Source organism: Bradyrhizobium sp. I71 (assembly GCF_022354745.1).
In the GTDB taxonomy this organism is placed as follows: domain Bacteria; phylum Pseudomonadota; class Alphaproteobacteria; order Rhizobiales; family Xanthobacteraceae; genus Bradyrhizobium; species Bradyrhizobium liaoningense.
This window is the reverse complement of the sequence record NZ_CP059398.1, coordinates 280,989-337,976: the sequence shown is the minus strand read 5'-3', so window position 1 is coordinate 337,976 and position 56,988 is coordinate 280,989. Positions and strand designations below refer to the sequence as shown.

At 64.1% G+C, this 56,988-nt stretch carries 50 protein-coding genes and 1 pseudogene (2 of these 51 running past the window's edge); 36 read left to right on the top strand and 15 right to left on the bottom strand.

Features of this window, described 5'->3' with window-relative positions:
• The 8 genes from FJV43_RS01595 to FJV43_RS01560 form a co-directional block, all read left to right on the top strand.
• On the top strand, window positions 1-1,131 hold the 3' portion of the coding sequence (locus FJV43_RS01595) for an ABC transporter substrate-binding protein (RefSeq protein ID WP_239624129.1). 21 nt of this gene lie to the left of the window's left edge; 1,131 of the gene's 1,152 nt are visible here — the last part of the coding sequence; its start codon lies off the left edge, out of view; the stop codon is at window positions 1,129-1,131.
• Window positions 1,132-1,197: 66 nt separating this feature from the next.
• On the top strand, window positions 1,198-2,073 hold the full coding sequence (locus FJV43_RS01590) for a branched-chain amino acid ABC transporter permease (protein WP_239624128.1): 876 nt from the start codon (window positions 1,198-1,200) through the stop codon (window positions 2,071-2,073).
• A gap of 4 nt (window positions 2,074-2,077) precedes the next feature.
• On the top strand, window positions 2,078-3,058 hold the full coding sequence (locus FJV43_RS01585; RefSeq protein WP_239624126.1) for a branched-chain amino acid ABC transporter permease: 981 nt from the start codon (window positions 2,078-2,080) through the stop codon (window positions 3,056-3,058).
• Window positions 3,055-3,792 carry an ABC transporter ATP-binding protein gene (locus FJV43_RS01580; protein ID WP_239624125.1) on the top strand — a complete coding sequence of 246 codons (738 nt, stop codon included), beginning with the start codon at window positions 3,055-3,057 and terminating at the stop codon, window positions 3,790-3,792. The genes FJV43_RS01585 and FJV43_RS01580 overlap by 4 nt, the downstream gene beginning before the upstream one ends.
• Window positions 3,779-4,486: an ABC transporter ATP-binding protein gene (locus FJV43_RS01575; RefSeq protein ID WP_239629807.1), complete on the top strand. Its 708-nt coding sequence runs from the start codon at window positions 3,779-3,781 to the stop codon at window positions 4,484-4,486. The genes FJV43_RS01580 and FJV43_RS01575 overlap by 14 nt, the downstream gene beginning before the upstream one ends.
• Before the next feature lie 21 nt (window positions 4,487-4,507).
• A complete protein-coding gene (locus FJV43_RS01570) occupies window positions 4,508-5,824 on the top strand; it encodes an aspartate aminotransferase family protein (protein ID WP_239624123.1) in 1,317 nt (438 codons plus the stop codon).
• Between the two features lie 84 nt (window positions 5,825-5,908).
• Window positions 5,909-7,573 (top strand): hydantoinase B/oxoprolinase family protein, encoded by a 1,665-nt coding sequence (locus tag FJV43_RS01565; protein WP_239624121.1) that lies wholly within the window; start codon window positions 5,909-5,911, stop codon window positions 7,571-7,573.
• A gap of 7 nt (window positions 7,574-7,580) precedes the next feature.
• Entirely contained in the window at window positions 7,581-9,623 is a 2,043-nt protein-coding gene (locus FJV43_RS01560; RefSeq protein WP_239624118.1) for a hydantoinase/oxoprolinase family protein, read from the top strand.
• 247 nt (window positions 9,624-9,870) lie between these two features.
• Here FJV43_RS01560 and FJV43_RS01555 read toward each other — a convergent pair whose 3' ends face one another.
• Window positions 9,871-11,193 carry an HlyD family type I secretion periplasmic adaptor subunit gene (locus FJV43_RS01555; RefSeq protein ID WP_239624116.1) on the bottom strand — a complete coding sequence of 441 codons (1,323 nt, stop codon included), beginning with the start codon at window positions 11,191-11,193 and terminating at the stop codon, window positions 9,871-9,873.
• A gap of 10 nt (window positions 11,194-11,203) precedes the next feature.
• A complete protein-coding gene (locus tag FJV43_RS01550) occupies window positions 11,204-12,982 on the bottom strand; it encodes a type I secretion system permease/ATPase (protein ID WP_239624114.1) in 1,779 nt (592 codons plus the stop codon).
• Window positions 12,983-13,483: 501 nt separating this feature from the next.
• Here FJV43_RS01550 and FJV43_RS01545 point away from each other — a divergent pair.
• On the top strand, window positions 13,484-21,805 hold the full coding sequence (locus tag FJV43_RS01545; RefSeq protein WP_239624112.1) for an ExeM/NucH family extracellular endonuclease: 8,322 nt from the start codon (window positions 13,484-13,486) through the stop codon (window positions 21,803-21,805).
• Between the two features lie 185 nt (window positions 21,806-21,990).
• On the opposite strand, the pseudogene FJV43_RS01540 reads toward FJV43_RS01545, so the two are convergent.
• From FJV43_RS01540 to FJV43_RS01530, 3 genes and pseudogenes are all read right to left on the bottom strand, one after another.
• Window positions 21,991-22,446 (bottom strand): annotated as a pseudogene (locus tag FJV43_RS01540) (chromate transporter); the annotation flags it as partial.
• A 294-nt stretch (window positions 22,447-22,740) separates the two neighbouring features.
• The gene (locus tag FJV43_RS01535; RefSeq protein ID WP_239624111.1) at window positions 22,741-23,616 is read right to left on the bottom strand and encodes a tetratricopeptide repeat protein; all 876 of its coding nucleotides are present in this window, start codon (window positions 23,614-23,616) and stop codon (window positions 22,741-22,743) included.
• A 50-nt stretch (window positions 23,617-23,666) separates the two neighbouring features.
• Window positions 23,667-24,299 carry a FecR domain-containing protein gene (locus tag FJV43_RS01530; protein ID WP_239624109.1) on the bottom strand — a complete coding sequence of 211 codons (633 nt, stop codon included), beginning with the start codon at window positions 24,297-24,299 and terminating at the stop codon, window positions 23,667-23,669.
• Window positions 24,300-24,860: 561 nt separating this feature from the next.
• On the opposite strand from FJV43_RS01530, the gene FJV43_RS01525 reads away from it, so the two are divergent.
• Window positions 24,861-27,641: a VCBS domain-containing protein gene (locus FJV43_RS01525; RefSeq protein ID WP_239624107.1), complete on the top strand. Its 2,781-nt coding sequence runs from the start codon at window positions 24,861-24,863 to the stop codon at window positions 27,639-27,641.
• A gap of 262 nt (window positions 27,642-27,903) precedes the next feature.
• Here the strand turns inward: FJV43_RS01525 and FJV43_RS01520 are convergent, their stop codons facing one another.
• Window positions 27,904-28,263, bottom strand: a complete 360-nt coding sequence (locus FJV43_RS01520; RefSeq protein ID WP_239629806.1) for a formate dehydrogenase accessory sulfurtransferase FdhD — start codon at window positions 28,261-28,263, stop codon at window positions 27,904-27,906.
• A 353-nt stretch (window positions 28,264-28,616) separates the two neighbouring features.
• Here FJV43_RS01520 and FJV43_RS01515 point away from each other — a divergent pair, with 353 nt between their 5' ends.
• The gene (locus tag FJV43_RS01515; protein WP_239624106.1) at window positions 28,617-29,225 is read left to right on the top strand and encodes an isochorismatase family cysteine hydrolase; all 609 of its coding nucleotides are present in this window, start codon (window positions 28,617-28,619) and stop codon (window positions 29,223-29,225) included.
• 177 nt (window positions 29,226-29,402) lie between these two features.
• Here the strand turns inward: FJV43_RS01515 and FJV43_RS01510 are convergent, their stop codons facing one another.
• The gene (locus tag FJV43_RS01510; RefSeq protein ID WP_239624105.1) at window positions 29,403-29,972 is read right to left on the bottom strand and encodes a hypothetical protein; all 570 of its coding nucleotides are present in this window, start codon (window positions 29,970-29,972) and stop codon (window positions 29,403-29,405) included.
• 11 nt (window positions 29,973-29,983) lie between these two features.
• Window positions 29,984-31,159, bottom strand: a complete 1,176-nt coding sequence (locus tag FJV43_RS01505; RefSeq protein WP_239624102.1) for a zinc-dependent alcohol dehydrogenase — start codon at window positions 31,157-31,159, stop codon at window positions 29,984-29,986.
• A 181-nt stretch (window positions 31,160-31,340) separates the two neighbouring features.
• Here FJV43_RS01505 and FJV43_RS01500 point away from each other — a divergent pair, with 181 nt between their 5' ends.
• Together FJV43_RS01500 and FJV43_RS37130 are read left to right on the top strand one after the other, a co-directional pair.
• The gene (locus FJV43_RS01500; protein ID WP_239624101.1) at window positions 31,341-32,123 is read left to right on the top strand and encodes an SDR family NAD(P)-dependent oxidoreductase; all 783 of its coding nucleotides are present in this window, start codon (window positions 31,341-31,343) and stop codon (window positions 32,121-32,123) included.
• A gap of 106 nt (window positions 32,124-32,229) precedes the next feature.
• On the top strand, window positions 32,230-32,355 hold the full coding sequence (locus tag FJV43_RS37130; RefSeq protein ID WP_256456778.1) for a hypothetical protein: 126 nt from the start codon (window positions 32,230-32,232) through the stop codon (window positions 32,353-32,355).
• A 114-nt stretch (window positions 32,356-32,469) separates the two neighbouring features.
• Here FJV43_RS37130 and FJV43_RS01495 read toward each other — a convergent pair whose 3' ends face one another.
• Window positions 32,470-32,874, bottom strand: a complete 405-nt coding sequence (locus FJV43_RS01495) for a response regulator (protein WP_239624099.1) — start codon at window positions 32,872-32,874, stop codon at window positions 32,470-32,472.
• A gap of 88 nt (window positions 32,875-32,962) precedes the next feature.
• Here FJV43_RS01495 and FJV43_RS01490 point away from each other — a divergent pair, with 88 nt between their 5' ends.
• The 7 genes from FJV43_RS01490 to FJV43_RS01460 all read left to right on the top strand — a co-directional run bounded on the left by FJV43_RS01490 (window position 32,963) and on the right by FJV43_RS01460 (window position 39,451).
• Window positions 32,963-33,967, top strand: a complete 1,005-nt coding sequence (locus FJV43_RS01490) for a chemotaxis protein CheB (protein ID WP_239624098.1) — start codon at window positions 32,963-32,965, stop codon at window positions 33,965-33,967.
• A 10-nt stretch (window positions 33,968-33,977) separates the two neighbouring features.
• Complete coding sequence (locus FJV43_RS01485) at window positions 33,978-34,274, top strand: hypothetical protein (protein WP_239624096.1); 297 nt, start codon at window positions 33,978-33,980, stop codon at window positions 34,272-34,274.
• Between the two features lie 185 nt (window positions 34,275-34,459).
• On the top strand, window positions 34,460-37,627 hold the full coding sequence (locus FJV43_RS01480) for a CheR family methyltransferase (RefSeq protein WP_239624095.1): 3,168 nt from the start codon (window positions 34,460-34,462) through the stop codon (window positions 37,625-37,627).
• Window positions 37,628-37,630: 3 nt separating this feature from the next.
• Window positions 37,631-38,389: a Crp/Fnr family transcriptional regulator gene (locus FJV43_RS01475; protein WP_239624093.1), complete on the top strand. Its 759-nt coding sequence runs from the start codon at window positions 37,631-37,633 to the stop codon at window positions 38,387-38,389.
• A 144-nt stretch (window positions 38,390-38,533) separates the two neighbouring features.
• Window positions 38,534-38,710 carry a hypothetical protein gene (locus FJV43_RS01470; RefSeq protein WP_239624092.1) on the top strand — a complete coding sequence of 59 codons (177 nt, stop codon included), beginning with the start codon at window positions 38,534-38,536 and terminating at the stop codon, window positions 38,708-38,710.
• 157 nt (window positions 38,711-38,867) lie between these two features.
• Window positions 38,868-39,050, top strand: a complete 183-nt coding sequence (locus FJV43_RS01465; RefSeq protein ID WP_239624090.1) for a hypothetical protein — start codon at window positions 38,868-38,870, stop codon at window positions 39,048-39,050.
• A gap of 197 nt (window positions 39,051-39,247) precedes the next feature.
• A complete protein-coding gene (locus FJV43_RS01460) occupies window positions 39,248-39,451 on the top strand; it encodes a hypothetical protein (RefSeq protein WP_239624088.1) in 204 nt (67 codons plus the stop codon).
• Between the two features lie 162 nt (window positions 39,452-39,613).
• Here the strand turns inward: FJV43_RS01460 and FJV43_RS01455 are convergent, their stop codons facing one another.
• Window positions 39,614-40,102, bottom strand: a complete 489-nt coding sequence (locus FJV43_RS01455; protein WP_239624086.1) for a hypothetical protein — start codon at window positions 40,100-40,102, stop codon at window positions 39,614-39,616.
• 86 nt (window positions 40,103-40,188) lie between these two features.
• Here FJV43_RS01455 and FJV43_RS01450 point away from each other — a divergent pair, with 86 nt between their 5' ends.
• The 5 genes from FJV43_RS01450 to FJV43_RS01430 all read left to right on the top strand — a co-directional run bounded on the left by FJV43_RS01450 (window position 40,189) and on the right by FJV43_RS01430 (window position 42,972).
• Complete coding sequence (locus tag FJV43_RS01450; protein ID WP_239624085.1) at window positions 40,189-40,398, top strand: hypothetical protein; 210 nt, start codon at window positions 40,189-40,191, stop codon at window positions 40,396-40,398.
• Entirely contained in the window at window positions 40,398-40,598 is a 201-nt protein-coding gene (locus tag FJV43_RS01445; protein WP_239624083.1) for a hypothetical protein, read from the top strand. Before FJV43_RS01450 ends, FJV43_RS01445 begins: the two co-directional genes overlap by 1 nt.
• Before the next feature lie 62 nt (window positions 40,599-40,660).
• A complete protein-coding gene (locus FJV43_RS01440) occupies window positions 40,661-41,737 on the top strand; it encodes a flavodoxin family protein (RefSeq protein ID WP_239624082.1) in 1,077 nt (358 codons plus the stop codon).
• Window positions 41,734-42,636 (top strand): NAD(P)/FAD-dependent oxidoreductase, encoded by a 903-nt coding sequence (locus FJV43_RS01435; RefSeq protein WP_239624080.1) that lies wholly within the window; start codon window positions 41,734-41,736, stop codon window positions 42,634-42,636. The genes FJV43_RS01440 and FJV43_RS01435 overlap by 4 nt, the downstream gene beginning before the upstream one ends.
• 147 nt (window positions 42,637-42,783) lie before the next feature.
• On the top strand, window positions 42,784-42,972 hold the full coding sequence (locus tag FJV43_RS01430; RefSeq protein ID WP_239624079.1) for a hypothetical protein: 189 nt from the start codon (window positions 42,784-42,786) through the stop codon (window positions 42,970-42,972).
• A gap of 24 nt (window positions 42,973-42,996) precedes the next feature.
• Here the strand turns inward: FJV43_RS01430 and FJV43_RS01425 are convergent, their stop codons facing one another.
• A complete protein-coding gene (locus FJV43_RS01425; protein WP_239624077.1) occupies window positions 42,997-43,935 on the bottom strand; it encodes a GlxA family transcriptional regulator in 939 nt (312 codons plus the stop codon).
• Window positions 43,936-44,027: 92 nt separating this feature from the next.
• Here FJV43_RS01425 and FJV43_RS01420 point away from each other — a divergent pair, with 92 nt between their 5' ends.
• On the top strand, window positions 44,028-44,714 hold the full coding sequence (locus FJV43_RS01420; protein ID WP_239624076.1) for a DJ-1/PfpI family protein: 687 nt from the start codon (window positions 44,028-44,030) through the stop codon (window positions 44,712-44,714).
• Window positions 44,715-44,772: 58 nt separating this feature from the next.
• On the top strand, window positions 44,773-46,038 hold the full coding sequence (locus FJV43_RS01415) for an ABC transporter substrate-binding protein (protein WP_239624074.1): 1,266 nt from the start codon (window positions 44,773-44,775) through the stop codon (window positions 46,036-46,038).
• A gap of 45 nt (window positions 46,039-46,083) precedes the next feature.
• Here the strand turns inward: FJV43_RS01415 and FJV43_RS01410 are convergent, their stop codons facing one another.
• Window positions 46,084-46,341 (bottom strand): hypothetical protein, encoded by a 258-nt coding sequence (locus FJV43_RS01410; RefSeq protein WP_193374346.1) that lies wholly within the window; start codon window positions 46,339-46,341, stop codon window positions 46,084-46,086.
• A gap of 291 nt (window positions 46,342-46,632) precedes the next feature.
• Between FJV43_RS01410 and FJV43_RS01405 the strand changes: the two genes are divergently transcribed.
• Window positions 46,633-47,007 (top strand): hypothetical protein, encoded by a 375-nt coding sequence (locus tag FJV43_RS01405; protein ID WP_239624072.1) that lies wholly within the window; start codon window positions 46,633-46,635, stop codon window positions 47,005-47,007.
• A gap of 4 nt (window positions 47,008-47,011) precedes the next feature.
• Here the strand turns inward: FJV43_RS01405 and FJV43_RS01400 are convergent, their stop codons facing one another.
• Window positions 47,012-48,337: a polysaccharide deacetylase family protein gene (locus FJV43_RS01400; protein WP_239624071.1), complete on the bottom strand. Its 1,326-nt coding sequence runs from the start codon at window positions 48,335-48,337 to the stop codon at window positions 47,012-47,014.
• 161 nt (window positions 48,338-48,498) lie between these two features.
• Entirely contained in the window at window positions 48,499-49,272 is a 774-nt protein-coding gene (locus FJV43_RS01395) for a polysaccharide deacetylase family protein (protein WP_239629805.1), read from the bottom strand.
• Window positions 49,273-49,388: 116 nt separating this feature from the next.
• Between FJV43_RS01395 and mgtE the strand changes: the two genes are divergently transcribed.
• The 4 genes from mgtE (at window position 49,389) to FJV43_RS01375 (ending at window position 53,293) form a co-directional block, all read left to right on the top strand.
• Window positions 49,389-50,810, top strand: a complete 1,422-nt coding sequence (gene mgtE, locus FJV43_RS01390; RefSeq protein ID WP_239624069.1) for a magnesium transporter — start codon at window positions 49,389-49,391, stop codon at window positions 50,808-50,810.
• A 258-nt stretch (window positions 50,811-51,068) separates the two neighbouring features.
• Window positions 51,069-51,365 carry a helix-turn-helix domain-containing protein gene (locus FJV43_RS01385; RefSeq protein ID WP_061877258.1) on the top strand — a complete coding sequence of 99 codons (297 nt, stop codon included), beginning with the start codon at window positions 51,069-51,071 and terminating at the stop codon, window positions 51,363-51,365.
• 121 nt (window positions 51,366-51,486) lie between these two features.
• The gene (locus FJV43_RS01380; RefSeq protein ID WP_239624067.1) at window positions 51,487-52,305 is read left to right on the top strand and encodes an aldo/keto reductase; all 819 of its coding nucleotides are present in this window, start codon (window positions 51,487-51,489) and stop codon (window positions 52,303-52,305) included.
• A 49-nt stretch (window positions 52,306-52,354) separates the two neighbouring features.
• Entirely contained in the window at window positions 52,355-53,293 is a 939-nt protein-coding gene (locus tag FJV43_RS01375; protein WP_239624066.1) for a hypothetical protein, read from the top strand.
• A gap of 286 nt (window positions 53,294-53,579) precedes the next feature.
• On the opposite strand, the gene FJV43_RS01370 is transcribed toward FJV43_RS01375, so the two are convergent.
• Window positions 53,580-54,296 (bottom strand): DUF599 domain-containing protein, encoded by a 717-nt coding sequence (locus FJV43_RS01370; RefSeq protein ID WP_239624064.1) that lies wholly within the window; start codon window positions 54,294-54,296, stop codon window positions 53,580-53,582.
• A gap of 124 nt (window positions 54,297-54,420) precedes the next feature.
• Here FJV43_RS01370 and FJV43_RS01365 point away from each other — a divergent pair, with 124 nt between their 5' ends.
• The 4 genes from FJV43_RS01365 to FJV43_RS01350 form a co-directional block, all read left to right on the top strand.
• Complete coding sequence (locus FJV43_RS01365) at window positions 54,421-55,083, top strand: glutathione S-transferase family protein (protein ID WP_239624063.1); 663 nt, start codon at window positions 54,421-54,423, stop codon at window positions 55,081-55,083.
• Window positions 55,084-55,387: 304 nt separating this feature from the next.
• Window positions 55,388-55,591 carry a hypothetical protein gene (locus FJV43_RS01360; protein WP_085966667.1) on the top strand — a complete coding sequence of 68 codons (204 nt, stop codon included), beginning with the start codon at window positions 55,388-55,390 and terminating at the stop codon, window positions 55,589-55,591.
• A gap of 153 nt (window positions 55,592-55,744) precedes the next feature.
• Window positions 55,745-56,731: a hypothetical protein gene (locus FJV43_RS01355; RefSeq protein ID WP_239624061.1), complete on the top strand. Its 987-nt coding sequence runs from the start codon at window positions 55,745-55,747 to the stop codon at window positions 56,729-56,731.
• A 42-nt stretch (window positions 56,732-56,773) separates the two neighbouring features.
• On the top strand, window positions 56,774-56,988 hold the start of the coding sequence (locus FJV43_RS01350) for a DUF1489 domain-containing protein (RefSeq protein WP_239624059.1). Its footprint extends 226 nt past the window's final position; the window shows 215 of its 441 coding nt (coding positions 1-215); the start codon lies at window positions 56,774-56,776; its stop codon lies off the right edge, out of view.

Here is a 56,988-nt window from a genome sequence, read left to right as displayed (position 1 = left end):
TTTCTCAGTTTGATGATGGGAGCAGGAATGCTGCCGTTGGTCGGTGCGGCTCAAGCGCAGCAGGGTGGGCCCATCTTGATCGGCGCGACTGTGCCGATGACGGGGCCGCTTTCGCTGACGGGAAAGCAGTACCAGAACTCTCTTTCGATGGCCGAAGAGGACATCAACAAGGCAGGGGGCATCAACGGTCGTCAGATCAAGATTGTGTTTGAGGACACGCAGGCGTCCAACGGCACCGCGGTCAACGCATTCGTAAAGCTGGCTCAGGAGACCAAGCCCGCATTCTTCTTTCTGTCGAGCTACTCCACGCAGAATCTTGCGACCGCGCCCGAGCTTGGCAAAGTGCAAGTGCCTGCGATGTATGCGGGCGGTGCCGATGTTGTGGCTGAAAACGGAAATGAATGGATGTTTCGCATCCGTCCCGCTGACAGCGTTTCGGCCGAAGGAATGGTGAAGGCTGCGGTCGACGTCATCAAGGCGAAGAAACCCGGGATTCTCTATATCCAGAACGACTTCGGCCAGGGCGGTGCGCAGACGGCCGCCAAGCGCTTCGAGGCTGCAGGCGTCTCGGTCGCCGGCATGGAAGCCTATGGTCAGAACGACAAGGACTTCTCCGCGCAGCTCCTTAGTCTGCGTAACAAGGGCGCGGATGCCATTTTGATCTTCAACTATCCGCAAGACGGCGCGCTGGTACTTCGCCAGGCCAAGCAGCTCGGCTTCAAGATGCCGCTCGTCACGTCCTCTGCTGCGCTGGTACCCGCGGCGACACAGCTTCTTTCCCCCGCAGATCTCGAGGGTGTCTGGGGGGTGGTCGATGCTTTCATGGATGTCGGTGTCGGTGGCCGGATGAAGGATTACGTAGAGCGCTTCAAGGCGAAGTTCGGAGTTGATCCAGATCCATACGGGCTTGCGTACTATGACGGCGCGATGCTGATGGCCGACGGCATGCGCAAGGTCGGGACCGATCCGAAAGCGCTGCGCGAATGGCTGTCCTCGGTCAAGGGCTGGCAGGGCATTGGACATATCTATTCGTACGACAGCAAAGGCAACGGCGTACGCGACCTCGCTGTCGTGAAGGCGAAGCCGGGCACCAAGACCTTGGAGCTCGTGCAGCCTGTCACGCTCAACTAGTCATTCGCAAGGAAGTGGTCTGCGGTTCGGCACGCCGACCGCAGACCGGGATCGTGTAGGAACGTCATGGCGGACTTCGTCCAGCTTCTAGTCAACGGACTGGCGATCGGCAGCGTCTATGCGCTCGCCGCGATCGGCTTCGTGATCGTCTACTCCGCTACCGGAGTGGTCAATTTCGCGGCTGGTCAATTCGTCATGTTCGGAACGTTCGCCGGCGTTGCGACGCTTATTAGCGCTCAGCTTCCCTGGCCAGTTGCGTATGGCGCGGCGCTCATCATCATGGCACTGTTCGGGGCCTTGTTTTTTGTCTCGGTCTACCTGCCTTTACGACGTGGGTCGATCGTGACGATCATCATCGGGACCGTCGCGATCAGCATCACGATGCAGAACGCTGCGTTGCTCTCTTTTGGATCGTGGCCGTTCCGCCTGCCGTCTCCCGTCGAAGACAGCGCGGTCTCACTTGGCGGCGCGATCATTTCCACGCACGCGCTTGGCGTGGTCGCTGTGACCGCCGTGATGGTCGCCGGATTATGGCTTCTCTTCAACCGCACCTCGGCTGGCGTGGGGATGCGAGCCGTCGCGCAGGATGTGCACGCCGCCAAGTTGATGGGCCTTAAAGTCAACCGCCTGCTGGCGTTATCGTGGATCCTCGCGGCAGTACTCGCAGGGGTGGCGGGACTAATGCTCGGACCAATGTGGTTCGCGGACGTCAATATGGGCGACCCCATCGCATTGAAAGCCTTCGCCGCCACCATCATCGGCGGCTTTGGCAGTCTGCCGGGGGCCATCGTGGGCGGCCTGTTCGTTGGCCTGACCGAGGTCCTCGGCGCATCCTACGTCTCGTCTGCGTACAAGGACCTGATCTCGTTCGGCATGATGATCGCTTTCTTGCTGGTGCGTCCGCAAGGCGTGTTCGGCGAGAAGATTCAGGATCGAGGCTGACAGCATGGCGATACGTATTCCCCTGCAGATCGCCGCAGCGATCATTGTGCTTGGCGGCCTGTCCGGTATCGTTTTGCCGGAATATCATCTTCGCTTGCTGAACCTGTCACTGATCTCCGCAGTAGCGGTGATCGGGCTCAACTTTGCCTTTGGCTACGCCGGTTTGATCTCGCTAGGCCATGCGGCCTTTGTCGGCATGGGCGGCTATGGCTTGGCCATCCTAACCACCACTTGCGGATGGTCACCGTGGCTCGCTGCGCCGGTGGCGATCGCGGCGACAGCCGTCTCTGCCGGCCTGATTGGGTACCCATTGCTTCGCTTGCGCGGGCACTACCTGGCGTTGGCGACGCTCGGCCTCAACGTGTCGTTCTATATCGTGACGTCCAATTGGATTGCGATGACAGGGGGGACTAACGGGATCGCGCGGATCCCGGCATTGGTGCTTGGCTCGCTCAGCTTCTCCGGGGAGCATCAATTCCTGTGGCTTGCACTTATAGTCCTCGCGCTGATCGCCGCAGCGGCGGCCGCGTTGCACAAGTCCCGTCTCGGCCGCGAGATGATGGCTGTGCGTGATGATGAGATCGCGTCCGAGATGACCGGAATCGATACGACGCGGATCAAGATTGCAGCATTTGTGCTCTCCGCGGTCTGCGCCGCCGTTGCCGGATGCCTGTTCGCCCTGCACGTGCGCTTCGTCGCGCCCGAGGATTTCACCTACGCGCATTCGATCACATACCTCGCCATGTTGATCGTCGGCGGGGAAGGCACGATCGTCGGTGCTATCCTCGGAGCGGTGTTGCTGACGTTTCTGCCGGAATGGTTGCGCTTTCTCGGTACCGCCTACCTCTTCTTCTTCGGCCTGCTGGTGCTTGGCATTCTGGTGTTTCTGCCCACAGGCCTCGTTGGCCTCGGCCAACGCCTGGGCCGCCGGTCGGCGAGACGTCCGGTCTTCGCGTCTGCTCGTGCTCCGGAGACGGTGCCATGAATGCCTTGGAAGCACGGAGCATTCACAAGCGCTATGGCGGCCTGGCTGCGTTGGCGGACGTGAATCTGACCGTCAAGAAGGGGCAGTTCGTCGCGGTCATCGGGCCCAACGGCGCCGGCAAATCCACTCTGCTGAATGTTCTGACTGGCCTGGCGATGCCAGATGAAGGGCAGGTGTTTCTCGATGGTCAGGCGATTACGCGCATGGCCACCAACAAACGCATTCGCGCCGGCCTCGGCCGTACGTTTCAGCACGGGCGGGTGTTCGCGCGCCTCAGCGTACTGGAAAACGTGATGACGGGTGCGGCGATACGTGGCGACCTGAGCGAGTCCGGCCTCCGCGACGCTTCGATGGAGATCATCGAGCAAATGGGGTTGGCGGACGAGGCGCACGAAGCCATTGGGTCGCTCTCGTACGGTCGGCGCCGAATGGTGGAGCTCTCACGTGCGTTGGCCTGCCGGCCGCACGTCCTCTTGCTGGACGAGCCGGCGGCCGGCCTCAATTCCGGCGAGGTCGACCAATTCATTGATCGCCTGGCGGAGTTGCGGGCGGCGCGCGGACTGGCCGTGGTGTTGATCGAACACAATATGGGGATGGTCATGCGGCTCGCCGAGCGCATCTTCGTTCTCAATTTTGGTTGCAAGATCGCCGAGGGAACTCCAGCGGAGATTCAAGCAGATCCGGCCGTGCTGTCTGCTTATCTGGGCGAAGGATATGCTCATGCTGTCGTGTAACGATCTCGTGGTCGCGCATGGCGATATCGTAGCGCTGCAGGGAGTGAGCCTCCAGGTCGAAGCTGGCGAAACGGTCGCACTGATCGGTGCCAATGGCGCCGGCAAGACGACCTTGCTACATGCGATCTCCGGCCTTAACCGGGTCTCGTCGGGAGACATCAGATTCGAGGAGCGCTCGATCGCCGGATGGCCCACCGATCAACGCGTTTCCGCTGGAATTGCGCAGGCGCCCGAAGGCCGAAGGATATTTCCCGGATTGTCGGTCGAGGAGAACCTGACCCTCGCGACCGTCAGCTGGCGTCGTTGGAGGCAGTCGATTGCGGCCGATCTCGATCGCGTCTTTGGATTGTTTCCGCGCCTTAAGGAGCGCCGACGACAGCTGGGATGGTCATTGTCGGGAGGAGAGCAGCAAATGCTCGCGATCGGACGTGCTCTGATGGCTCGCCCCAAGTTGCTGTTGCTCGACGAGCCATCGCTCGGCTTGGCGCCGCGGCTCGCCGAAGAGGTTTACGAACAAGTCAGGTGCATTGGCGAGACCGGTCTGACCATCCTGGTCGTGGAGCAGAACACGGTGCTCGCGCTCTCGGTCGCCGATCGCGCCTATGTGCTGGAGACAGGGCGGATTGTGCTCGAAGGACCAGCAGACGAACTCAAGCACAATGCGCGCGTGCGCGAAGCTTATCTGGGCCGTTGAACCCGGAATCAAGGAGGCAAGATGTATCCCGCCAATCATTCTCAATCGCGAGATCTCTATCAGCGGGCGCTGAAGAGCCTGCCGGGTGGCAATACGCGCACCACAGTCTACATGAAGCCGTTTCCGATCTACGCAGCTTCAGGCGCCGGCTGCCGGGTCCGGGACGTCGATGGCAATGAATATATCGACTGCATCAACAACTTCACGTCTCTGATCCATGGCCACGCTCATCCCGCATTGATCGAGGCGGCGACCAAGCAGCTCGCGCTGGGCTCGGCCTTTGGCATGCCGACGGAGTCCGAAGTCGAGCTCGCCGAATTGCTGGCAGCAAGGCTTCCATCGGTAGACCATGTCCGTTTCTGCAATTCGGGCACGGAGGCGGTGATGATGGCGCTGAAGGCTGCCCGCGCCTACACGGGTCGTCCGAAGATCGCCAAGTGCGAGGGGGCTTATCACGGCTCCTATGACTACGCTGAAGTCAGCCTCGACCCGACACCGGCGGCTTGGGGAGGCAACACCCCGGTATCGGTAGCCTATGCCAAAGGCACGCCCGACAACGTGCTCGCGGACGTCGTGACCATTCCGTTCAACGACGTCGAAGCGGCCGTGAGCTTGATCCGCGAGCATGGTCCCGAACTCGCTTGTGTACTCGTTGATCCGATGCCGAACCGAGCAGGTCTGGTTCCGGCGGACAGAGCCTACGTGGAAGCGCTCCGTCAGGTCACGCGGGAAGTCGGCGTGCTGCTTATATTCGACGAAGTCATCACGTTCCGTCTCGGCTATGAGGGTGCACAAGGGCTTTGGGGGATCGATCCGGACCTGACGACGCTCGGCAAGATCATCGGCGGCGGCTTCCCGGTCGGCGCAATCGCCGGCGGCAAGAAGTTCATGTCGGTGTTCGATCCATCTTCCGGCAAGCCGGCGCTCCCGCACGGTGGCACGTTCTCGGCCAATCCCGTCACCATGCGTGCCGGTCTTGCCGCGATGAAGCTGCTCGATACAGCAGCCTATTCACGCCTCGATAGGATCGGCACCACGGTCCGCGACGGTATCAATGCGGCATTCCGCAAGACTGGCGTTGCCGGGACCGCAGTCGGATTGGGCTCGCTTCTCAAGATTCATTTTACGGATCGCAACGTCCGGGACTATCGTTCAGCTTACTTGAGCGAGATGGAAGCGAAGCGCCAGGCCGTGTTCACCGCCGGGTTGCTCAATCGCGGGATTTTCGTCGCGAGCTATGGCCTGATGGCGCTGTCGTTGCCGATGACCGATGCTGACGTCGATACGATTGTGAAGGCGGCTGCGGAGTCCCTGGAGGAGGTCGCCGCGTTCGGCTGATCAGGCTCCTTGTACCGCGAACTGTTCCGACCGGCGCTCACCTGACGCCGGATTGAGATCCTCATTCCTACCAGCAGGCTTGCGATGACCTCCAAGATTGACCCTATCACCCGTTCCGTTGTCCAGCATCGTCTGAGTTCGATCGTGAACGAAATGGGTGAGGCGATGCTGCGTACATCCTACTCGCAGATCCTGAACTCCAGCCGTGACTTCTCGCTGGGGATCTGCGACGTGAATGGGCGGTTGATTGCGCAGGCGGACCATATTCCGGTTCATGTCGGCGCGCTGTCCTGGGCGACGCTTGCTATCGAGGAGCGCTTCAAGGACATCAAGCCCGGCGACGTTCTGCTGCTCAACGACCCCTATCATGGTGGCAGTCACTTGCCCGATCTGACCGCGTTCGTGCCGGTCTTCGACGGGGAGCGGAGGCTGTACTGGACCATCGTGCGCGCACACCAGAGCGATATCGGTGGGGCCACCCACGGCGGCTACAATCCGAGTGCGACCGACATTTGGCAGGAAGGATTGCGGGTGCCGCCGATCCGTCTTTATGAAGCGGGCAAACTTCGCGACGACCTGCTCGACATGCTGGCACTCAACGTGAGGAATCCTCGCGATTTCCGCGGAGATCTTGCTGCGATGATTGGTGCGGCGCATCTCGGCGAACGCCGGATCAGGCGGCTGCTCGACGAATTTGGTGGGCAGGTCGTCGAAGCGGCCGTCGAGGCAATTCTCGACGCCGCCGAACAACAGACGCGGGCAGTCCTATCGACGTGGCAGGACGGTACGTTTCATGGTGAAGCGTATCTCGACGACGATGGTCATGGCCGGAGCGATATCAGGATCGCCGCGAAAGTGACCAAGAAGGGATCCGACATCGAGATTGATCTTTCGGAGTCGGATCCTCAGTCGACGAGCTTTGTCAATTCGTCGCACGCCAACATGCAGGCTGCGGTCGTCATGGCTTTTGCCTATCTGATCGACGCGGATATTCCCAAGAATGCCGGCGCACTTCGGCCGCTGAAGGTCGTTGCCAGACAGGGCACGATCGTGTGGGCAGATCCCGGCCGTCCGGTCACGATGTGCACCAGCCATCCTTCGAATGAAATCGTGGAAGCTATCGTCAAGGCGCTTTCCCAGTCGTGTCCCGATCGTGCGATGGCCGGGTGGAGCCGCAGATTCCGCATCGCCATCCAAGGTGAGAATCCGCGGACAGGACGCAATTTTATCTGGCATTTGTTTCAGGCCAGGCCCGGAGGAGGGGCGTCGTCGGCCGGCGATGGTTGGTCATCGATTGGTGAGTGGCATACGGTCGGGGGCATCAAATTCGGCAGCATCGAAGTCGACGAAGCCCGGTTTCCGCTCTATTTCCGGCATCACGAATTCCGTCCGGACTCCGGCGGAGACGGCAAGTTTCGTGGCGGCCTGGGCGTATCGTTGGATCTCGTCGTGGAAACGGCGAAGCCTGCGCGAGCGAACACGGCAGGCGAGGGCACGAAGCATGGAGCATGCGGGATGCTCGGCGGCCGCGATGGGCTTCCACATCAGTACACCCTCGTGTCGCAAGGCCGGGCGCCGCGCGTGCTGCGCACGAAGGAGGTCGGCATCGAAGTCCGTCCCGGCGACTGCTTCGAGGTTCGCTCCTCGGGGGGCGGAGGATGGGGCCCCCCTGGTCAACGGTCAGCTCAAGCGCGCGAAGCCGACCTGATGCAGGGCCTTACGACGAACTCACAACGATTTAACGGATAGCCTGAAGATGTTTACCATCGGAATCGATGTTGGCGGTACGTACACCGACCTCGTCGCGATCGACCGCGACGGCAACACCGTGTTCGCAAAATCGCCGACGACGCCGGCAGACCAGTCTTTAGGCGTCATGAATGGACTTGAGGAACTCGCAAGCCGGCTGAAGATGCCGCGAGCGGAGATGCTCGCTGCGACGGACCGCCTGGTGCACGGGACAACCGTCGCGACGAACGCATTGCTCGAGCGGAAGGGGGCAAGGGTCGCGCTTCTCACGACGGAAGGCCATCGTGACGTCATCGAAATGCGCGAGGGCCTGAAGGAAGATCGCTACAATCTCCGCATCGCACCGCCGTCTCCCCTGGTACCGCGCCAACTGCGCTTCGGTGTACGCGAGCGCGTTAGGCCGGACGGCGAAGTGCTGATCCCACTCGATCAAGACTCCCTCGGTGAGGCGATCTCGGCGATCCGCGCCGCCGGAGCAAGCTCCGTGGCTGTGTGCTTCCTGCATGCCTACCGTAATCCGGCGCACGAAATTGCGACCGTCGAACAACTGAAGCGCGAACTTCCGGAACTCGATGTCTCTCGATCGAGCGATGTGTTGCCGCAGATCAAGGAGTATGAACGCGTTTCAACGACGATCGTGAACGCCTACGTCGCTCCGGTGGTGCGGCGCTATCTGACCAATCTGGAAGCCCGGCTGAAAGATGCAGGGTTGGCCAGCAGCCTTTTCATCATTCTTTCGCATGGTGGGATGGCCCCACTCGAGGAAGCCGCGCGGCTCGCTGCTGGCACCGTACTTTCCGGCCCCGCCGGCGGCATCTCGGGAGCCCGGCGCTGTGCGGAGCTGCTCGGAATTCCCGATCTTGTGCCGTTCGACATGGGCGGGACCAGTACCGACATCTCGCTGATTGCAGATGGACGCGCGTCGCTGTCGGCCGAGGGAGGGCTTGCCGGTCAACGCATCGCGCTCAGGAGCCTCGACATTGCGAGCATCGCCGCCGGTGGAGGCTCGATTGCCACTCTGGACGCGGGTGGTACGCTCCGCGTCGGGCCAGAAAGCGCAGGGTCCGTGCCGGGGCCCGCGTGCTACGGCAACGGCGGTATCGAGCCGACGGTGACAGATGCCAATGTTGTTCTCGGATATCTGGACGCCTCAGCGTTCATGGGCGGAAAGCGGCCGCTCGATCGCGCTGCCGCAGAAGCGGCAGTCGATCGGCTCGCGAAAGCGCTCGAGCTATCCCGGGACGATGCGGCGGCTGGAATCTATCGAATGGTCAATCTGCGCATGGCGGATGGTATCCGTCTGATGACCTTGCGACGCGGCGTCGACCCACGCCGCTTCGCGCTGCTCAGCTTCGGCGGCGCTGCCGGTCTGCATGCGGCCGAAGTTGCGCGTGAACTTGAAATCAAGCGCGTCATCGTGCCGACGGCGGCTTCGGTACTGTCCGCCTGGGGGATGTTGACCAGCGATCTGAGGTACGAGGTGAGCAGTACGCATTACAGCGCCGGCCAACGGATTACGGCCCAGGAGGTCAGGACCATCTTCGCTGACCTCGAAAGAGAAGCTACGGGCCGTCTGAGGTCGTGGTTTGGCGGCGATGTGGCTGTCGAACGTTCCGCCGAGATGCGCTACGGCGAGCAGATCTTCCAGATTGACGTCCCGCTAAACGATCTCGATTGGGATTCGGAGAACATCGTCGATCGGATAGAGGAGCGCTTCCATCGTCGCCATGAAGAACTGTACACCTACTCGTCGCCGGATCAGGAAGCGGTATTCGTCAATGCGCGGGTCGCTGCCATAGGCGCTGTCCCGAGCGTCGGACAAATCGCGCGTGGGCGGAAGACCGTAGCGCCGTGCAAACCAAAAGGACGTCGGAAAGCATTCTTCGGCGAATGGCGAGAAGTAGAAGTATTCGCGGCGGATCAACTTCGTCCAGGCAACAGGATCGAAGGTCCGGCAATTGTGGAAGCTGAGACGACGACCGTCCTGATTGGTGACGGCGATCAGATCGAGGTCAATGATCTGGGATGGCTCGACATCAGGCTCAGGTGATTGAATGATGAGGCCGCTCGGCGTTTGGGCGCCACTCCGTCAATTTGGTCCGGCCTGAACTGCTGACGTGCCGAGCGCGACCGCGATCTTCGCCTTAGGGCCGGCCAGAAGCAGACTCAGGCAACATCAGCTCACCACGCCTGCTCGCCTGGCGAGGATCCGCAGATCTGACGCCTTCGAAAGTCGGGATATCGTGCTGGCGGCAATGCGGACGCATGCTGGACAACAATGGCGATGGGGACTTGGACTATTTCTGCCGCAGGGCGCGGGCGAGCTGATCTTCCAGAGGCTTGCGCAGGTAGGCGAGCGCCGTCCGTACGCCGTTCTGGATGAAGGCTTCAACCGGCATGCCGGGCACCAGCGCCTTGCCGTCGAGCTTGGCGAGTTCGCTCGCGTCGAGGCTGATGCGGGCGACGTAGTAAGCCGCGCCGGATTGCGGGTCTTTGGTCAGGTCGGCCGCGATCCGCGTCAGCGTGCCGTCGAGCTCGGGGGTCACCGCGGCGTCGAACGCGCTGAAGCGGAGCTTGGCGGATTGCCCGACCTTGAGCCGGTCGATCATTTGCGGATCGACCCGGGCCTCGACCACAAGTGAATCCTTCGGCACGATGAGCATCAGCTGTTCGCCCGCGGTGATCACGCCACCGACGGTGAAGACCGATTTCTGGTGGATCAGACCGTCCTGCGGCGCGCGCAATACCACGCGATCGAGCTGGTCCATCGCGGCAATGCGGCGTTCTCCGAGATCGGCAAGCTTGGTCTCGACGTCGCGCAGTTCGGTCGCGACTTCGCGGCGCTGGTCCTGGACCAGCTGGATGATCTGCAGTTCGGTTTCGGTGATCCGGCCCTTGGCGCGCGCGATCTCGGCGATCAGCTGGCCTTCCTCGCCGGTCAGACGGGAAGCCTCGCGCTCGAGCGCAGTGAGGCGCGCATAGGGCACCAGGCGCTTTTCGTACAGCTGGCGGACGCCCTCCAGCTCAGTGTCGATCCAGCGGATCTGTTCGCGCTTCGACGCGATCTGCGCCTCCAGGCCGCGGATTTCGTCCGCGATCTGCGCCCTGCGTTCGCGCAGCTGCGATTGCTGGCCGCTGATCGCCTCGCGCCGCCGGGCGAAGAGCGTGGTCTCGCCCTCGATCATCTCCGCGATCGCGGCGACGGCGCCGCGTGCGGCGATCTCGCCGGGCAGCACCACCGCGTCGCGGCCGTTCTGCTCGGACTGCAGCCGGGCACGACGCACCCCAAGCTGGTTGAGCTGGTTTTCGATCAGCGCAAGGTTGGCGCGCGACAGCGTCTCGTCGAGGCGGACCAGCACGTCGCCGGTCCGAACCTGATCGCCGTCGTTGACGTAGATGTCGGCGACCACGCCACCGGTCGGGTGCTGAACCCGGCGGACGTTGCTGTCGACCACCACCTGTGCGGGCGCGATCACGGCGCTGGCGAGCGGCGCGGTCATCGCCCAAACGCCGGCGGTGGACACCACGATCGCCAGCGTGCCGATTCCGAGTCCGGTGGCGCGTCGGATATCGCGAAACGGATCGTTGCGGCGAGCTTCGGGCGTGGAGGGTGCGGTCATATGGAGGTCCTCAACTGGCGGCGGCGGCCGGAACCGAACGCGCATCGGGCACCGCCTGCAGCGCCGCGCCGCCCGGCGCCGGATGAGCGGCGAGCGATTTGCGCAGCACTTCGTCCTTCGGGCCGAATGCCTGCACCTGGCCGGTCGCCAGCGTCAGTACGAGATCGACCGCGGCGAGCGCCGCCGGTCGATGCGCGATGATGATGGCAATGCCGCCGCGAGCCCGGACACGCCGGATGGCGTCGGTCAGCGCCGCGTCGCCTTCGGCGTCCAGGCTGGCGTTCGGCTCGTCGAGCACCACCATGAACGGATCCTTGTAGAGCGCGCGCGCCAACGCGATCCGCTGCCGCTGGCCGCCCGACAGGGTGGCGCCGGCTTCGCCGATCCGCATCTCGAACCCCTTCGGCAGTTTCAGGATCATCTCGTAGGCGCCGGCGGCCTTCGCCGCGGCGATCACCGCCGCCTCGTCGATCTCCGGGTCGAAGCGTGCGATGTTCTCCGCCACCGTTCCGTCGAACAATTCGACGTCCTGCGGCAGATAGCCGATCATGTCGCCACGAATTTCTGCCGGCCACTGGTCGAGGGTGGCGCTATCGAGGCGGATCTCGCCGCGTGCGATCGGCCAGATCCCGACCAGCGCCCGCGCCAGCGTCGATTTGCCGGCGGCTGACGGGCCAATGATGCCGACCGCCTGGCCGGCTTCAAGTGCGAACGACGCGTTGTGCACGATCGCGGTGGTGCCGCCGGGGGCGGCGATCGTTACCTGCTCGACCGTGAGCCGATGGACGGCGCGTTCGGGCGCGACGTCGGGGTTCGGGGCGTCGCCGTCGCGCAGGGCGGCGCGGAGCCGTTGGCCCGCCTGTCGCGCGCCGAGGAACGGACGCCAGATGGAGATCGCCAGTTCCACCGGCGCGAGCGCGCGGCTGCCCATGATCGACGCGGCAATCATCACGCCGCCGCTGGCCTGCCCCTCGATCACCAGATAGGCGCCGAGGCCGAGCAGTGCCGATTGCAGCATGAAGCGCAGCGTCTTCGACAACGCGCCGAGCGATCCGGCGATATCGGCGTTGCGTTGCTGGGCGGCGACGAGATCGTCGTTGGCGGCCCCGATCCGGTCGATCAACCGCTGCTCCATCCCCAGCGCGGCCACGATTTCGGCGTTGCGCCGACCGGCTTCAAGCTGGACGCCGCGGATTGCGCCGGCACGCGACGCGTCCCGGGTCGGCGCCCGCGTCAGCACCTCGGTGAGCAGCGCGATCCCGAACAGCAGCACCGCGCCCACGACCAGCGTCCAGCCGAGATAAGGATGCAAGAGAAAGCAGCCGGCGAGATACAGCGGCATCCACGGCAAGTCGAACAAGGTCGTCGGGCCGAGCCCGGAAAGGAACGACCGGACCGAGTCCAGATCATGTGACAATTGCAGGCCGCGATTCGCGGCGCCGCCGCGTAGCGGCCCGCGCAGGATGTTGCAGACGACCGGTTGCCACAGCGCGGCGTGCAGTGCCGATCCGATCCGTGTCAGAATGCGCTGACGCAACAGATCGAACAGCCCTTGCATCGCATACGCGGCCGCCACCGCGATCGACAGCGCGATCAAGGTCGGAATGCTGTGCGATGGGATGACCCGGTCGTACACCTGCAGCATGTAGATCGAGCCGGTGAGCATCAGCAGATTGAGCACCGCCGAGAACAGTCCCACCGTCAGAAAGGCCGTTCTGCAGGAGGCGATCGCGGCCGACGCAAGATCGCCGGACGCGGGAGTCGACGTGGAGGACGTTGTTGCGGTCATATTACTCAATTCAAAACGACGTCGGACCGTCACGGTCGGATGCGGTCGGCGTTCGTTAGCGAGGTTCAACGTCAGGCGCATGACAAAGCTGCGCGTGCGCGATGACGGGGGCCGATGGCAACGAGGCCGCGACACCCTGCGACGAAACGCCGCCTTGGTTCGGAAGTTCGGCCGCGCGGGCCGCCAATCGAAACCTGGCGTGGTCACCTCTCGCGGCGGCTGATCGAGTTGTAGCGCGATGACTCATCGGCGATTGCTGCCGGCCGAGAGGTCGAGCGCGCCGCCTGTCGCAAGACGAGTCGTTGGTTCGCACGGTCTTCGGGGCTTTTCGTGTCGCGACTTCACCGGCCCGTTAAAAAGCAGTCACCGATCTGTTGTCGTCGGCGTTCTATCAACGCGCATTAACGATCCGTTAACCATCAACCGTCCGGACCGTGCCCTTACGCATGCCGTGAGGCGGCGATCCGCGACGTCTTTTCTCAAGCGCTGGAGTGGCGATACATGTCGACGACCCCTCATGTCCTGGCGAACGGCGATTTCCTGCAGGATTGGTCCAATACTGGCCTTATCACGACCAACGATGACTGGTCGGGGGTCGCATCGATCGTCGGCTATCTCGGCAACGATGTCGTTTCGGTCACCGGGGTGGACGCGCGTACGGCTACCGGATCGTCGTCAGGAGACGTCGACGTCGTCGCCAACCAGACCAACACCGCCATCACCAACGGCGGCGTGGCCGAATTCCAGATCGCCAACCCGACGGTGGCGCTGAACGGCTCAAACAGTGCGGATGCCCCCAGCCTCGTGATCCACCTCGACGCCACCGGCCGCAAGGATGTCCGGCTGAGCTTCAACGCACGCGACCTCGACGCCAGCACGGACGACTCGGCGCAGCAGGTCAACGTGCAGTACAGGCTCGGTTCGAGCGGGGCGTGGACCAACGTTCCAAGCGGTTACGCCGCCGACGTCACCACCGGCGGTGCCGCGACCCAGGTGACGCCCTTCGATCTGCTGCTGCCCGCCGACGTCGACGGCCGCAACGACATCCAGGTTCGCATTCTCACCACCAACGCCGTCGGCAATGACGAGTGGGTCGGTATCGACGACATCCGCGTCACCAGTTCGTCCGAATCGTCGATCGAAGCTCAGCACGTCGCCTTCGCGCCGGATTCGCTCACGGTGTCGCATGACGAAGGTAACAGCGCCCCGACCGTCTATCAGTTCACCGTCGAGCGCAGCGGCGGCACCACGGGCGACGTCGCGTTCTCGGGAACGATCGCTTCGGCGCAGACCGATGCGGCCGACTACGTCGGCGGCAAGCCGGTCAGCTTCAGCGGCATCATCGCGGCGGGAGAGACCTCCGCGGTCGTGACCGTCACCGTCGCCGGCGACACCGACAATGAGGCGAACGAGAGCTTCACGCTGACGCTGCAGGACGTTTCGAATTCGGCGGCCGTGACCACCACGATAGGCAGCGCCGCGACGGCGACCGGCACCATCGTCAACGACGACGTCGGCATTACCAAGATCAGCGCGATTCAGGGCAGCGGAGCCAGCAGCGCCATGGTCGGCCAGACTGTGACCGTCGAAGCCATCGTGGTCGGCGACTTCCAGAACGGCGATGCCGACGCCAACCGCAATCTCAACGGCTTCTATATCCAGGAGGAGACCACCGATTCCGACGGCAACGTGCTGACCTCGGAGGCGATATTCGTGTACGGCGGCGCCACCGACGTCCAGATCGGCGACCGGGTGCGCGTCACCGGCTCGATCAGCGAATATTTCGGTCTGACCGAGCTCACCGCCAGCAACATTTCGGTCGTCCAGGCCGGCGCGGTGGCCGACGTCGACGCGATGGCGGTGCAGATCGACCTGCCGTCGATGGGCACCACGCTGAGCCAGGACGGCGACTACCAGCCTGATCTTGAAGCCTATGAAGGCATGCTGGTCACGATTCCGCAGACCCTGACCGTCACCGAGCAGTACAATCTCGACCGGTTCAACGAGATCAAGCTGGCGGCGGGCGAACGGCCCGAACAGTTCACGCAGGAGAACGCGCCCGACGCCGCCGCCTACCAGGCGTATCTGGCCGAGCTCGGTGCCCGCACCATCACCTATGACGATGGCCTGAACGTCCAGAACGCCGCGATCAACAACCTCGACGGCTTCGATCCGAACGACGACACGTCCGCCACGCCGAACTACGGCACCGCCGACGCGGTCCGGATGGGTGACACCGTCACCGGCCTGACCGGCGTGCTCGACTACCAATGGGCCGGCAACTCCGCCTCGGGGGCGACCTGGCGGATCCGCTCGGTCGAGGACGGCGCCAACTCGTTCGGAGCCGGCGACAATCCGCGCACCGATGCGCCGGAAGACGTCGGCGGCCGCCTGAAGGTGGCGAGCTTCAACGTGCTGAACTACTTCACGACGCTGGACAATGGCGGCACCACCGCGATCGGCGAAGCGCCGCGCGGCGCCGACAACGCCGCGGAGTTCGCACGTCAGACCGAGAAGCTGGTCGCGACCATCCTCGACATGGACGTCGACGTGCTGGCGCTGACCGAGCTGGAGAACGACTTCTCCGCTGCATCCTCCGGCAACGCGATCAAGTATCTGGTCGAACAGCTCAATGCCGTGGCTGGGGCCGGTACCTATGCCTGGGTCGATCCCGGCCAGCAGTTCGTTGGCGGCGACGCCATCGCGGTCGGCTTCATCTATGACACCACCGCGGTGAAGATCGCCGACGGTACGACCATCGAGACCCTCAACGACGCCGACCTGCCCGGCCTCGGCCTCGGCGGCCTGCTCGGGCAGAGCACGGTCGGCGCGGTGTTCGACGGCGAGAACACCAGCCGCAACGCGATCGCGGTGACCTTCGAGGAGCTTGCGACCGGCGAAACCTTCACGGCGATCGCCAACCATCTCAAGTCCAAGAGCGGTACCGGCACCGGCGCCGATTCCGATCAGGGTGACGGCCAAGGCAACTGGCAGAACCAGCGCGAGCTGGCCGCCACCGCGCTGACCGCGTGGGCGGCGAGCGATCCGACCGGCTCGGGCGATCCAGACGTGATGCTGCTCGGCGACTTCAACGGCTACGCCAAGGAGCAGTCGACCGCGCTCATCGAGGGCGCCGGCTATGAGAATCTGCACGACCGCGAGGACGACGCTTATTCCTATGTGTTCGACGGCCAGACCGGCACGCTCGACTATGCCTTCGCCAATGCCAGCCTCGGCGCGCAGGTGTCCGGTGTGACCACCTGGCACATCAACGCCGACGAGGCTGACGCGCTCGACTACAACACCGACTACGGCCGCGACACCTCGATCTTCGACGGCGACTCCTCGATCCGGGTGTCCGACCACGATCCGGTGGTCGTGGGCCTCAATCTCGGGGAGCAGGAGCCGACCCCGGCTTACACGCTGCAAATCCTGCATGCATCGGACTTCGAGGCGGGCCTGAACGCAGTCGATCGCGCCGGCAACTTCGCGGCGATCGTCGACTATCTCGAGGAGACCTACGACAACTCGATCACGCTGTCGTCGGGCGACAATTTCATTCCCAGCCCGTTCTTCAGCGCCGGCAGCGACAGCTCGCTGAAGGAGGTCTACGAAACCGCGCTGGAGACCTATTACGGCCTCGCTGCCGGGACGCTGAACATCTCGCCCGGCTTCGGCACCGCCGACATGGCGATGCTGAACATCATCGGCGTGCAGGCCTCGGCGATCGGCAATCACGAATTCGACGCCGGCACCAAGGCGTTCGCCGACATCATCAAGCAGACCGCCGGCTATCCTGGCGCGCAGTTCCCGTACCTCGCGGCCAATCTGGACTTCTCGGCCGATGCCAATCTCGCCTCGGTCTACACCGGCACGATCCTGGATGCCGACGCCTACACCGGCTTCCCGCCGGAGGCCGGTATCGGCAAGAAGATCGCGCCGGCCACGGTCATCGAGGAGAACGGCGAAAAGATCGGCGTGATCGGCGCGACCACGCAGATCGTGCAGAGCATCTCCTCGACCGGCGGCGTCGAAGTGATCGGCGACAATGTCGATGACATGGCGGCGCTGGCGGCAATTCTGCAGCCGACGATCGACGGCCTGCTGGCCCAGGGCATCAACAAGATCATCCTGGTCAGCCATCTGCAGCAGCTCGCGCTCGAAAAGGCGCTGGCGCCCCTGCTGCACGGCGTCGACGTCATCGTCGCCGGCGGCTCGCACACGCTGCTGGCGGACGAGACCGACGCACTCCGTGCCGGCGACACCGCTGCCGACACCTATCCGATCGTCACCGCGAACGCCGACGGCAAAACCACGCTGATCGTCAACACCTCCGGCGAGTACTCCTATGTCGGACGGCTGGTGGTCGATTTCGATGCTGAAGGCAACGTGATCTACACCGCCAACACGGCGGTCAACGGCGCCTACGCCAGCACGGAAGAGGTGGTCACCTCGCTGTACAACGGCAACACCACGGTCGATGTCGACGATGACGGCGACGTAGATGCCGACGACGCCGATCCGTTTGCCGACGGCGGCCGCGGCGATCTGGTCAACGACATCGCCCAGGCGCTGGGCGGCATCATCGACGTGCAGGACGGCAACACTTTCGGCAAGACGGACGTCTATCTCGAGGGCCGCCGCAGCGAGGCTCGCACCGAGGAGACCAACCTCGGCGACCTCTCCGCCGATGCGAACCTGTGGTACGCCCAGAAGGTCGACCCGACCGTGCTGGTTTCGATCAAGAACGGCGGCGGCATCCGTGACTCGATCGGCTACGTCTATGCGGTCGGCGGCGAAGCGGTGGAGAGCCCGCCGCTGGCGAACACCAGCGTCGGCAAGGAAGCGGGCGAGGTGTCGCAGCTCGATATCGCCAACTCGCTGCGCTTCAACAACGCGCTGTCGATGGTCACGGTGACCGCGGATCAGCTGCTTGAGGTGCTCGAGCACGCGGTGGCGGCGACCACGGCGACCGCGACGCCCGGCCAGTTCGCCCAGGTCGGCGGCATCGCGTTCTCGTTCGACAAGGATCTGCCGGCCGGCAACCGCGTGCAGTCGGCAGCGCTGATCGATGACAACGGCAACCCGGTGCTGGCGCTGGTCGCGAACGGCGAACTGGTGGTCGATCCGGAGATGGCGATCCGGGTCGTGACCTTGAGCTTCCTGCTCACCGGCGGCGACGGCTATCCGTTCGCGAGCTTCATCGCGGCCAATCCCGCCTTTGCCAACGTCGTCAATCTGTCGCCAGACCTGGTTCCGGATGCGGGGCAGGAGGCGAACTTCGCCGCCGAAGGCACCGAGCAGGATGCCTTCGCCGAATACATGGCGGCGAACTACTCCGACACGCCCTACGACGTCGCCGATACCGATCGGGCGCACGACGAGCGCATCCAGAACCTCGACTATCGTCAGGACACGGTGCTCGAAACCGAGGCGCTGGTGCTGGTCGGCGACGACGGTGACAACGAACTCACCGGCGCGCTCGGTGACGACGTCCTCAACGGCCTCGGGGGCGACGACGTCCTCGCCGGGCTCGGCGGCGACGACCAGCTCGATGGCGGCGAAGGCGATGATACCCTGTCCGGCGGCGACGGCGACGACACGCTGCTTGGCGGTGCAGGCGATGACACGCTCGACGGTGGCGCTGACGACGACCGGCTGGCGGGCGGCGACGGTGACGACACCCTGACCGGCGGCGAAGGCGACGACGTCCTGGTCGGCGGCGAAGGCTATGACACCCTGCAAGGTGGCGACGGCAACGACGAGCTGGTGGCCGGCGCCGGCGACACTGCTGAAGCCGGTGAAGGCGACGACCTCATCATCGTCTCCACCGACGACCCCGCGCCGAGTTTGATCGACGGCGGCGCCGGCAACGACACCGTCAAGCTGATCGGCGGCGGCACGGCGGAACTGGTCGCCACGCTCAATGTCGAGAACCTGCTGGTGGCCGCAGGCGCCTGGTCGGTGGCCGGATCGGCATCGTACGACGGCGTGACGATCCAGGACGGCGCGACGCTGGCTTCGAGCCTCGTTGTGGACAACAACGACCGCGTCGCCATCGAGGCCGGCGGCGCGCTCTCGGTGTCCGGCAACGCGATCGTCTGGCAAGGCGGTGGCAACGCGGTCATCGACAATGCCGGCGAGATCTCAGGCTCGACCCGTGCGCTCACCACCACGGCGGGGGCGACCGGCTCGGTGACCCTCAACAACCAGGCCGGCGGCGTCGTCCGCGGCGCGCTGACCCCGGAACGGGCCGGTCACGCCGACGCGACCATCACCGTCAACAACGCCGGCTTGATCGAAGCGAACGGCCGCGTCATCGACTTCCGCACCTTCGACAACAGCGGCGCGTCGGCGGTGATCAACAACCTTGCCGGGGGCGTCATCCGCCAGCACGGCGGCGATACCGACGTGATCCGCCCGGGCACTGACGGCGTCGTCAACAACTGGGGGACGATCACGACGGATCCGACGTTCGTGGGCGGAGGCGATCTGATCGACTTCCAGAGCGACACCGGCGGCAAGGTCACCAACTATGCCGGCGGCTGGATGGAAGCTTCGCGTCATGCCGTAACCGGTGACAATGCCGTCACCGTCATCAACAGCGGCACGATGATCGGCCGCAACGGGTCCGCCGTGAACTTGGACACCGACGGGTCGCTCGCGCAGAAGGCGTTCATCACCAATCATGGGGTGATGGAAGGCCGCTCCGCCGAACTGGCCGACTCCGATGGCGACGCCATCGACGTCGACGGCTTGGTGCAGGTGCTGAACTATGGCCGAATTGCCGGCCTTGGTGCCGAGGGCTATCACGACGGCGAACCGAACGTGTCCGAAGCGATCGCGATCGGCGGCGGCGAGATCGTCAACAGCGCCACCGGCGAGATCTACGGTTACGGCCGGGCGATCCAGGTCGACAACTCCAGCAACAGCAACGCACTGGGGGCGACGACCATCGTCAATGACGGTCTGATCCAGGGCGACGGCCACGGACCGGAAGGGGTTTCGCCGGAGGACGCTGCCCGGTTCGACCTCCGCGGCAACGAGGCGATCAACCTCGTCGGCGACTACGAGGACTTCGTCGGCAACAACAGCACCGGCCGGATCGTCGGTGGCATCTCGATGGGCGGCGGCCGCGACACCCTGAACAACTCGGGGTCGATCGTTGCGACCGGCGGTTCGGCGATCGACATGGGCGCCGGCAACGACCAGGTCAACCTCTACGTCGGTGCCACGGTGACCGGCACGATCCTGCTCGGCGTCGGCGACGACGTCGCGCTCTCGACATCCGCGGGCGGCTTCGTCATCGATGGTGGCGATGGCAGCGACACCATCGCCATGGACTACACTTACGGCGGCGACGACGTGCTGTTCGGCGGCGCAGGCAACGACTACATCTATGCCGGCGCCGGCAATGACCAGGTCGATGGTGGTGCCGACAACGACACGTTGTACGGCAATGACGGCGGCGACCTGATCAAGGGCGCAGCCGGTGACGACATCATCGACGGCGGCGCCGGGACCGACACAGCGACCTTCTCCGGCGCGATTGCCGGATACGCGATGACGCTCAATGCCGACGGCTCGATCAACATCGCTGATCAGGTCGGCACCGACGGCACCGACACGCTCAGCAACATCGAGGAACTCGTCTTCGCCGACGGCACCTGGAAGCTGCGAATCGGAACCGGCGGCAGCGATACGATCGTTGGTGGCGTCGGCAACGATCTGGTTTTCGGCGGTGCCGGCAACGACACCTTCATCGGCGGCGCGGGTCTGGATCGGTACGACGGTGGCGACGGCGTCGACACCATCGACTACAGTCAGATCCTGTTCAAGCTGACGATCGACCTCGACTCCGGGCTGGCCTACTATCCGGGCTATCTCCCGGGCGCCGACCATCTCGCCGGGATCGAGAACGCGGTAGGCACGGCGTTTGGCGACACGCTGATCGGCTCGGCCGGAGCCAACACCCTGAACGGCGGCCTCGGCGACGACCTGCTGATCGGCGGTGCCGGTAACGACGTGCTGCTCGGCGGCTTCGGCGACGACGTGCTCCGAGGCGGTGCTGGTGACGACACCATCGACGGCGGCTGCGGTCAGGACGTGTTGGATCTGTCCGACGCCACCGGTGCAGTCACGATCAACCTGGCGTCCGGCATCGCGACCGGCGCAGGCATCGGCACCGACCACTTCAGCGGCATCGAGGGCTTCGTGCTCGGCGCCGGTGCAGACCATCTTACAGGCGGCAACGGCGCCGATATGTTCGATGGCGGAGCCGGCAACGATGTCATCGCCGGTGGTGCCGGCAATGACACGCTGCGCGGCGGCGACGGCGACGACGGCGTCGACGGTGGCTCCGGCAACGACGTGATCGAGGGTGGCCTCGGCAAGGACACGTTGAAGGGCGGCTCGGGTGTCGACGCCATCTCCGGCGGCGATGGCGACGACAACATCGATGGCGGCTCCGAGAACGACATGCTGAATGGTGGTGCCGGCAACGACACCATCAAGGGTGGCTCGGGTGCCGACATCCTCGCGGGCGATGCCGGCAACGACATCCTGTCCGGCGGCTCGGGTGCCGACGTGTTCATGTTCGCCGCCGACTTCGGCAAGGAGACCGTCACCGACTTCGCCACCACCGGTGCCTCGGCCGACGTGCTGCAATTCTCGAGCAGCCTGTTCTCCAACTTCGCCGAAGTGATGTCGCACACCACGCAGGTCGGCAACAACGTCGTCGTGACGCTCGATGCCGACAACACCGTGACGCTGGCCAATCTGCAGATGGCCTCGCTCGCGGCAGACGATTTCCGCTTCGTCTGATCCATCGCCGACTGAACCGAACCACGGAACGCAGCAGCGTTCCGTGGTTCTTCGCGAAACGCGCCGGCGTCGATGCTGGCGAAACAAGACGATAAGACCAAACTCGTAGCGTGAACTCAGACATGCGTCATCGCTATGCCCGCAGCGGCGCTGAAGGCGACGACGATGAGCGGAGGGGCGCGCCAGGCGAGCCCGCTGAGAACGATTGCGCCGATCTGGGCGATCGAAGCCGTGCTGAAGAGTATGATCAATGCCGCAATCACCGCGATCGACGCACGCTCCCGGTCGGGACAGAGGTTGCGCGCCATGCCCCAGACGGCCTGCGCCACGATGGCGACGGCGGTCAGCTTGAGCCCGTGGAGCAGGCCGGCGCCAACCGACCCGCTCAGTGCACCGGCGCCGTAGGCAAACAGGACGAGGATCACGGCCGAGGGCAGGGTGAATCCGGTCCAGGCTGCGAGCGCGCCCAGGTAGCCGGCCCGCATCAATCCAATCGAGAAGCCGGCCTGGCTGCTGGCCGGGCCCGGCAGGAATTGGCAAAGCCCGACCAGATCGGCGTAGGCGTGCTCGTCGATCCACTTCCGCCGCACCACGAACTCATCGCGGAAGTAGTGTCGCCCGATCGAGCGAACGGATCTCATTATCGCGGATGAATGGCGTTTGTTGGAACGCTGAATGAAATCACGCTGATCAGCGAGGTTGATGGCAATAAGCCCGACGAGTCCGGCGTGCTGAAAGGTATCGCCGAGCGGTATCGCAGCGCCGTACACGGCGTCGAGGTTCATCCGGCCGTTGATATGGACTGCAGGCCGTCCGCGCAATTGCTGAGCGTTGCTGCCGAATAGCGTGCGAGGAACGCCTCGCATGAGGCGTGGCTGGTCACAGCGACGGCGCCGATCGCGGGCAATGAGGTCGCACTATCGAGACACTAGCGCCTATCGCACGCCGTACCGCGAGAAGTCCTCGACGATCGTGGGGCGAATGGCTTTTGCGGCTGCAATGTCCGCGTCGCCGCCGATCGCGTCGCCCTTCTTCAGTCTGGCCAAGCCCCTTCCGTAGAGGGAACTCGCAAGCTTTGGGTCAAATGTCAGCGCCGAGCTGTAGTCTGCGACAGCCGCGTCGAGCGCGCCCATCTTTAGATGGACCATCCCGCGCGAGTCGTACGTGGCCGCCTTGTTCAGCTGGGATCGAAGCGATCTGTTGCAATCCTCCAGCGCTGCCTGCAGGGCGCCAAGCACGGCTCTGGTCCAGCAGCGGCCGCTCCATACCTCGTCAAGATCCGATGTGAGACGGAGGGCCTCGTCGTGGTCGGACGACGCGGCATCGTACTCATTCTTCTTCAGGTGCGCTTGCGCACGATTGGCGAAGGCTTTGGCGTAGCCAGGGTCCAGCCTGATGGCCTGGTCGAGCGTCTGAATCGCGACGTCGTATTCGCCTTTCAGCAGGTAGGCCACACCCCGGTTATTGTAGGGCTTGGCGAATTCAGGTGCCAGCTTGATCGATTCATTGAAGTCTTGGATTGCGCGGTCGTAGTCGCCCTTCGCAACGTAGGCATTCCCACGATTATTGTAGGAAATCGCCAGGCCTGCTGCCGTGCTCTGGTGCGAGTCGATCAGCGTCGAGCAAGCGGAAATCCGTGAGTCGAGCGAGCTGCGCTCCGAGCCATTGCAGAGTTCAAGATCCCGGAGGCTGTTGGCCGTCGGGTTCTGCGCGGCAGCCAACGACGGCAGGAGTAGCAAGGCCAGGGCGCATATGACGACGATGCCTCTCGATCGGCGGGTTTGCGCGGCCGCAGCGTGGCGGGCGTGCACCGAACCTTGTGGGCATTTGCTGAACGACGGTTGGGCGTATGGCAATGATCCTAGCAGCCTCGACAGATTTTGAAATCGAACTTGCGGGTAGCGTTCTGACGGGGTTCTCGCGTCACGGGTGCCTCCGTTTTCTTCTTGCCCTCCTCGATAAGCGTGGAGAATTTGACTGAGCCATCATCCGAGATTGCGACGTGCGGTGTGGTCCCTCGAATTCCCATGGTCGCGACAGGAGTGTCGACCTTCATATCGCCTGTTTTGGCAACCTTTCCGGCGACGAAGGTAAACGTCCCCCTGGTTAGACTAAACAAGGTCGAATTCGAGTTTCCTCCAGGGTCATACACGAACTCGTCCAGGACCATCCGGGCGTTGGTCGATAGATTGAAAGTTGTGCCATCCGTAAAATTGATGCCGACCCGGCCGTCAGCCCCGGTCCGGATGACATCGCCTACATAGACGGGGTCTCCAACCTTCGTCGAGCCAGACGCTTTGGCCTCGATGACGACTGCGTTCGCATGTTCGATGGCCACCGCGCCGGTGACACTGACGACCTTTCCAATGAGCTTCGCTGCATCCTGGATCGCGGGCGGCGCTGCATTGACTTGCGCTTCTGCTGGTCCGGCGAACGAGCCTGGCAGAGCCAAAACGAAATAGGTCGCCAGCGCGGCAATCGTGCGAACGAACATAATCTCCCCCTTCCGAGAAGATCACCGATTATAACACAAGCAACGCGCCTTTCGATTCCGAATATCGCGGACCGACTAGGCCTCACGGGCTAGACTGAGCGACCTAGGTTTCCGATGCCCGTGCCGGTGTTGCGCCGCGCATAGACGGCTGCATCTCGGTCGAGTACATTGATTGAACAAATTTCTGTGAAGCGCTGAGCTCTGTGCAGGCCACATGGCACCAGATTTTTTTCATGCGCGCGAGGTCATTTTCGACGGGCAGATGTCGGTTGCGGCGCAGGGCGTCTGTTCAAGGCGCAGGCGATATAACAAGGATATTCGGCAACCACGAGCGGCGCGCGGATTTTGACAGCCGAGGCTGAGGCAATGTCGATTTGCCACCATGCTGAGTTGGATAACGCAGGTGAAGCAATTGCGGTTCCGCGTTGTCAACTTGTCGACAATCCCCGGACTACGACTTTTCTTAATCGTGCGCGCGCCTCGTTCGCGAGTTGGATGACAAGAGGACTCGCGTTCGTTGGGACGTTTGGGGGAAGCCGAGCCCCATCCGATGTAACTGGCATGCTGTGGTTCACAGCCCTGATCTTGGCTGAGTCAAAGCAAGCTCGTGCCGCCGACCCCGAAGCCACATTCCTGGATGATGGTATCATTACCTACAAGGACCTCGAGCATGGCCAGTTCGAACTCGTAACCAAAGAGGCGATCCCGCGACATATTCTGGTTGACGATCCCGGACAGACTATTGTTCTGCACGAAAAAGGATCCTCGTTCGCCGTAAACAAGGTCAACAATACTGCCGCTCAGATGGAGGAGCTTCGCGCCGCACAACAGGACGTGCTCGCCAATTTTTCGAGGGAGACAGGAGCAAAGGGATCAAGCACACCCCCGTCCGTTAGCCCCCTGACGCCTCAACGCATCGATTTTATCAGGCCTGATGCCCCGCTTCCGCAGATTGCGCCGGCGATACAAACGATCTTTGTCGTTCCCGCTATCGTCGATCCCCCCGTGCGGTCGTTGACCGTGACGGCTTTGCCGATTGTTACCGACACGTCTGCCCTTGACCATTTCCCCTCGACTGCCGGTGCTCTGAAGGCGATCAACTTTACCGGCGCTCCGCTGAGCTACAGCATAAGCGGCGGGGTCACTGGAGCCGCGAAACTGGGCGGTGTGACATATGATGTTTCCAAAGCCGGGCAATATGGCACGCTTTACGTCAACAGCTCGACCGGCGCCTACGCGTTCGCTCCGGATAATCACGCGATCAATGCGCTGACTGCGACGACAACCGAAGGTTTCGTTGTCATGGTCTCGGACGGTGCATCCAGGGCCGATCAGACCTTCACGGTCACCATCAACGGTGTCAATGACGCAGCGATTATCGCCGGCGACGCGACGGGCGCGGTGGACGCGGCAGGTGCCGCCGCCAATGCTGCCGCCGGCACGGCGACGGCAACAGGCACGCTTACCGATACGGACGTCGATAACCCGCCCAACACCTTTAAACCAGTCAGTGCGCCTCAGGCGAGCGATGGTGGGTACGGTGTCTTCACGATGACGGTGGATGGCGTGTGGACTTACGTGCTGACCGATACCAGGGGTGCGGTAAAGGCGCTTGATGTCGGTGGCACCCTTACCGACAGCTTCACGGTGGCGACAATCGACGACACACGAAAGGCGGTGACAATCACCATCCGCGGCGCCAATGACGGGCCGATCGCACATGCTGATGTGCTGCCGTTGCTTCCTCCGAGCGCGGCGAATGTTAGCCAGGGCGGCTCGCTGACGATCGCCGCAAGCACTCTGCTTGCGAATGACACCGACCCCGATACCGGCGATCATCTGGCGGTCCTTTCCGTCAGTGGACTCAGTGCGAGCGGCGCGGCGGTGTCGCTCTCTGGCGCTGACATCATCTACGAATCGACGAGCGCCGCCGCCCTTCGCGCCCTCGGGGCCGGGCAGACCGTCACCGATTCTTTCGCTTATACGTTAGCTGACACTCATGGTGCGACTGCGTCGGCGACCGTGACGCTGGTCGTAGCGGGCATCAACGATCCACCGACAATTCTCAGCGAGACCGATCCACCGGTGCAGGCCGTCGTGGTCAATCCAATCGCGCTGGCCGAGGGGGTAAACACAAACTCGCTGGGCCTGGCGACAGAGTCGTTCGATGACCTGCCAAGCGGATCCGACGCGTTCCACGGCAACTTTTACAGTGCTTCGCTGGATGCCACATTTTCGGGATCGGGAAATGTCGGCGTCATCAATGGATCGATCCCCGGCGTCGCGGTCGCTCTGTTCCTCGGACCGTTGCCAGGCGGCGCGGATACCACCGACTATTTGAGCCTCAGCGCCGGCAGCACCGAGACAATCACCTTTGGCTCGGAGCGAAACACGTTTGGCCTGTATTGGGGTACGATTGACGCAATGAACAAGGTCAGTTTCTACAACGGCGTGAATCTTGTTGTATCCTACACCGGCGCCGAAGTTGGGGCGCTCTTGAGCGCACATCAGGGTGTGTTCGCTTCGAATGGCTATTTGGAATTTGTCGGAATCAACCCCTTCGACCGGGTGGTTCTAGAAACGGGCAACTTCAACGCATTTGAGCTCGAAAACATCTCTGCGGGAGTTGTCCTCGATCGCCACGCCGGCATCGCGGGACCCGTGTCGGGAACGCTGATCGTGAACGACGTCGATATCGGCGACACGCTCACGGCGTCAGTGATCGGAAACGCCAGCGTTGAATTCAGCGGCTCGAACGGCTCAACGACGCTGCCCTTTGGCGCCGATGTCGCAACGCTGGTCGATGCCAGCTACATCGCGTTCGACATCGTCAAGACAAATGGTGCGACGCAGACGTTGAATTGGACCTACAGTCCGACTGATGCCGATCTCGATTTTCTCAAAGCCGGCGATGAATTGACCATTAGATATACGGCGCAGGTCAATGACGGGCACGGCAATGTGGGAAGTCAGGCGCTGACGATTACGATAGTCGGTACCTATGCGTCACAAGACATGTCGCACCTAAGCGTTGTTAATGGTACCAGTGCGGACGAGACATTTCAGAACGTCGGCAACGGCGTCACGATCTTCGGCGCAGGAGGAAGCGACAATTTCGTGTTCAATGAGAATTTTGGCACCGCAACAATCGGCGATTTCGATGTCGATAATGACACGATAGCGATCAGTCGTAACTTGTTCGGCAGTGTTGCCGAGATCTTGGCTGCAGCAACCGACGCCGGCCCGGACACGATCATTACATCGCCCGCCACTCACGATGCTATTGTGCTGAAGGGGGTATTACCAGCGCAGCTGCATGGCTTGGAGTTCCAGCTGCTCTGACCGTCGAGGGCTTTGGGTTAGGCGATCCGAGAATCCTCCCGGCCGGACACGGTCTTCACCGTCGTCAGGGGCAAGCGGTATCGTCTGGTGCTGAACAACAACAGCGGCGACGAGCATCCCGTGCCCTGCATCGCCACTCGTTCGAGATCACGAAGGTAGGGAACAAGCCCACCGCACGATCAGCATGCCCAGATACTCCACGGCCGAGGTCGATTTCGCCGCCGACGGGCCCGGACCGACCTTTCCGCTGCCATCATCAAGATCACATGGACGAAGGCTTAGCCGGGCTGATCACATATGCATGATCGCTACTTCTTGAGGGCCTCGCCGGTGAACTCGAGGACCCGCGACTTGGCCAATGCGAGTCCGCGCTTGCCGAGCGGTGTCGCCCGATAGAGGGTGCGTGCCGTTCGTCCGGGATGCTCTTTGCGCGACCGCAGATAGCCTGCCGCCGTCGCTCCTTCAACCTGCGCCCCGCGTCCGGTCGTAGCCAGAGACCCAGCTCGATGCCGTCGGGACCGGGCACGACCGTGAGTTCCTCGATCTCGCCGAGGTCGCGAATGATTCCCTCGGTGAGACTAAATCCCCGGGCGAGGTCGGTCAGATCGGTGGGGGTGGCCATCAGAACGGCGACCGTCGTTCCATCGTAGACGAGTGCCACGGGACATTCCTCTGCCACGATGCGCACATCATGCGCACCGCTCGAGGTTAGTCTTGGCATCTTGACCATGGCCGTGGGCGGCGATGCGCGATCGCCAAGTTGAGAGCCGTGCTTGGATGCTCGTCCTGCGTCCCGACATGACGCGCGAGCCGGCGCAAGGTTCCGGGCACTTAGGAACTTGCGATGGCATCTCGGGTTTTGGTGCGGGGCCTGCTGTTCAAGGACGTTCCACCCGAAATCATCGACGGCGGAGAGGCGCCGATTTCGGCATCGTGAATTCTGGATGAGGGCAACATGGTCAGGGGTGGACGACGATGAGGGACAGCACGTCGGATGTCGCCGACATCAGAGATGCCGTTCACTTGTGCATCGACATGCAGAACATCTTCGCTCCCAGCGGCCTTTGGGCGACGCCCTGGATGGAGCGTGTCCTGCCGACGATCGTTTCGGTCGTCTCACGCAATCCGGCGAGAACGATCTTCACGCGTTTCATCACTCCGCCGGATCCGGAGGATCGTCCGGGGCAGTGGCAGAGCTATTTTCGCCGCTGGCACCAGGCGACGCGCAGGCATCTGCCGCCGTCCGCCCTTGAGCTCGTGCCGGCCTTGAACCGCTTCGTTCCGCCGGCGGCCGTCATCGACAAGCCGGCCTATTCGGCCTTCAGCAATCCCGGTCTCGCGAGCGTGTTGGTCGAAAAGAAGATCGGTACCGTCGTGATATCAGGCGCAGAGACGGACGTCTGCGTGCTTTCGACGGTCCTGAGCGCCGTCGATCTCGGCTTCAGGGTCGTCATTGTCGAGGACGCGCTGTGCAGCTCGTCTGATGTCGGGCACGATGCGCTCATGACGATGTATCGCAGCCGCTTTCACGGCCAGGTCGACCTGCTGACAGCGGAAGAGCTGGCCGAATTCTGGCGGGAGTAGGAAGCTAAGCGGGATACGATCCGCAATCGCGAAGGCGCGCAATGCGCACCCGGTGTCCTTTGAGATGGGTATTGCGTTGCTTCCCTCCGTCCGCCTTGTAGGCAAGGACATCGTCCTGCGACCGCATCGGTCGTAACCAGCTCGTAGATAACGGCGGAGTCCCACCACGCCGCTTCGTCACGGGACCCGGTGCTCATCGCCTTGCTTCACCTCGTTGTGCCCAGCGTGCGCTGCAATCTGCCTTGCCGCAGTTCTGGCGTTCTCTATGCCCTTGGGAAAACCGCTGCGGTTCGGATAGAGCTTGCGCCGTGCGTCGCGCGGCGGGCGTCGCGGCTTGGTGTCCTGCGCGGCGCGGTAGTCGAGCATGGCGATGCCGCCGACCATCAGCAGTGCGAGCGCGATATTGCCCTTCTTGGGGTTGTCCGGCGTCAGCCCTGAAAGCAGCGCCGCGGCATCGAGGCCGTCGCCGCCGACGCGGGCCCACAGGCCGGCGTTCTTGTCCACCGAGAGCGACATGATCCCAGCCACGATCTCGCGCACCCCGAAGGCGCGGACCAGCGTCTCATGGCCTTCCATGCCCAGCGTGCGCGTGACGCGCCTTGGCGCAAGGAATTCGACGGCGCCAAGACCGATGCTGAACCAGCCGAGAGCGCGCGCGAGCTGGTCCGCGGGCTGCTTCAGGCTCGGTCCGCCCTCGATGATCTTCGGGTCGCCCTTGGTGCGTACGATGTTGGAGAAATGAAACATGAGTCTGCTCCTCAGGGCTTCAGCACGACCTTGACGCAGGAATCCCGCTTGTCACGGAACACCTGGTACATCTCGGGGCCTTGGCTGAGCGGGACGGTGTGGGTGATCACGAAGGAGGGATCGATCTCACCTTCTTCGATGCGGCGAAGCAGGTCGTCGGTCCAGCGGTTGACGTGGGTCTGGCCGGTCCGCATCGTCAGCCCCTTGTTCATGAAGGCGCCCATCGGAAGCATGTCGGACAGACCGCTGTACACGCCCGGCACGGAGATGATGCCGCCCGGCCGGCAGACATAGATCATCTCGCGAAGCACGTGGGGCCTGTCGCTCTCCGCCATCACCATCTGCTTGGCGCGGTCGAGCAGCGCGTCGGGCAGGGACGCCATGACATGCGACTCCATTCCCACGCAGTCGATGCACTTCTCCGGGCCCTTGCCGTCGGTCAGCTCCTTGAGCCGCTCCAGAACGCTCTCGGTCTCGAAATTGATCGTGGTGGCGCCGCCGGCCTCGGCCATGCTGAGCCGCTCCGGCAGGCAGTCGATCGCGATCACTTGGTTGGCGCCGAGCAGGATGGCGCTGCGGATCGCCATCTGCCCGACCGGACCACAGCCCCAGATCGCGACCGTGTCGGTCGGCTCGATGTCGCATTGCACGGCAGCCTGCCAGCCGGTCGGGAAGATGTCGCTGAGGAACAGCAATTGCTCGTCGGGGATGCCGGCGGGCACCTTGATGTGGGTGGCATCGGCAAAAGGCACGCGGAGATATTCAGCCTGGCCGCCGGGATAGCCGCCGGTCAGATGCGTATAGCCGAACAGGCCCGCCGTCGCGTGTCCAAAGACCTTGTCGGCCAGATGACGCTTGCGGTTGGTGGTCTCGCACACCGAGAAATTGCCGCGCTTGCACTGGTCGCATTCGCCGCAAATGATCGTGAACGGCACGACGATGCGGTCGCCCTTCTTCAGCTTGCCGTCGACGTCCGAGCCGACCTCGACCACTTCGCCCATGGTCTCGTGGCCCATGATGTCGCCGGGCAGCATGCCCGGAATGAAATTGTGGAAGAGATGAAGGTCGGAGCCGCAGATGGCGCAGCTCGTGACCTTGATGATGGCGTCGCGCGGATCCTGGATCTCCGGATCGGTGACGGTGTCGCACCTTATGTCCTCCTTGCCGTGCCAGACCAGCGCCTTCATCTTCCGTCCTCCCGGTTTGAACCACGTGCCATCTAAGTCCAGGAATGAACGATGGTTGCTATCGCTGCGCGCAAATTCTTCGCACTGCGCAAATAGGAACGACGGGGCAGGGCGGCGATTGAGCGTCATCACCTCAATTCCAAGACCTCAATTCCAAGACCTCGATTTCAAGGATGTGCGCATGCCCGCCAATCAACTCGCCGTCGTCACAGGCGCCTCAACCGGTATCGGCCTGGAACTCGCCAGGTGCTGCGCCCAGGCAGGTTTCAACCTTGTCATCGCAGCGGACGAGCCTCAGATCGAAAGGGTGGCCGTCGATCTGCGCCGGCTCGGCGGCAGCGTGGAGCCGGTCGAGGCCGATCTCGCCACCACCGAGGGCGTCGACAAGCTCTGCGACGCCGTCGCCGACCGGCCGATCGATGCACTGCTGGCCAATGCCGGCATCGGTCTCGGCAGGGCCTTCCTCGACCAGGACTTCGCCAGGGTGAGACGCCTCATCGACACCAACATCACCGGCACGCTGTATCTGATCCACCGTGTCGGCAATAAGATGCTCCGCCGCAATGCCGGTCGCATCCTGATCACCGGCTCGATCGCGGGCTTCATGCCGGGCAGTTTCCAGGCGGCCTACAACGCCAGCAAGGCGTTCCTCGATTCATTCTCGTTTGCGCTGCGCGAGGAGCTGCGCGAGAGCGGCGTCACCGTCACCTGCCTGATGCCGGGTGCGACCGAGACCGAGTTTTTCCGCCGTGCCGACATGATGGACACCAAGGTCGGCACCGAGAAGAAGGACAGCGCCTACGACGTCGCCAAGGCCGGGTTCGACGCAATGCTGCGCGGTGAGTCCGACATCGTCACCGGGTTGAAGAACAAGATCCAGACGACGGTCGCCAACGTCACGCCGAACGAGGTGCTGGCCAAGCAGCACCGCAAGATGGCTGAGCCGGGCACCGCGCGGTCGTAGGGCGAGACCGGCGCAATCTCGCGGAGCGGCGCCAACCGTCTTGCGGACGGCAAGGGAGACCGCCGATTCACATAGCCTAATTCGCAGCGGCCTCGAAACCGTCAAATTGTACGGGCTGAAAACAAAAGGGGCTGCGATGGCGATGGATCGCATCGAGCAGGCCTTTGTCGCGACTGCGGTCACGGGTTTTCTCGTGATGATGGTGGCAATTATCTGGATGATGATGAGCTGAACCGGGGGAGCTTGCCGTCTTGCGCGTCGCGCTACCTTACGCCGCGGTTATCCTGTGCATGGCGGTGAGCACCTGGCTCGCATTCGCGCGCCTGCTCTGATTGCTTGGCCTGATCTATCGCGCGGGGCCGGCGATCAGCGCAGCCAGCTTGCGCGCCATTGCGGCAACATCGATCGGCTTCTCAATGAGCGGCACGTCCTGAAATTCCGGGCCGACGGTGACCCTTTCATATCCCGTGGTGAACACGAAGGGCACCTTGCGCGCCTTCAGCTCGCGGGCGATCGGAAAGATCATCTCGCTGTGAATGTTGACGTCCAGGACCGCGGCATCCAGCGTGCTGCCGTCGCGCAGGATCTCGACTGCGTCCTCGATGTGACCGGCGGGACCTGCGATCTCCGCGCCCAGTGCGCGGAATGTCGCGCTGATGTCATCGGCAAGGAAATATTCGTCCTCGACCACGAAAACTCTGCGCCCGGTGAGAGGCGCAGGCTGACCGGATGACGTACGCGATATCGTCATGGTGCCTACAGCCTTCGCTTCCGCCCCGTAGGAACATAAAACGGGGGCCCGCCTTGGATGCAAAACGACGCAACTGAAAACGGGTTCCATGAGCAACCGCGACATCATCGTGATCGGAGGCTCGGCGGGAGCGACCCAGCCGCTGAAGCAGATCCTGAGCCGATTGCCGCCGGATCTGCCGGCAGCCGTCTTCATCGTTCTGCACATTCCGGCGCAGGGGATTGGGATCCTGTCGACGGTGGCCAGGAGCGCCGGCCCGCTTCCGGTTCGCCAGGCCGAAAACGGCATGAAGATCGAGCCCGGACAGATCTACCTGACCGCGCCGGACCATCATCTGCTGCTCTCGGAGGATCGGGTGCTGCTCGGGCGCGGTCCGCGCGAGAACCTGGTGCGGCCGGCCATCGACGCGCTATTCCGGTCCGCAGCCATTACTCACGGTCCGCGGGTGATCGGCGTGGTCCTGAGCGGCCTGTTGTCCGACGGCGCGGCAGGCCTCAATGCGATCAAGCGCTGCGGCGGGATGGCGGTGGTCCAGGATCCCGCGGACGCCATCTCCGACGAGATGCCGCGGCGCGCGATGGAGGAGACCACCGTCGACCTCTGTGTTCGCGGTGCGAATATGGGTGACGTCCTGTCCGAACTCGTCAAGGAGCAGGCCGGAGCCGCGCTTCCGATCCCGCCGGAGATCAGGTTGGAGGTCGAGATTGCCGCCGGAGACCGGATTGGCAGCGACAAGCTGCTCACGGTTGCCGATCCCGTCGCGCTGACCTGTCCGGCCTGCGGTGGCGTTCTGTCCGAGGTCAAGGAGTCGCGCCCGATGCGCTTCCGTTGCCAGGTCGGTCATGCCTTCACGGTCGATACGCTCGCCAAGGAGCAGGAGGGACGCGTCGACGAGGCCTTGTGTGTCGCCTTGCGCATCATCGAGGAGCGGGCAGAGCTGGTGAAGCGCATGGCCGCCGATGGCCGGCGCAGCGGCCGGCCCGCGGTCGCCGAGATGTACCAGGCGAGAGCGGCTGAATATCGAGAATATGCCGACATGATCAGGCGGGTGGTGCTACAATCGCTCGATCCTCCAGCCCGTAAGCGGGAGTGAGGGGTCTGCCATGACCATCTCTGTTGCTGAACAAACCGAGCAGCTCGATGCCGAGCAGCGCCTTCTGGTGAAGGCCGACCGCGATATCGAGGAGGGCTGTCAGCGCATCCGCAAGCAGGAGGATCGCGTGCGCGAACTTCACGCCGGCGGTCACGATACCGGCCAGGCCGAGCGGCTGGTCGACGTGTTCAAGCAGACCCTGACGGAATGGGAGCGCCACCGCGTCCTGATCGCTCAGCGCGTCGCTTATCTGCAACGGCAATTGGCGGCAGGAAAGCCCGACGCTGGCCAGTGGCCGGAGCCCTGAAGCCGCGCGCCGTCTCTCCGGCCTGGATGCCGCGCGGCTCCACCATCAGGGCTCAAACGTTGCGAAAACCGAAGGAGGCTCTGTGGCATTCTTGTCTTTGATCTGTCGGGGTCCCGCTGATTTCTGCTATCTGCAGGGATCGGGCGCCCGTCGGTGCCGGCCAGTGAGAGAGAGCTAACAGGTCCATGACTGAAGTCGGCGAGCAAGCGGTCGAAGGAGAGCGCCAGGCCAAGTCCCCGCTTGTCATTGGCGTTGGCGCCTCGCCGGCCGCTCTGGACAGCATCGAGCGCTTCTTTGCCAGGCTGACTCTGGGCGCCGACCAGACGATCGTGCTGGCGCTTCAGCACCACGAGACGTTCGACGAGGCACGGCTGCGTCAGATCGTGCAAAGCTCAAACGGCGGCAGGCTGTCCGACCCCGGCCATGGCCATCCGATCGAGGGCGGCAATGTCTACCTGTGCCCGCCGGCGATGATCACCACGATTCAGGGCGACCGTTTCGCGATCCGCAGGGCCGAGCAGGCGCCCGGCGAGCGTGCCACGATCGACAGCTTCCTGGTCTCGCTCGCGGAGGAGCGCGCTGAGAAGTCCATCGGTGTGGTCTTGTCGGGTACCGGCGGCGATGGCACGCTGGGCACCGCAACGCTCAAGGATCACGGCGGTCTGGCCATCGCCGAGAAGATCGCGAGCGAGACATCCGACACTCTCAAGGATGCCAACACGCCGGCGGCGATCGCGGACTACGTGCTGCCGCCGGAGGAGATTCCCGAGCACATCCAGCTCTATGCCCGCCATCTGCGACGCCTGGAGGAGAAGCAGGGGTTCGACGAGGTGCTGGCCGCGGCCGCGACCTCGCTGTCGCGGATCGCCGACATCCTGCGTAACAAGACCGGCAACGATTTTCACGGCTACAAGCAGAACACTTTCCTGCGCCGCGTGCAAAGGCGCATGCAAGTGGTCCAGATCGACGATATCTCCGCTTATGTGGAGTTCCTGCGCAACGACAAGGATGAGGTGCAGCATCTCTTCAACGATCTCCTGATCGGAGTCACCGAGTTCTTCCGCGACAAGCGCGAGTTCGAGGTGCTGGAGACCCAGATCATCCCGAAGATCTTCGAAGGCAAGGGCGCGGCACAGCAGGTTCGCGTCTGGGTGCTCGGTTGCGCCACGGGTGAGGAGGCCTATTCGATCGCCATCCTGCTGCGCGAATACATGGCGCGGATGGACGGCGCGCCGCAGGTGCAGATCTTCGCCACCGACATCGATGGCCGCGCGCTCGCCGCCGCACGGGTCGGCCGCTACCGCACCTCCATCGAGGCCGACATGACCAGCGAGCGTCTGGCGCGCTGGTTCGTGCGCGAGGGCGACACCTATTGCGTGGTCAAGGAGCTGCGCGAGATGTGCATCTTCTCCCAGCACAACGTCATCAAGGACGCGCCGTTCTCGCGGCTTGACCTCGTCTCGTGCCGCAACCTGCTGATCTACCTCAACGCGGAGCTTCAGAACCGCTTGATCCCGCTGTTCCACTTCGCGTTGTTGCCCGACCGCTATTTGTTTCTCGGCAATTCCGAGAACGTGACGCGGCATCCGAAGCTGTTCGTGCCGATCGACCGCCGTGCACGCATCTTCCGGAAACTCGAGACCGGAACGCGGCTGCCGCCCGAATTTCCGATCACGGCCGCTGCGACCAAGGTGCCGGTCGACGTGCCGCCGATGCGCTCGCTCGGCCCCGATGTCGGTCTCGAGCGGCGCGCGCAACGGATCGCGGAACGATATGCCCCCGCCTATGTCATCACCGACGACAATTTCCAGATCCTGCACTTCTCGGGGCGCACCGGGCGATACATCGAGCCGACCGCAGGCGCCGCAACGCTCGACCTGCTCCAGCTCGTGCATCGCGATCTCCGCCTGGAGCTGCGAACGGCGCTCGCCCGCGCGGCGGAAACCAACGAGGCTGTCCATGCCGAGCAGGTGCATCTCGGTGTGAACGGCCACCGTATTCTTGTGAACATCACGGTGGAGCCGATTCAGGAGGGCGCCGGCGGTCACCGGAATTTTGTCGTTCTGTTCAAGGAGGGACCGGCCCAATCGGTCGGGGACGACCGGAGCAAGCCCAACGCCGTCATTCGCACCGAGCATGTCGAGCGGCTCGAGAGCGAGCTGCGCGCGACGCGCGAGCGTCTCCAAGCCACCATCGAGGAGCTCGAAAGCACGAATGAGGAGCTGAAATCCTCGAACGAGGAATACCAGTCGCTCAACGAAGAGCTTCAGTCCGCCAACGAGGAGCTCGAGACCTCACGCGAGGAGTTGCAGTCGGTCAACGAAGAGCTGACCACCGTCAACGGCGAGCTGGCGCACCGCGTCCAGGAGTTGACCCGCGCCACCAGCGACCTCAAGAACTTCCTCGAAAGCACGCAGATCGCGACCGTGTTCCTCGACAACGATCTGCGGGTGATGACCTTCACCCCGGCGATCACGCAAATCCTGCACCTGGTGGAAACCGATGCAGGCCGCCCCATTTCCCACATCAAGGCGCGCATTCCGATCGAGGAGCTCTACGACGACGTTCGCCGCGTGCTGCGCACCCTTGCGAGCGTCGAGCGCGAGGTGGTGGCGCCGGACGATGGTACGAGATACATCGCGCGCGTCCTGCCTTACCGGAGCATCGACAATTTCATTGCAGGCGTCGTCATCACCTTCATCGACGTCACGGCGATTACACGCGCCGAGGCGCGGCAGCGCCTGCTCCTCTCCGAGCTTCAGCATCGGGTCCGCAACACGCTCGGGGTGGTACGCTCGATTGCCCGCCGCTCTGCGGAATCGAGCTCCACGGTCGAGGAATATGCTTCGCATCTCGACGGCCGGCTGAACGCATTCGCCCGGACCCAGGCGCTGGTCACCCGCGACCCCGAAGGCGGCGTCGACCTCGAATATCTCGTGGTCGAGGAGCTGCTGGCCTATGATGCACGCGAAGGTGAGCAGATGCGGGTCTCCGGCCCCAAGGTACGCTTCCGGCCCAAGGCCGCCGAAACGTTCGCGCTGGCCATTCACGAACTCGCGACCAACGCGCTGAAATACGGCGCGCTGAGCCAGCCGTCGGGTCGCATCGAGGTCTCCTGGCGCATTGACGAAAGCACCGAACCTGCGCAACTGATGTTCGAATGGCGTGAGCAGGGAGGGCCGAGGGTGCCGCCGCCGCCGCGAAAGGGTTTCGGCACCGAGCTTCTCGAGCGTACGCTGGCGTTCGAGTTGAAAGGGCGGACCACGATGGCCTTCAATTCCGGGGGGCTGCAATGCACGATCACTATCCCACTGAGCAAGGGTTCCTTCCACACACCGGCCGTGGCTGACTGACTGATGCTCTTGTCGATCGCCGATCGCAGCCTGGTGGAGCCGGCCATTCGCCGGCTGAATGCCTTGAGGCCGCTGTCGCCCGAGGCGCAGGCATCGCTTAAATATGCGATGCTCGAGGGGGTGCAGCGCGCCGGCGCTGGCGAGGACCTGATCTCGGAGGGAGACCCCGTCGACAGCGTCCGCGTCGTGCTGTCGGGCTGGCTCTGCCGCTACAAGACGCTCGAGGACGGCCGGCGCCAGATCGTCAACTTCATCTTTCCCGGCGAGAGCTGCGACGCTCATGCGTTCCTGCTCTCCACCATGGACCATTCCATCGCCGCGCTGACCCAGGCCGTCTATGCCGAGATCAAGCGCGCGCAGTTCGAGAGCCTGTTGGCTGCCGACCATTCGCTTGCTGAAGCGTTCCTGTGTGAGACCCTCGTCAACAACGCGATTCAGCGCGAGTGGGCCATCAATCTCGGCCGTCGCGTCGCGCTCGAGCGCGTCGCGCACCTGTTCTGCGAGATTTTCGAGCGTCTTCGTCCCGTCGGCATGGTCGAGGGCAATAGCTGCGCGATGCCGGTGACGCAGATGGACCTGGCGGACGCCACCGGCCTCTCGGTTGTCCATCTCAACCGCACGCTCCAGGAGCTGCGCGCCTCGGGGCTGATCGTGCTGCGCGACCGTACGCTGATGATCAAGGATATCGACGCGCTCAAGACCGCGGCCCTGTTCTCGCCGAGTTATCTGCAACTCTATCGGGGCGGTCGAGAGCGCGGATGAAACCCCGCCTTTTCCCGTCTGTGCACTAGGAACAGGGGCTGATCTGAGCTAGCCTACCGGTATCGCCGGCCGAGGCCCTGTCCGTAGGCGCCGGTGGCTGAGAGATCGCGCGCTCCCGCCTGCATAGAGATGAGGAGCGTGGCCATGGATGGCGATCGCCTTGGTCTCGAAACCCGGCGTCTTCTGGAGCGCGCCGATCGGGCCATCGAAGAGAGTATGCGCCTGCGGGCTCTCAATGCCGAAGTCAGGCGGCAGCTCCGGCGGGCCCGCGATCAAATGGAACAGCAGCTCGCCGAGTCCTTCGCAAACACGGGGCCGTAACCAGCGGCCGCGCACCCATCTTCGAGCCATGAGTTGGCGCAACCAGCGCACGCACGATGGAACGAGGAGCTCGGTGCTACGTGCACTTTTGCGCAATTGCTCATTTTGAGTAACCTACGTAAATGAGCGGCTCGCGGAATTGGCTTAAAGTTGTTGGATGCGCGACGCCCTTATTCCCCGAGCAACTCGTGCGATCGATGCCAGCCGCGCTTTGCGGGAGGAGCGTCGACTGCTGATGGAGCATCACGATCAAATCGTGGCTGATTTGCGCCTGGCCATCATGGAGAGCGCCATGGTTCGCACGGAAATCAAGGCCCGCCGAGACAATCAAGACAACTAGCTCGCGTTGGCGGAGCCGGAGCGTTTCTGAGCAAGTGACGTCTTTTGAGTAACTTGCGTTGCGCCGGGCCGGAGTTTTTCGGCGAGCCGAGCAACCGTTCCACGTCAGGAACGTTGGATGCACGCCAGCGCGATTTTGCTGGCATCATCAACATGTGAACGCAACGGCGCGCTCCGCTGACTGACAGGGATACGTCCATGACGACGATGCGGCGTCGGATCAAGCACGAGGATAGTTTGGAGGCGCGGCTGGCCGCCGAAGCGGAGCGGCTGCGCGAAGAGGCCAAATCGCTCCCGCCGGGCGCGGCGCGCGAGGAGATGCTCCGCAAGGCGCGGCAGGCCGAGACGGGATCGCAGATGAGCGAATGGCTGCGGTCGCCGGGCTTGCAGCCGCCCAACTAGCGACCGCCGCTGCAGCGTGCAGCTGGTCAGGCTGCACGCGCCGGGAACGGGTCAGATGTCGGCGCGTACCGATGCGCTGGTGTCGTGGGCAGAAACCGGAAAAATGAGCACCACGTCCATCGTTCCCCGTTGCGTCCGGTTGTCACCCGGCGGTGCGGGAAATCAACGCCGCTTCGCCGCTTTGGTTCGCCGGCTATAGGGCGAGCGGTTGACGGGCCTCAGCGAAATCCCTTCGCGTTGCGCCTTGCTGCGGATGGCCGCGACCGGCCGCTGAAGCTTGATGCTCATCACGCCGGTCGGCGTGTTGCTTTGGCGAGCTGCTTCAGCTTGCTCACGTCCGCCGGCGTCCAGGGCTCGCGCGCGCGGCGCTTGTACGCGGGATTTTCCTTGCGCGGTCCCTTGCGGCCGATCGGCGAGCCCGGCCGCTTCCATGCTGCTTTTGCCATGATGGTCCTCCTTCAAGTCGTTCTTGAACATGCGAATCGGCATTTCGGTTCCGGCGCAGTCCGGATGAGGCGGCCATGCGCCTTTCGCTTTCGCAAAATCACGCAGCGTTAACTTATTGAAATGCCGGAACCGCAAGGTGCGGCCGAAACTGCAAACGCGCTTCCGGAGCTGGGCCGCCCCAACCGGCAGCGGCTTGACTGACACGCGACTTGACAAGCGACTTGGGCCCCGGCGCCCCCAACCTCCCGTCGGGGCCAGCTTTCTTCCATCCAGATCCAACGTGAAAATCCATGACCGCCAAACGTAACCGCAGGAAACAGACCCAATCGCTTCAGGAGCGGCTGGCCGCCTTCGCCGAAAGCGCCCGCGAGCGCGCGCGCAGCCTGCCGCCCGGCCGGGAACGCGAAATGCTGCTGCGACGCGTCAAGCAGAACGAGGTGACCTCGAACCTGACAGAGTGGCTGAGCGCACCTGTCTCCCCAAGACGAGAACAATCGTAGTGGGGAGCATCAAGCATTACCGCGCGTTTCAGATCGAACCGGACGGTCACGTGTTCGGATGCATCAATCTGGTCTGCGACGATGACGATCAGGCCAAACGCGAAGCGGCCGCGCTCGTGCTGGCCCACCGCATCGAGCTGTGGCGGCTCGACCGGCGGATCGCGCAATTCGATCTGCCGCGGGAGGCTGCTCGACAGTAGAGCTGTGGGAACCGGGGGCTGCGCGCCGGGTTGGTCGATGACCGACTTCGCCAGGAGCCAGCATGACGGAAGCCGACGTTCGCAAGGGAATGCCGCCCGTCAAGCTGTCGCGCGAGGAGTTCGAGCGACGCTACAAGGAGCAGTTCGTCGACCCCGCCTTTGCCCCGCTGCAACGTGAGCTCGATGTCATCGCTGCTGCGGCCTGGGACGCCTACAGCCATTCGCGCAAGGCGCCGTTGACGCGGAAGGCGGGTGCAGGCTTCTTCGACCCCGATTACGATCTTGCCCTCGACTGGCTCGATGCGCGCGCGAAGATCCTGGAAGCGCAGCGGCGCCACGACGATGCGGACGAGACGCCGCGCATCCTCGTCATCAACGGCTCGGCGCGCAGCGAGCACACCTGTCCCGGCGAGATGTCCAAGACCTGGCGGCTGGTCAAGCTGGCCGAGCCCGTCTTCATCGAGATGGGATTTGCCGTCGACATCCTCGATCTGTCGCGCCTCGCCTCGGAGTTCGGCAAGACCATTCATCCCTGCAAGGCCTGCGTCGGCACCGCCATGCCGCTCTGCCACTGGCCGTGCAGCTGCTATCCGAACCATTCACTGGGCCAGACCGGCGACTGGATGAACGAGATCTATCCGCTCTGGGTTGCCGCCCACGGCATCATGATCGTGACGCCGGTGCACTGGTATCACGTGCCCGCCGGGCTCAAGGCGATGATGGACCGCATGGTCTGCGCCGACGGCGGCAATCCCGATCCGACCTCGACCCACGGCAAGAACGCCACCGAAGCCAAGGCGATGGAGCTGAAGGGCTGGCCCTATCCGCGCCATCTCGCCGGCCGCCATTTCGGCCTCGTCGTTCACGGCGATGCGGTCGGCGCCGAGGGCGTGCGCCGCGCCTTGTCCGACTGGCTCACCGACATGCAGCTGATCTCGGCCGGGCGCTTCGCCGAGCTCGACGGTTATGTCGGCTATATGGAGCCATACGCCACCTCGCATCGCGATCTCGACGAGGACAGGGAATTCCAGCAGGAGGTGCAGAACGCGGCGCGCGCGCTGGGCAACGCGGTCCGGCTTGCAAGGAGCGGGCGCCTCGAGGAGCCCGGTACCGGTCTTGCGGACCCGAACCCGAAATGACCGGCGCGCCGCCGCTCGATTGCCTGATCGTCGGAGGCGGGCCGGCCGGGCTCATGGCCGCGATCTATCTGGCGCGATTCCGTCGCAGCGTCTGCGTCGTGGACGTCGGCGCGAGCCGGGCGGCGCTGATCCCACGCAGCCACAATGTCCCGGGCTTCGTCCACGGCCTGTCCGGCACTGAACTGATCGAACGGATGTCGGCCCAGCTGCACGAGCTCGCCGTCACGCGCGTGGACGCCGAGGTCACCGCCCTGCAGCGACGCGATCAGGGTTTTCTGGCGAGCTGGAATGGCCGCGCGCATGCGGCCGCTGCCGTCATTCTCGCCTGCGGCATCGTCGACACCCATCCGCCGTTCGACGAATGGCGCGCCGCCGTTGCGGATGGGCTGTTGCGCTACTGCCCCGTCTGCGACGCCTTCGAGGCGTCCGGCCGCCGCATCGGCGTCATCGGCCCGCTCGCGCGCGCCGCGGGCAAGGCGCTGTTCCTGCGCGGCTATTCGAAAGACGTCACGCTGCTCGCAACGGATCGTGATGACGATCAGGCGGCAACGTCACAATTGGCCGAGGCGGATGTGGACGTCCTGTTCGCGCCCGATCTGCGTTTGCGGCGGAGAGGCGAACTCGTGGAAGCCGTCTTCGCCGACGGCCGCACGGCGCAATTCGACACGATCTATCCAGCGATGGGTGCGGAGGTGCGCTCGCAGCTCGCGGTGTCGCTGGGCGCCGAGCATACCGGGGAGGGCTATCTGAAGGTCGACGACCACCAGCGCACATCGATCGATGGGCTCTACGGCATCGGCGACGTCGTCACCGACCTGCACCAGATCTCGGTCGCGTTCGGCCACGCGGCGGTTGCCGCCTGCATGATCCACAGCAGCCTGCCGCAGCAACTGGCTTGACCGGGCGCGATGGCGGTGAGCCTCGCGATCGATCGGAAAAATCGGCAGCGAATGTGCCGAGGATTGCGGGCGGCATGGACGAAGGCGTCGCGATGTGTCGCTCATGCGTACAATCCTGCCGCGCGATGGCGGCCTGAGGAGATGTCCATGCTGGAAGAAAAGCTCAAGGAAGCCATCATCGACGAGTTGAAGCGCCAAGCCGCCGACCGGCCGCAAGCGCTGAAGGTCCAGGGCGCGGGAGACGCGAAGAGCTCGGAGGAGCTGACCGTCAATTGCAGGATCGACCTTGGTGCGCTGGTCATGGTGATCGCAGGATCGGTTGCCGGCGGGCCTTAGACTAGCGCCGGTCAACTGCAGCTCTCATGCAGTTCGGGCGGAACGCCGCAGGGACTTCGGCGGCTGACCGAATGCGCGGATGAAGGCTCTGCGCATCCGCTCGGGGTCGCGAAATCCGGTGGCTTGAGCGACGCGCTCGATCGCTTCTCCGGAGGACTGCACGCGCTCCCGTGCCACCTCGACCCGCAAGCGCTCGACGGCCTTCGTTGGCGTGGATCCGGTTTCGGCAATGAAGGAGCGGACGAAATGCCGTGAACTCAGGCCTGCGCGCTCGGCAAGTGCCTCGACCGTGAGAGGCGCATCCAGATTCTCGCGCACCCATGAAAGAAGGTTGCCGAAGCGCCCGTTCGGCCTCTTCAGTTCGAGCAAGGTCGAGAACTGCGATTGTCCGCCGCTGCGGCGATGGTACAGCACCAGCTGCCGAGCGGTCGCTTGCGAAATCTGTTCACCGTGGTCCTCGGCGATCATGGCGAGCGCCAGATCAATTCCTGCGGTGATTCCGGCCGATGTCCACACGCCCCCATCGCGGGTGAAGATCTGGTCCGGCTCGAGCCGGACTTTCGGGAACCGTCCGATGAAGTCACGGGTACAGGACCAATGCGTGGTCGCGCAACGACCGTCCAGGACTCCCGCCTCGGCGAGCAAATAGGCCCCCGAGCAGACGCTGGCCAGACGCACGCCGCGGCGCGCCAATCTCTGAATAAATGCGATCGTCGTCTTGCAGCGCGCCGCGTCCTCGACGCCTTCGCCACCTGCCACGAAAAGTGTCGTGACTGAGCTTGCCGATCGCAAGTTGCGCGCGAGCATCTCGGTGCCGGACGAACTGCGCACGGCGCCGGCCTTCGTGGCTACCATTATCACACGCGGCGCATGCGGCGTGTGGCGTCTTGCGATCTCGAACACCGATATCGGGCCGGCGGCATCCAGCAACTGGAATTCGGGAAAGATCAGGAAACCGATCATGAACGCGTCCAAAAATGAGGGAATTACGCCGTTTCCGCCCCCAAGGCCAACATGGCAGGCTGCCACCGTCAAGCGCGATGTCGAGGTTGAATATGTCGGGTCCGTTGCAGATCGGTCTTCTGGTTTTTCCCCGCGTTACCCAGCTCGATCTCACCGGTCCCGCTCAGGTCTTCTCCAGCCTGCCTGACGTGACGGTGCATCTGATCTGGAAACGCATCGAGCCCGTGCCGAGCGATTCCGTGATTGCGCTGACGCCGACCATCACCTTCGCCGATTGCCCGCAACTCGACGTGATCTGCGTCCCGGGCGGCTATGGCACCGACGAGCTGATGCTGGACGAGGAGGTGCTTGCGTTTCTGAAAGCGCAGGCGCGGGGCGCGAAATACCTGACTTCGGTCTGCACGGGTTCGCTCGTTCTCGGTGCCGCCGGTCTCCTGAAAGGATATCGCGCGGCCACGCACTGGACGGCGACCGATGCATTGCCGCTCTTCGGAGCCGAGGTGTCGCGCGAGAGGGTCTGCATCGATCGCAATCGCATGACGGGCGGCGGCATCACCGCCGGAATCGACTTCGCGCTCACGCTCGTTTCGATGTTGAGAGGCCGCGCGGCTGCGGAAATGATCCAGCTGCGCATGGAGTACAATCCCGTACCGCCTTTCCGGGCCGGTTCGCCGGATACCGCACCGGCTGCGATCGTTGCTGCGATGAAGGAGCTGGTCGCGCCGGCGCAGGCGAGGCGTCTGGAGTTCGTCAGGAGAGCCATTCATCGGGAGGGATAGCGCGGTGTTTCGAAGCAATCATTGCCGACAGTCGTCGCGGTGCCAGAGCGAGGGGAAGATGGTGGATCACGTAGGGGCATTGCAGTCATGGCACATCCGACTTTGCCGGTCGGCCTTCGGCATCATCCTGACGCTGGGTCCGGTCGCGCTCGCTGAACGGAGCCTGGCCGCCGATTTTTCCGGTGACGTTGTCCGGATCGGCATCATCAACGACCAGGCGGGACCATTGTCCGACCTTGCCGGACCTGGATCCGTCGTCGCCGCGAAGATGGCGGTTCAGGATTTCCAGAAGATCGCGCCGGGCCTGAAGGTCGACATCGTCGTCGCCGACCATCAGAACAAGCCGGATATCGGCGCCCAGATCGTCCGCAAATGGTTCGACGTGGATGGCGTCGACATGGTGGCCGACGTCGGGAACTCGGCGGTCGCGCTCGCCATCCAGTCGATTGCGCGCGACAAGAACAAGATCGTCATCTACTCGGCGGTCGGGACCACCGATATCGGCGGCAAGCAATGTTCGCGCACCGGTCTGATGTGGTTGCACGACAATTACAATCTGGTCGCCGGCTCGGTCCGAAAGCTGGTGTCGCAAGGATACGACAGCTGGTTCTTCATCGCATCCGACTATGCGTTCGGCCGCAATATGGTCGAAGTGTCTCAGCGCGTGCTCGCGGCGACTGGTGCTAAGTCGCTCGGCGCGGTCTTTCATCCGCTGGGAAATGCCGACTACAGCTCTTTCCTGCTCCAGGCCCAGGCATCGAAGGCCAAAGTGGTCGCGTTCGCCAATGCTGGCGAACAGCTCGTGACCTCGATGAAGCAATGGAATGAGTTCGGAATGAATGCCGGGTCTCAGAAGGCCGTCGCCGAACTCATGTTTCTGACCGATGTGCACGCCATGGGCGCCGAAACGGCCAAGGGATTGACGACGGTTACCGCCTGGTACTGGGCGCTCAACGAGGCGACGCGGGCGTTCGCCCAGAGGTTCTACAAGCTTCACAACGCCATGCCGACCGCGCCACAAGCCGCCGTCTATTCGGCCGTCCTGCAATACCTGAGGGCAGCGGCTGCTGCAGGGACGGATGAAACCAATGCTGTCCTGGAGCAGATTCGGTCAATGCCCGTAGACGACTTCTACGCGCCCGGCGCGCGGCTGCGCGCTGACAACAAGCTGGTGCACGATTTCTATCTCGTCGAGGTCAGGAAGCCTTCGGACGTGAAGACGCCCTGGGACTATTACGACGTTGTCGAGAGAATACCTGCCGAGGAAGCCTATCTTCCGTTGAGCCAGAGCGAATGCCCGCTGCTGAAGACCTCGCAAAACTAGCGCATTGCCGCGCACCGGTCCTTGCGACACTCAAATCGCGCCTCTTCAGCCATATTCCTCGCCGATGCCGTATTCCCGGTAGATCTCCAGCGGGTCGATCTCGGGAAACAGGCGGCATTTGGCCTGGGCGAGGTGCAGGCTCACCGCCGCCGGCTCCTTGCCGTTCGCGAGCAGCTTGCGGATGTCGTCCATATGCGCGTTCGGCTGGTGCTTCGGTGCGAGTTGCTCCAGCGCGACCAGGGCGGTTGCGAGCGCCTCGGTCAGAACCCACTCGTCGTGGCCCGTGATTCCCTTCTTCGGCATCGGCAGACCCCACATATGGCGGCGGCCGGCAGTTTACCGCGACTTCGGCCAAATCGCCATTGAGCCGTCGCGGGCATGCCGCGCGGGCAGTCCGATCGGCCATGCTCCGGCCTGTGTTGTGGCCACATCTGGCTAAAAGGCGGCAAGTTTCGGGACGATAGTATCTTTGTTGAAACAAACTTGGCGTAGACGGGCCGCTGCCGCATCCAGGCCGGCCGTTCCGGTCCGGGTCCCCCATCCCGAAATTTCGCAACACGATCGAGTTGCGCCCCCTCAAAGGTTCGAGCCAGCATGGCCTTTCTTAGCTTCGTCTACCGCTTCCTCACCAATTTCGCGTTCATGGCGGTGGTCTATTTCAGCCTGAACTTCATGGAGAAGTATCCGAACCGGGCGATCCTGGCGATCCTGGTGCTGGTCTATGCCGGCATGCGCGCCGCATCGACGCTGCGTGCGTTCTACTTCTTCCAGAAGATCGAGAAGCTGGAGGCCGAGACCAAGCGCCTGCAGGCTTCGATCAGTGACGGTTCAGGCGGAGCCTCGGCGCGCAGGCAGGTCGTCGCCGACGTGGCGCGGCTGCGGCGCGATGGCGAGCTCAAGTCCTATATGGACCTGTTCTTCCTGGCGCTGATCGTGCTGCTCTGCGTCGCCGCGATCATGCGGCAGTGACAGCTCAAGCGCGCTTCTTCAGGCTGGCGACGCGGGTCGGGCGGGTGGTGGCGCTCTTGGATGCCGGGCCCTTGGGTGCAGCGCCCGTGGCTGTCGCGCCCTTGGGCTGCGCGGCATGATCCGGTGCCGCCGGCGCCGCATGCGCCGTGCGCCGTCCCTGTAGCTTGGCCGCCTTGCCCTTTGCCGCCTTGGCATGTGCTGCCTTGTCCTTGGCCGCACGAGATGTCTCGGCTGCCATCGCCAGCCGCGTCGCGGCACGCCGCGACAAGGTCGTCGACAGCAGCACCTCGACCGAGCCTTCGGGGATCGCAAAGAGCGCGCGGCCGGGCACGGGCAGGGTGGCCGCGACATTGGCCTGCGCCATGGTCCTGAGCGGCAGCAGCGGCTGATGCTCGGCCTGCGCATTGAGGTCGGCAAGAGCGGGCGCCGGCAGCGTCCGGGTCTGCGTGAACACGAAATTCGGCACGCGCGGCCAGCGCGCGATCGGCGTCGTCTCGGTCGGCGGATGCAGCAGCCATTCCACCGTCATGGTCGGCGTCGCCGGTCGCTCGGCGGTCGCGGGCACCACATGCACGATGCGATAGCCGCGCGCCTTGAGGTCGCGGATGATCTTGGGCAGCGCCGCCACCGTGCGGGCCTGGATGTCGTGCAGCAGCAGGATACCCTTGCCCTTGGCCTCCAGCCGCTGGATCGCGAGCTGGTAGACGCGGTCGGACGACACATGCCGCCAGTCGTCGGCTGGGAAATCGGCGCTCCAGACCTGGATGCCGCGCGAGATCAGATAGTTCTCGACGCCCTCGGCGCGCATCAGGCCGGGAATGCGGAAAAACGGGGCGAGCTGGGACGGATCGGTCATCGCGGCCGAGGTCCACGCGATTCCGCCGTTGATCTCGGCCTCGGCCTTTTCGATCGGCATCCGGTCGAAGGTCAGCGGATGGTCCATGCTGTGCGTGCCGACGGTGTGGCCCGCCGCGACCAGCTTGCGCACGCCTTCCGGATTGGCCTTGGCCTGGCTGCCGATGATGAAGAATGTCGCCTTGATGCACTCGTCGGCGAGGATCTGGAGCACCTGGTTGGAATATTTCGGCAGCGGACCGTCGTCGAAGGTCAGGACGACCTCATGGTCCTTCAGCGGCAATGTCTCGCGGTACTGCATGGTGCCGATCAGCGGATGCTCGCGCGGATCGACCACGAGGGTGCGGGAGGTGCCGAGGGCGTCCGGGTGGCCGGGACAGTCGGCTGCGAAGGCCGCCGGTGTGCCGACAGTCAGCATTCCCAGACAGAGGACGATCCACGATCGCGTCCGCAAAACAACGCTAATTCCGATCATGAACCTCGTCTGCCCTCGTGCGTGATTGCCGCCTTAGTAGGTCGGAGACGCCCCGGAATGGTTCAGGTGCAATACCCCAACCATCTTTGCAGGAGGTAGCATGAACAGAGTGTTAATTGGGCCAGGATCACCCCATTTTGCGCTGGCGTGACATTCCGGCATCAATGCGCATCGGCGCTCTTCTGTGACGTACCCGCCGGTACGACGTGGACCACCCGATAGCCGTTCTCCCTCAGATACCGCAGAAAGGCCGGCATCATTGCGGCCGTGCGCACCTTGTTGTCGTGGAAGAGGATGATGCCCTTGCCGCTCGCCGCCAGGCGGTCGGTGACGAGTTTCAATTCCTGCTCCGGCGTGATCTCCTCCCAGTCGCTGGCCCATAGATCGGCCCCGAACACGACGATGCCGCGCGACTGAAGCAGGTCGAGCTGTGCTTGCGTCGACTCGAAATAGGGAAAGCGGAAGAACGGCGTCGAGGGTGTCGTGGTCGAGGTGCCGTGCAGCGCCATCTCGTCGGCAGCGATGCCGCGATCGATGTCGGCCTTCGACTTGTCGAACGGGATATGCGCCATGAACGGATGCGACCAGGTGTGGTGGCCGACGGTGTGGCCCTCGCGGGCGATGCGCTTGACCATGTCGGGATATTCGGCGGCGTGCTGGCCGATCAGGAAGAAGGTCGCGCGCACGCACTCCTGCGCCAGCGCCGCCAGCACCTTGGACGTCGTCGGCGGGAACGGGCCGTCGTCGAAAGTCAGCACGACCTCATGATCTGCCAGCGGCAGCGTCGCGGGAAAGCTCTTCAGGCCGACGCGCGGATACGTCTTCGCGTCAACGCTCAGGATGCGCGAAGTGCCGAGCGCGTCCTTGCGCGGGCACTCGGCGGCATCGGCCGAGGCGATGCCGGTGATGGCCGCGATGACCGCGCCCGCCGTCATCGATGTCCATTTCAGTCGAAGCATCTTTGTCATTGCGCTCAGAGTTGCCTTGTGGGTATTGCCTGAACCATCAGCTCAGACCACTGGTTCCAACCTGTCAACCGGCGAGGCGCGCCATGGATGAACATATGGACGTTGCCCCATCCGCCTCCGATTCGGTACTCGACCACGTGCCGATGCGCAATGAGAACGGCGAAATTCGTCATGAATTCGTCGAAGAAATTGCCCGGGCGATCGAGGCTGGCGACAGCGCTGCGCTGCGTGCCTGTGTCGCCGAGCTGCACGAGGCCGATCTCGGCGATCTGATCGGTGCCCTGGAGCCCGACGACCGCGTCCGCCTGGTCGAGCTGACAGGGCGCGATTTCGACTTCTCGGCCCTGAACGAGGTCGACGAGGCCGTCCGCGAGGAGATCCTCGAGGAACTGCCGCCGGAGACGGTCGCCGAGGGCGTCCGCGAGCTCGAATCCGACGATGCGGTCGAGCTCCTGGAAACCCTCGACGAGGCCGAGCAGGAGGAGATCCTCGAAAAGCTGCCGCTCAAGGAGCGCGTCGCTCTCGAGCGCAGCCTGCTCTATCCGGAGAACTCCGCCGGCCGCCGGATGCAGACCGAGTTCATCGCCGTGCCCCAGGATTTCACCGTGGGCCAGGCGATCGACTACATGCGCGAGACGCCGGATCTGCCCGACCGCTTCTACGAGATCTACGTCGTCGACAAGGACCAGCACTGGCTGGGCGCGGTGCCGCTCGACGTGCTCCTGCGCACGCGCCGCCCGGTGGCGCTGACCGAGCTGACCGACGAAGACCGCCGCCGCGTCTCCGTCCTGGAAGACCAGGAAGAGGTGGCGCGCATGTTCGGCAAGTACAATCTCGTCGCCGCGCCCGTGCTCGACACCCAAGACCGCCTGGTCGGCGTCATCACCGTCGACGACGTCGTCGACGTCATTGAGGAGGAGGCGGACGAGGACCTCAAGGCGCTCGGCGGCGTCACCAGTGACGAAGAGCTGTCGGACACCTTCCTGACGATTGCGCGCGGCCGCTTCAACTGGCTGCTGGTGAATCTCGCCACCGCCTTTCTGGCGTCCTCCGTGCTCGGCCTGTTCGAGGGCCAGCTGGAACAGATGGTGGCGCTCGCGGTGCTGGCGCCGATCGTGGCGAGCCAGGGCGGCAATGCCGCGACCCAGACCATGACAGTGGCGGTGCGCGCGCTCGCCACCCGCGAACTCGGCTCCTCCAACGCCTGGCGCGTGGTGCTGCGCGAGACGCTGGTCGGCCTCGTCAACGGCCTCGCCTTCGCCGTGATCACGGGCATTGCCGCGGTCGCCTGGTTCAAGATCCCGGGCCTCGGCATCGTCATCGGGCTCGCCATCATCTGCAACCTCGTCGCCGGCGCGCTCGGCGGCATCCTGATCCCGATGGCGCTGGATCGCGTCCGGGCCGACCCGGCGGTGGCGTCGGGCACCTTCGTGACCACCGTGACCGACGTGGTCGGCTTCTTCTCGTTCCTCGGCATCGCGACGCTCTGGTTCGGGCTGAAGTAGGGAAATTGCTGCGCGCTCTCGTGTCCCGGGCGCGCTGCGGCGCCAATAGCGCGTCGAAGACGCGCGTAAACGCGCTTATGGCGCTGCTGCCGCAGAACCGGGACCTGGAAAGCTGCACGGCACGGTGTTGCGACATGGCTCCCGGCTCTGCGGCACACCGCGAAGCTGCGCTGCGCCGCGTCCGAGGCACGGGACCTCGCATCTTTAATCCGAACTTAAGCGACCTGCCGCATCATCGCTGTGCTTGGGGGAATCGGCATGCGGTTGCGGCTGAAGGCGGACGGACGGATCGTCGAATTGCGGGATGGGCAGGAATTTCCGGTCCAGCCTGCGGCCAATGCCGCGCCGGGCGATACCGGCCCGCTCGCGGTGCGCGATCTGCGGCGTCGCGCCTGCCTGACCCAGATGGAGTTCGCCGCCAAGCTCGGCGTCCCCGTCGAGACCATCCGCAACTGGGAGCAGGGCAAGCGCGCTCCACGAGGGCCTGCCCGCGCGCTGCTCGCGGTGATCGCGCATGCGCCGGACACCGTGTTCCAGGCGCTCGCCAAGGTCTGACGCACACCTCTCGTTAGTCCTGCACCTGAATATTCGCGCCGATCGTTGCGGCGTCCGTTGGCAGCATCATCGGCCGGGTCCATAATGACATTTCGGGCTGCCGCAACAGAGAGGCTTCCTCATGCTGTTCGTCGAGGCCAATGGCGCGAGAATTCCGGCGATCGGGCTCGGGACCTGGGAGCTGAGCGGCAGGCCCGCCGCGCGCGTGGTCGAGCAGGCGCTGCGGCTCGGCTATCGTCACATCGATACCGCGCAGGTCTACGACAATGAGCGCGAGGTCGGCGACGGCTTGCGCGCCTCCGGCGTGCGCCGCGATGATGTCTTCCTCACCACCAAGGTCTGGACCAACCATTTCGCGCCCAACGATCTCGAACGCTCGGTCAAGGAGAGCCTCGCCCGGTTGCGGCTTCCCTGCGTCGATCTGTTGCTGCTGCACTGGCCCAATTCCCACGTGCCGCTGGCGGAGACGCTGGGCGCGCTGTCGCATGCCAGGCAGATGGGCCTGACCCGCCACATCGGCGTCTCCAATTTCACGGTGGCGCTGATCGAGCAGGCGGTCGCGCTGTCGGCCGAGCCGCTTGTTTGCAACCAGGTCGAATATCACCCCTACCTTGACCAGGCGAAGTTGAGGGCGGCCTGCGACCAGCACGGCCTCGCGCTGGTCGCCTACAGTCCGATTGCGAGGGGCCGCATCAAGTCCGATCAGACGCTTGCCGAAATTGGGCGCGCCCACGGCAAGACGCCGGCGCAGGTCTGCCTGCGCTGGCTGGTGCAGCAGAATGTCGCTGCGATCCCGCGCACCTCGCGCGTCGAGCGCCTGTCGGAAAACATCGACATCTTCGATTTCGAGCTATCGGAAGACGAGATGAGCCGGGTCGCCGGGCTCGCCAATCCCAGGGGACGCCTGACCGATTTCGGCTTCGCGCCAAAATGGGATTGAGGGGGACCTCCGTTATGCTAGGACCGCGGCAGCAACCGAAGATCGGTCGATGGAACTGCGGAAGATCATACGGACGGACATTGCGGCGTCGGCGATCGCGCATCTGACGCTGGTGGGGCTGATCATCCTGATCAGCGAAGTCCATCCGTTCCACGCCGCGCCCCCCGAGACCGTGATGGTGGACATCGTCACGCCTGAGCAGGTGAAGCAGGAAGAGGCCAAAGCGGACGAGAAGGCCGAGGAGAAGTCCAAGGACGAGGCGAAGGAGAAGCCGCCGGAGCCGCTCCCCGATCTGAAGCTGCCGAAGCTGGATGTCACCGACAAGGCCGACGCAGCGCCGAAGCCCGCGGCCAAGCAGGAGGCTGCTGCACCATCGCCATCCCCGCAGGCCTCGCCCGAGGCAAAACAGAACCAGCCGCCATCCTCACAGCCGCAGAAGCAGCAGGAGGCCAATGCGCAACCGCAGCCTCAGCAGTCGCCGCCTCAGCAGTTGCCGTCGCAACCGCCAGCTCAGACAATGCAGCAGCCGCAGGCGGCGCCGCCGCCGGCCTATCTGCCTCCGGAGCCGGACGTCACCGTCAAATACGGCGTCATGCTGGGCCTTCCGCCTGAACTGCCGACGGAGCTGCTGAAAGATGTCCCCAAGGACGATGGCGGCGACGCCAAGGATTCGATCGCCGCGAAGCTTCCACCCGAGGTCATCGCCGCGCTTCGCCGCCACCTGAGAAGTTGCGCCAAGCTGCCGGCGGGGGTCGCGCCGACCGACAACGTCCAGGTCAAGCTGCGCACGGTGTTCGCCACCGACGGCACGCTGGCACGCGAGCCGATCCTGCTCGAAGCCCCGCCGTCCGTGAAGGGCGTGGCTATCGTCAAGTCCGCAATGAGCGCGCTCCAGAACTGCCAGCCCTACAAGATGCTGCCGGCCGACAAGTACGGGGAATGGAAGGTGCTGGACTTGCCGTTCAGCCCGCGGGATTTCGGTGGGTAGCGTGGAGCCGGATTCTGCTGTGTCGCCCTCGGTCAATCCGCTCGCACGAAGGCGGAAGCAAACCAGAATCCCTCCGTGGTGACAGTCTGGATTGCTTCGTCGCAAGAGCTCCTCGCAATGACGAGGAGGAGAGAGCCTGCGCCAAACTCCACTCTCGTGCCCCGGACGCAGCGCAGCGTCCCTTCGACGGTGCGCTGCAGAGCCGGGGCCCATATCGCTGTGTCGTACTGTGGCCCCGGGTCCCGGCGCAACGCTTGCGCGTTGCAGCTCGTGCCGGACACGCGCCTCAATCACCGCGCTTCCGCATCTCCTCACCATCCACCATTTCCGGCGCCATCGCGGCCCACGCACTGGACGCGAACTGCCGCCGCCAGGTGACGACCACCACGGCGGCCGTGGTCACGAACAGCACCCAGGGGCTGACGAACCAGCCGAGATAGCCGAGCGCGAAGAAGAAAGCGCGCTGGCCGCGGTTGAAATGGCGGCCGGCGGATTCGAACAGGCGGGAGGTGCGAATGACATGGGCTTCGGCCTCCGGCGTGTCGCGCCGGTCGGCCGGCGGCATGCCGCCGAACAGGATCGCGACGTAGTTGAACAGGCGATAGGCCCAGGCGAACTTGAAGAAGGCATAGACGCAGATCAGCACGAGGCCGACGCATTTCAGCTCCCACATCGCGGGCGACGTGCTGAGGTCGACCGGCAGCTTGCTCAGAATCGTGATGGCGTCGTTGGTGGCGTGCAGCAGCGCCAGCGCGCCGCCGAGCGCGAAAAGGCTGGTGGAGGCGAAGAAGGCGGTGCCGCTCTGGAGCGAGGCCATGATCTGCATGTCGACCATGCGCGTCTCGCGGTGGAGCATGCGGCGCACCCAGACCTCGCGATAGCGGTTCATGCGCGCCGACAGGCTGTCGCGGCCGTAGGCCGAGTGCTCGAGCGTCAGGGCATAGACCAGCCATTCGATGATGAAGAAGCCGACGGCGGTGATGTCGCCCCAATGCCTGCTCATGTCTGTCTCCTGGCAAGGACCGCAACGATTGCCACGCATGACGGGGCGCAGCAACGATTGATTGGCGGCAGGCGATGGCGCTAAAAGCAGCTTGCTTCAAGGCGTATCGAGAAGGACTGGTGATATGGCTGCGCTGAAACTCGCGATCGGCAACAAGAACTACTCGTCATGGTCGATGCGGCCCTGGCTCGCGCTCCGCGCCAACGACATTCCGTTCGTGGAGACGCTCATCCCGCTCTACACCGATAATCCCGCCGACAAGGAGCAGATCCTGTCCTTCAGCCGCGCCGGCAAGGTGCCGGTGCTGGTCGACGGCGACATCACGGTGTGGGATTCGCTTGCCATCATCGAGTACATCGCCGAGCGCTACCCGGAAGTGAAGCTGTGGCCCGACGATGTCGCTGCGCGCGCGCATGCCCGCTCTGTGTGCGCCGAGATGCATTCCGGCTTCATGGCCTTGCGCAACGAATGCGGCATGAACCTGCGTCGGCCGATCCGCCCCGTGGCGTTGTCGGCGGACGCCAAGGCCAACATCGCGCGCATCGAGGCGATCTGGCGCGAGTGCCGCACCCGCTATGGCGCGAACGGACCGTTCCTGTTCGGCCGCTTCGGCGCGGCGGACGCCATGTATGCCCCGGTCGTGCACCGCTTTCGCACCTATGCGATCGAGGTGGCGCCGGACACCAAGGCCTACATGGAGACGATGATGGCACTGCCGGCGTTCCAGGAATGGACGCGCGACGGGCTTGCCGAAACGCTCGTCATCGCGAAGTTCGAGGACGCCTGACCGCAGGCTTGACGGGGGCGGCCGACCGCCCGCCGGCCGGCCGCCTCAGGCCGGCAATGAGCGAGGGGCGGTGGATCGGGGGGCTGCGACACCGACCTGCGACATGCCGGCGGAACGAGCAGCTCCGCTGGTATCATCGGCCCGCCATTTGTCCCGTTATCATTCTGAAATGACTGAAAAATTTGAGTGCTTGCCATGCTGCCATGGCGCTGGCCAAAACGGCGAGTCGCGTGCTATATAACAGCCCGGGTTTCCGGCCGGCCATCGCAGTGGGGCACTGGGCGAGGTAGGCGCTGTTTGAGTAATGGAGAGGGTGTTGAAGCACAAATTTCCCGTGGGATCGCGCGTCCTGTTCACGGCAAGCAACGTCGCGCGTCCCGCTGCCAGCGGCTCGTACGAAGTCATCCGTCTGCTGCCGACCGACGGCGACGACTGCCAGTACCGGATCAAGAGCTCGACCGAAGCCTTCGAGCGCGTCGCCAAGGAAAGCCAGCTCGCGCTCTCCTGAAGCTGACCGCACCCGCGCATTGGTGCCATCAGGGATTTGTATCCTGCGCCGTCAAAAGGCCAGCTTCACGCTCACAAGGTGGGCCGGGGCAGTTGCCGACTCGCGGTGCTCGCTTGACCATTCGCTCTTTGCTCGCGTGAGGGGACGTCGCGCATGAACTGGGCATGGGCCACTTCGTTCGACCAAATCTGGCACTCGCCGGCCTTCCCGATGTGGATGACGCTGGCGGCCGCCGGATTCTTCGGATTGATCCTCCTGCTCACGCTGCACCGCGCCGACAGATCGGTCGCCAACGGTGCGCTGACCGTCATTGCGCTGCTATCCATCGTGATCGCGGGCGCAGCCACCGTGCGCGCCTATGGACCGGACGGACAGGCGGCCCCGGCCGAAGCGCGCGCGCAGGCCGCGGTTGCCGCGAGCCTGCCGGCACTGTCCTGTCTCGACGATCTCGCCGGCGATGTCGTCGCCGCTGGCTGCGAGAAGGCGCTGTTCGGCGCGCCTGACGCCGCGGCCGCCGCCGTGTCCTACACGGCCGCCAGGATCGACCGGCTGACCGCGCTCGGCGACGTCGCCACGGCGGAGAGGAGCCTGACACTCGAGATGAAGGTGCTGCGCAAGTCGCTTGAGCGTGATCGCTACGGCCTTGTCGCGCATGTGCTGATCGTGCGCGACGGCTGCACGCAGTTCGATTGCGCCGCGTTCCGCTCGCTGACCGACCAGCAGCAGGTCGCCGCCAACATGGGCTCCCATCTCTACGACACGCTGGTCGCGCGCTACGCGCCGACCTGGAATACGCCCGCAACAGCGCTGGCGATGCCGGCCACCGCCGCGCTTGCCGGGCTGCCGCCGTCGATGCCGACGGGCAAGCCGACCAATGCGGAGTTCCCGAGCGCTGCGTCGACGCCGCCGGTGAGCATCATGAGTGCGGAGCCGTCCGCGGCAACGCGCCAGGCCGCGCCTGCAGCCAACGCAGCGCCGCCTGCGCCGCGCGCGCCGGCTGCCGCAACCTCGGCGCAGGCAGCGGCACCCGCCGCCAAGAAACCGCCAGCGCCGAAGACCGCGCGTGCTCCGGCTGCCGCCCCGGTTCCTCTCGCGCCACCGGCCTCGGCGCCGGCTCCGGCGGCTGCGGATAACGAGTAGATCGGCATTCCCAATGCGTGGCTGCCCGGTTAATGCTTGGGCATGCCACTCCATCTGATCAAGCTTGCCGTCGGCTGCGACTCCGTCAAGGAATTGAAGGAGTGGGTGGCCGAACGGATGCAGACCGCCAAGAAGAAGGGTCTGCCGCAACGTCACGTCCATATCACCCGCATGGTGCCCAAGCGCGACTCCGAAATCCTCGCCGGCGGTTCGCTCTATTGGGTGATCAAGGGCGAGATCGCCGCGCGGGAAAAGAT

What these genes read in the sequence shown, in the direction of transcription:
- FJV43_RS01405 (WP_239624072.1), top strand. Translation starts at nt 46,633, where the DNA reads ATGGCCTTTCTTAGCTTCGTCTACCGCTTCCTCACCAATTTCGCGTTC.
- FJV43_RS01560 (WP_239624118.1), top strand. Translation starts at nt 7,581, where the DNA reads ATGTTTACCATCGGAATCGATGTTGGCGGTACGTACACCGACCTCGTC.
- FJV43_RS01450 (WP_239624085.1), top strand. Translation starts at nt 40,189, where the DNA reads ATGACCGCCAAACGTAACCGCAGGAAACAGACCCAATCGCTTCAGGAG.
- FJV43_RS01570 (WP_239624123.1), top strand. Translation starts at nt 4,508, where the DNA reads ATGTATCCCGCCAATCATTCTCAATCGCGAGATCTCTATCAGCGGGCG.
- FJV43_RS01365 (WP_239624063.1), top strand. Translation starts at nt 54,421, where the DNA reads ATGGCTGCGCTGAAACTCGCGATCGGCAACAAGAACTACTCGTCATGG.
- FJV43_RS01460 (WP_239624088.1), top strand. Translation starts at nt 39,248, where the DNA reads ATGACGACGATGCGGCGTCGGATCAAGCACGAGGATAGTTTGGAGGCG.
- FJV43_RS01415 (WP_239624074.1), top strand. Translation starts at nt 44,773, where the DNA reads ATGGTGGATCACGTAGGGGCATTGCAGTCATGGCACATCCGACTTTGC.
- FJV43_RS01370 (WP_239624064.1), bottom strand. Translation starts at nt 54,296, where the DNA reads ATGAGCAGGCATTGGGGCGACATCACCGCCGTCGGCTTCTTCATCATC.
- FJV43_RS01465 (WP_239624090.1), top strand. Translation starts at nt 38,868, where the DNA reads ATGCGCGACGCCCTTATTCCCCGAGCAACTCGTGCGATCGATGCCAGC.
- FJV43_RS01400 (WP_239624071.1), bottom strand. Translation starts at nt 48,337, where the DNA reads ATGATCGGAATTAGCGTTGTTTTGCGGACGCGATCGTGGATCGTCCTC.
- FJV43_RS01470 (WP_239624092.1), top strand. Translation starts at nt 38,534, where the DNA reads ATGGATGGCGATCGCCTTGGTCTCGAAACCCGGCGTCTTCTGGAGCGC.
- FJV43_RS01375 (WP_239624066.1), top strand. Translation starts at nt 52,355, where the DNA reads ATGGAACTGCGGAAGATCATACGGACGGACATTGCGGCGTCGGCGATC.
- FJV43_RS01515 (WP_239624106.1), top strand. Translation starts at nt 28,617, where the DNA reads ATGAGGGACAGCACGTCGGATGTCGCCGACATCAGAGATGCCGTTCAC.
- FJV43_RS01510 (WP_239624105.1), bottom strand. Translation starts at nt 29,972, where the DNA reads ATGTTTCATTTCTCCAACATCGTACGCACCAAGGGCGACCCGAAGATC.
- FJV43_RS01555 (WP_239624116.1), bottom strand. Translation starts at nt 11,193, where the DNA reads ATGACCGCACCCTCCACGCCCGAAGCTCGCCGCAACGATCCGTTTCGC.
- FJV43_RS01410 (WP_193374346.1), bottom strand. Translation starts at nt 46,341, where the DNA reads ATGCCGAAGAAGGGAATCACGGGCCACGACGAGTGGGTTCTGACCGAG.
- mgtE (WP_239624069.1), top strand. Translation starts at nt 49,389, where the DNA reads ATGGATGAACATATGGACGTTGCCCCATCCGCCTCCGATTCGGTACTC.
- FJV43_RS01590 (WP_239624128.1), top strand. Translation starts at nt 1,198, where the DNA reads ATGGCGGACTTCGTCCAGCTTCTAGTCAACGGACTGGCGATCGGCAGC.
- FJV43_RS01575 (WP_239629807.1), top strand. Translation starts at nt 3,779, where the DNA reads ATGCTGTCGTGTAACGATCTCGTGGTCGCGCATGGCGATATCGTAGCG.
- FJV43_RS01585 (WP_239624126.1), top strand. Translation starts at nt 2,078, where the DNA reads ATGGCGATACGTATTCCCCTGCAGATCGCCGCAGCGATCATTGTGCTT.
- FJV43_RS01545 (WP_239624112.1), top strand. Translation starts at nt 13,484, where the DNA reads ATGTCGACGACCCCTCATGTCCTGGCGAACGGCGATTTCCTGCAGGAT.
- FJV43_RS01475 (WP_239624093.1), top strand. Translation starts at nt 37,631, where the DNA reads ATGCTCTTGTCGATCGCCGATCGCAGCCTGGTGGAGCCGGCCATTCGC.
- FJV43_RS01495 (WP_239624099.1), bottom strand. Translation starts at nt 32,874, where the DNA reads ATGACGATATCGCGTACGTCATCCGGTCAGCCTGCGCCTCTCACCGGG.
- FJV43_RS01380 (WP_239624067.1), top strand. Translation starts at nt 51,487, where the DNA reads ATGCTGTTCGTCGAGGCCAATGGCGCGAGAATTCCGGCGATCGGGCTC.
- FJV43_RS01550 (WP_239624114.1), bottom strand. Translation starts at nt 12,982, where the DNA reads ATGACCGCAACAACGTCCTCCACGTCGACTCCCGCGTCCGGCGATCTT.
- FJV43_RS01360 (WP_085966667.1), top strand. Translation starts at nt 55,388, where the DNA reads ATGGAGAGGGTGTTGAAGCACAAATTTCCCGTGGGATCGCGCGTCCTG.
- FJV43_RS01425 (WP_239624077.1), bottom strand. Translation starts at nt 43,935, where the DNA reads ATGATCGGTTTCCTGATCTTTCCCGAATTCCAGTTGCTGGATGCCGCC.
- FJV43_RS01505 (WP_239624102.1), bottom strand. Translation starts at nt 31,159, where the DNA reads ATGAAGGCGCTGGTCTGGCACGGCAAGGAGGACATAAGGTGCGACACC.
- FJV43_RS01485 (WP_239624096.1), top strand. Translation starts at nt 33,978, where the DNA reads ATGACCATCTCTGTTGCTGAACAAACCGAGCAGCTCGATGCCGAGCAG.
- FJV43_RS01430 (WP_239624079.1), top strand. Translation starts at nt 42,784, where the DNA reads ATGCTGGAAGAAAAGCTCAAGGAAGCCATCATCGACGAGTTGAAGCGC.
- FJV43_RS01565 (WP_239624121.1), top strand. Translation starts at nt 5,909, where the DNA reads ATGACCTCCAAGATTGACCCTATCACCCGTTCCGTTGTCCAGCATCGT.
- FJV43_RS01435 (WP_239624080.1), top strand. Translation starts at nt 41,734, where the DNA reads ATGACCGGCGCGCCGCCGCTCGATTGCCTGATCGTCGGAGGCGGGCCG.
- FJV43_RS01395 (WP_239629805.1), bottom strand. Translation starts at nt 49,272, where the DNA reads ATGACGGCGGGCGCGGTCATCGCGGCCATCACCGGCATCGCCTCGGCC.
- FJV43_RS01355 (WP_239624061.1), top strand. Translation starts at nt 55,745, where the DNA reads ATGAACTGGGCATGGGCCACTTCGTTCGACCAAATCTGGCACTCGCCG.
- FJV43_RS01420 (WP_239624076.1), top strand. Translation starts at nt 44,028, where the DNA reads ATGTCGGGTCCGTTGCAGATCGGTCTTCTGGTTTTTCCCCGCGTTACC.
- FJV43_RS01580 (WP_239624125.1), top strand. Translation starts at nt 3,055, where the DNA reads ATGAATGCCTTGGAAGCACGGAGCATTCACAAGCGCTATGGCGGCCTG.
- FJV43_RS01520 (WP_239629806.1), bottom strand. Translation starts at nt 28,263, where the DNA reads ATGGCCACCCCCACCGATCTGACCGACCTCGCCCGGGGATTTAGTCTC.
- FJV43_RS01525 (WP_239624107.1), top strand. Translation starts at nt 24,861, where the DNA reads ATGCTGTGGTTCACAGCCCTGATCTTGGCTGAGTCAAAGCAAGCTCGT.
- FJV43_RS01440 (WP_239624082.1), top strand. Translation starts at nt 40,661, where the DNA reads ATGACGGAAGCCGACGTTCGCAAGGGAATGCCGCCCGTCAAGCTGTCG.
- FJV43_RS01480 (WP_239624095.1), top strand. Translation starts at nt 34,460, where the DNA reads ATGACTGAAGTCGGCGAGCAAGCGGTCGAAGGAGAGCGCCAGGCCAAG.
- FJV43_RS01490 (WP_239624098.1), top strand. Translation starts at nt 32,963, where the DNA reads ATGAGCAACCGCGACATCATCGTGATCGGAGGCTCGGCGGGAGCGACC.
- FJV43_RS01500 (WP_239624101.1), top strand. Translation starts at nt 31,341, where the DNA reads ATGCCCGCCAATCAACTCGCCGTCGTCACAGGCGCCTCAACCGGTATC.
- FJV43_RS01530 (WP_239624109.1), bottom strand. Translation starts at nt 24,299, where the DNA reads ATGTTCGTTCGCACGATTGCCGCGCTGGCGACCTATTTCGTTTTGGCT.
- FJV43_RS01385 (WP_061877258.1), top strand. Translation starts at nt 51,069, where the DNA reads ATGCGGTTGCGGCTGAAGGCGGACGGACGGATCGTCGAATTGCGGGAT.